At 73.8% G+C, this 57,671-nt stretch carries 35 protein-coding genes (1 of these 35 running past the window's edge); 22 read left to right on the top strand and 13 right to left on the bottom strand.

Going from position 1 to position 57,671, the window contains the following annotated elements; translation table 11 throughout:
* Positions 1-4,278, top strand: partial view of a S8 family serine peptidase gene (locus ABZ573_RS21005; protein WP_358120111.1) — the 3' portion only. The gene continues 105 nt to the left of window position 1, outside the view; the window shows 4,278 of its 4,383 coding nt (coding positions 106-4,383); the start codon falls outside the window, past its left edge; its stop codon occupies positions 4,276-4,278.
* 88 nt (positions 4,279-4,366) lie between these two features.
* Here ABZ573_RS21005 and ABZ573_RS21000 read toward each other — a convergent pair whose 3' ends face one another.
* The 3 genes from ABZ573_RS21000 to ABZ573_RS20990 all read right to left on the bottom strand — a co-directional run bounded on the left by ABZ573_RS21000 (position 4,367) and on the right by ABZ573_RS20990 (position 9,056).
* On the bottom strand, positions 4,367-5,017 hold the full coding sequence (locus ABZ573_RS21000; RefSeq protein WP_358120108.1) for a winged helix-turn-helix domain-containing protein: 651 nt from the start codon (positions 5,015-5,017) through the stop codon (positions 4,367-4,369).
* Between the two features lie 399 nt (positions 5,018-5,416).
* Positions 5,417-7,222, bottom strand: a complete 1,806-nt coding sequence (locus ABZ573_RS20995) for a serine hydrolase domain-containing protein (RefSeq protein WP_151457370.1) — start codon at positions 7,220-7,222, stop codon at positions 5,417-5,419.
* Positions 7,223-7,235: 13 nt separating this feature from the next.
* Positions 7,236-9,056 (bottom strand): glycoside hydrolase family 3 protein, encoded by a 1,821-nt coding sequence (locus ABZ573_RS20990; RefSeq protein WP_358120105.1) that lies wholly within the window; start codon positions 9,054-9,056, stop codon positions 7,236-7,238.
* Positions 9,057-9,232: 176 nt separating this feature from the next.
* Here ABZ573_RS20990 and ABZ573_RS20985 point away from each other — a divergent pair, with 176 nt between their 5' ends.
* The 3 genes from ABZ573_RS20985 to ABZ573_RS20975 all read left to right on the top strand — a co-directional run bounded on the left by ABZ573_RS20985 (position 9,233) and on the right by ABZ573_RS20975 (position 11,190).
* Complete coding sequence (locus ABZ573_RS20985; RefSeq protein WP_225852509.1) at positions 9,233-9,808, top strand: RNA polymerase sigma factor; 576 nt, start codon at positions 9,233-9,235, stop codon at positions 9,806-9,808.
* Complete coding sequence (locus ABZ573_RS20980; protein WP_151457373.1) at positions 9,801-10,520, top strand: hypothetical protein; 720 nt, start codon at positions 9,801-9,803, stop codon at positions 10,518-10,520. The genes ABZ573_RS20985 and ABZ573_RS20980 overlap by 8 nt, the downstream gene beginning before the upstream one ends.
* Before the next feature lie 241 nt (positions 10,521-10,761).
* Positions 10,762-11,190 carry a hypothetical protein gene (locus ABZ573_RS20975; protein ID WP_358120099.1) on the top strand — a complete coding sequence of 143 codons (429 nt, stop codon included), beginning with the start codon at positions 10,762-10,764 and terminating at the stop codon, positions 11,188-11,190.
* Between the two features lie 208 nt (positions 11,191-11,398).
* On the opposite strand, the gene ABZ573_RS20970 is transcribed toward ABZ573_RS20975, so the two are convergent.
* The gene (locus ABZ573_RS20970) at positions 11,399-12,424 is read right to left on the bottom strand and encodes an alpha/beta hydrolase (protein WP_327028492.1); all 1,026 of its coding nucleotides are present in this window, start codon (positions 12,422-12,424) and stop codon (positions 11,399-11,401) included.
* Positions 12,425-12,776: 352 nt separating this feature from the next.
* Here ABZ573_RS20970 and ABZ573_RS20965 point away from each other — a divergent pair, with 352 nt between their 5' ends.
* Positions 12,777-14,282: an aminopeptidase P family protein gene (locus tag ABZ573_RS20965; RefSeq protein WP_151457514.1), complete on the top strand. Its 1,506-nt coding sequence runs from the start codon at positions 12,777-12,779 to the stop codon at positions 14,280-14,282.
* Positions 14,283-14,442: 160 nt separating this feature from the next.
* Here ABZ573_RS20965 and ABZ573_RS20960 read toward each other — a convergent pair whose 3' ends face one another.
* Positions 14,443-15,825: a hypothetical protein gene (locus ABZ573_RS20960; protein ID WP_358120095.1), complete on the bottom strand. Its 1,383-nt coding sequence runs from the start codon at positions 15,823-15,825 to the stop codon at positions 14,443-14,445.
* A gap of 984 nt (positions 15,826-16,809) precedes the next feature.
* Between ABZ573_RS20960 and ABZ573_RS20955 the strand changes: the two genes are divergently transcribed.
* The 6 genes from ABZ573_RS20955 to ABZ573_RS20930 all read left to right on the top strand — a co-directional run bounded on the left by ABZ573_RS20955 (position 16,810) and on the right by ABZ573_RS20930 (position 22,750).
* Entirely contained in the window at positions 16,810-17,757 is a 948-nt protein-coding gene (locus ABZ573_RS20955) for an acetaldehyde dehydrogenase (acetylating) (protein WP_358120092.1), read from the top strand.
* Positions 17,754-18,764 carry a 4-hydroxy-2-oxovalerate aldolase gene (gene dmpG, locus ABZ573_RS20950; protein ID WP_132239853.1) on the top strand — a complete coding sequence of 337 codons (1,011 nt, stop codon included), beginning with the start codon at positions 17,754-17,756 and terminating at the stop codon, positions 18,762-18,764. Before ABZ573_RS20955 ends, dmpG begins: the two co-directional genes overlap by 4 nt.
* 101 nt (positions 18,765-18,865) lie before the next feature.
* A complete protein-coding gene (locus tag ABZ573_RS20945; RefSeq protein ID WP_151454074.1) occupies positions 18,866-19,672 on the top strand; it encodes a cupin-like domain-containing protein in 807 nt (268 codons plus the stop codon).
* Complete coding sequence (locus tag ABZ573_RS20940) at positions 19,672-20,925, top strand: aminotransferase class I/II-fold pyridoxal phosphate-dependent enzyme (protein ID WP_358120089.1); 1,254 nt, start codon at positions 19,672-19,674, stop codon at positions 20,923-20,925. Before ABZ573_RS20945 ends, ABZ573_RS20940 begins: the two co-directional genes overlap by 1 nt.
* Entirely contained in the window at positions 20,922-21,791 is an 870-nt protein-coding gene (locus ABZ573_RS20935; RefSeq protein ID WP_151454060.1) for an aldolase/citrate lyase family protein, read from the top strand. The genes ABZ573_RS20940 and ABZ573_RS20935 overlap by 4 nt, the downstream gene beginning before the upstream one ends.
* The gene (locus ABZ573_RS20930; RefSeq protein ID WP_358120085.1) at positions 21,788-22,750 is read left to right on the top strand and encodes an ornithine cyclodeaminase family protein; all 963 of its coding nucleotides are present in this window, start codon (positions 21,788-21,790) and stop codon (positions 22,748-22,750) included. The genes ABZ573_RS20935 and ABZ573_RS20930 overlap by 4 nt, the downstream gene beginning before the upstream one ends.
* 1 nt (position 22,751) lies before the next feature.
* Here ABZ573_RS20930 and ABZ573_RS20925 read toward each other — a convergent pair whose 3' ends face one another.
* On the bottom strand, positions 22,752-23,246 hold the full coding sequence (locus ABZ573_RS20925; RefSeq protein WP_151454062.1) for a MaoC family dehydratase: 495 nt from the start codon (positions 23,244-23,246) through the stop codon (positions 22,752-22,754).
* Between the two features lie 149 nt (positions 23,247-23,395).
* On the opposite strand from ABZ573_RS20925, the gene ABZ573_RS20920 reads away from it, so the two are divergent.
* Positions 23,396-24,760, top strand: coding sequence for a hypothetical protein (locus ABZ573_RS20920; protein WP_327028487.1), 1,365 nt, complete (start codon positions 23,396-23,398; stop codon positions 24,758-24,760).
* A 183-nt stretch (positions 24,761-24,943) separates the two neighbouring features.
* Positions 24,944-26,524, top strand: coding sequence for an amino acid adenylation domain-containing protein (locus ABZ573_RS20915; RefSeq protein ID WP_358120081.1), 1,581 nt, complete (start codon positions 24,944-24,946; stop codon positions 26,522-26,524).
* Positions 26,525-26,604: 80 nt separating this feature from the next.
* On the opposite strand, the gene ABZ573_RS20910 is transcribed toward ABZ573_RS20915, so the two are convergent.
* The 5 genes from ABZ573_RS20910 to ABZ573_RS20890 all read right to left on the bottom strand — a co-directional run bounded on the left by ABZ573_RS20910 (position 26,605) and on the right by ABZ573_RS20890 (position 32,750).
* Complete coding sequence (locus ABZ573_RS20910; RefSeq protein ID WP_358120078.1) at positions 26,605-27,849, bottom strand: acyl-CoA dehydrogenase family protein; 1,245 nt, start codon at positions 27,847-27,849, stop codon at positions 26,605-26,607.
* Complete coding sequence (locus ABZ573_RS20905) at positions 27,850-28,752, bottom strand: phytanoyl-CoA dioxygenase family protein (RefSeq protein WP_151454066.1); 903 nt, start codon at positions 28,750-28,752, stop codon at positions 27,850-27,852.
* Positions 28,753-28,766: 14 nt separating this feature from the next.
* Positions 28,767-30,278, bottom strand: coding sequence for an aldehyde dehydrogenase family protein (locus ABZ573_RS20900; protein WP_327028484.1), 1,512 nt, complete (start codon positions 30,276-30,278; stop codon positions 28,767-28,769).
* Positions 30,265-31,446 carry an aminotransferase class I/II-fold pyridoxal phosphate-dependent enzyme gene (locus ABZ573_RS20895; protein ID WP_192581361.1) on the bottom strand — a complete coding sequence of 394 codons (1,182 nt, stop codon included), beginning with the start codon at positions 31,444-31,446 and terminating at the stop codon, positions 30,265-30,267. Before ABZ573_RS20895 ends, ABZ573_RS20900 begins: the two co-directional genes overlap by 14 nt.
* A 71-nt stretch (positions 31,447-31,517) precedes the next feature.
* Complete coding sequence (locus tag ABZ573_RS20890; protein WP_327028483.1) at positions 31,518-32,750, bottom strand: MFS transporter; 1,233 nt, start codon at positions 32,748-32,750, stop codon at positions 31,518-31,520.
* Between the two features lie 284 nt (positions 32,751-33,034).
* Between ABZ573_RS20890 and ABZ573_RS20885 the strand changes: the two genes are divergently transcribed.
* The 9 genes from ABZ573_RS20885 to ABZ573_RS20845 all read left to right on the top strand — a co-directional run bounded on the left by ABZ573_RS20885 (position 33,035) and on the right by ABZ573_RS20845 (position 54,846).
* The gene (locus tag ABZ573_RS20885; RefSeq protein WP_358120072.1) at positions 33,035-36,322 is read left to right on the top strand and encodes an amino acid adenylation domain-containing protein; all 3,288 of its coding nucleotides are present in this window, start codon (positions 33,035-33,037) and stop codon (positions 36,320-36,322) included.
* A gap of 38 nt (positions 36,323-36,360) precedes the next feature.
* The gene (locus tag ABZ573_RS20880) at positions 36,361-42,909 is read left to right on the top strand and encodes an amino acid adenylation domain-containing protein (RefSeq protein WP_358120069.1); all 6,549 of its coding nucleotides are present in this window, start codon (positions 36,361-36,363) and stop codon (positions 42,907-42,909) included.
* A complete protein-coding gene (locus ABZ573_RS20875) occupies positions 42,906-45,371 on the top strand; it encodes a beta-ketoacyl synthase N-terminal-like domain-containing protein (protein ID WP_358120066.1) in 2,466 nt (821 codons plus the stop codon). The genes ABZ573_RS20880 and ABZ573_RS20875 overlap by 4 nt, the downstream gene beginning before the upstream one ends.
* Before the next feature lie 4 nt (positions 45,372-45,375).
* Positions 45,376-46,395, top strand: coding sequence for an LLM class flavin-dependent oxidoreductase (locus tag ABZ573_RS20870; protein WP_358120063.1), 1,020 nt, complete (start codon positions 45,376-45,378; stop codon positions 46,393-46,395).
* Positions 46,392-47,987, top strand: coding sequence for an MBL fold metallo-hydrolase (locus tag ABZ573_RS20865; protein ID WP_132239868.1), 1,596 nt, complete (start codon positions 46,392-46,394; stop codon positions 47,985-47,987). The genes ABZ573_RS20870 and ABZ573_RS20865 overlap by 4 nt, the downstream gene beginning before the upstream one ends.
* Positions 47,984-51,562, top strand: coding sequence for a CocE/NonD family hydrolase (locus ABZ573_RS20860; protein WP_358120059.1), 3,579 nt, complete (start codon positions 47,984-47,986; stop codon positions 51,560-51,562). Before ABZ573_RS20865 ends, ABZ573_RS20860 begins: the two co-directional genes overlap by 4 nt.
* Entirely contained in the window at positions 51,559-52,860 is a 1,302-nt protein-coding gene (locus ABZ573_RS20855) for an aspartate aminotransferase family protein (protein ID WP_151457308.1), read from the top strand. Before ABZ573_RS20860 ends, ABZ573_RS20855 begins: the two co-directional genes overlap by 4 nt.
* A 10-nt stretch (positions 52,861-52,870) precedes the next feature.
* Complete coding sequence (locus ABZ573_RS20850; RefSeq protein WP_151457307.1) at positions 52,871-53,089, top strand: MbtH family NRPS accessory protein; 219 nt, start codon at positions 52,871-52,873, stop codon at positions 53,087-53,089.
* A 446-nt stretch (positions 53,090-53,535) separates the two neighbouring features.
* Complete coding sequence (locus tag ABZ573_RS20845; RefSeq protein ID WP_358120055.1) at positions 53,536-54,846, top strand: condensation domain-containing protein; 1,311 nt, start codon at positions 53,536-53,538, stop codon at positions 54,844-54,846.
* Between the two features lie 57 nt (positions 54,847-54,903).
* Here ABZ573_RS20845 and ABZ573_RS20840 read toward each other — a convergent pair whose 3' ends face one another.
* Positions 54,904-57,186, bottom strand: a complete 2,283-nt coding sequence (locus ABZ573_RS20840) for a condensation domain-containing protein (protein ID WP_358120052.1) — start codon at positions 57,184-57,186, stop codon at positions 54,904-54,906.
* Positions 57,183-57,671 (bottom strand): phosphopantetheine-binding protein (locus ABZ573_RS20835; RefSeq protein WP_358120049.1); only part of this gene is annotated, 489 nt, incomplete at its 5' end. The genes ABZ573_RS20840 and ABZ573_RS20835, both read right to left, overlap by 4 nt.

The raw sequence follows: 57,671 nt of genomic DNA, 5'->3' as shown, positions 1-57,671 counted from the left end.
CAGGCCTCCCCGTCCGACAAGATCCGGCCAGAGCTCACGAAGGCACTCCAGGGCAAGACGGAGGGCGACTTCTGGATCCGCTTCAAGGACAAGGCGGACCTCAGCCAGGCCGCCGCCATCAAGGACTGGGCCAAGCGCGGTACCGCCGTCGCCGACGCCCTGAAGAAGACCGCCGCCGGCAGCCAGTCCAAGATCCGGGCCGAGCTCGACGGCACGGGCACGAAGTACGAGACCTTCTGGGCGACCAACGCGATCAAGGTCAGCGGCGGCTCCCTGACGATGGCGCAGAGCTTCGCCGCGCACGCCGAGGTCGAGGGCCTGTACGCCCCGGTCGCCTACAAGGTGCCGGAGGTCTCCGAGGGCACCGACGAGAAGACGGTGAACGCCCTCGAGTGGGGCATCGCGAACATCAACGCCGACGACGTCTGGTCCCAGTACGGTGCGAAGGGCGCCGGCATCACGGTGGCCAACATCGACACCGGGGTCCAGTTCGACCACCCCGCGCTGGTCAACTCCTACCGGGGCAACAACGGCGACGGCACGTTCGACCACAACTACAACTGGTACCGCGCCACCGGCTCCTGCGCCGCGCCCTGTGACACCAACGGCCACGGCACGCACACGATGGGCACGATGGCCGGCTCCGCCGGTGCGAACCAGATCGGCGTCGCACCCGACGTGAAGTGGATCGCGGCCAACGGCTGCTGCCCGAGCGACGCGGCGCTGGTCACCTCCGGCCAGTGGATGCTCGAGCCGACGGACCTCAACGGCCAGAACCCGGACGCGAGCAAGCGCCCGAACATCATCAACAACTCGTGGGGAACCACGCTGCCCTCCAACGACCCGTTCATGGAGGACGTGACGCTGGCCTGGACCGCGTCGGGCATCTTCGGCGTCTGGTCCAACGGCAACAGCGGATCGGCCTGCCAGACCAGCGGCTCACCGGGCAGCCTGGTCAGCAACTACTCCGCCGGCGCCTACGACGTCAACAACAACATCGCCAGCTTCTCCTCCCGCGGCGCCGGCCAGAACGGCGAGATCAAGCCCAACATCGCGGCGCCCGGCGTGAACGTCCGGTCGAGCATTCCGGGCGGCGGGTACGCCAGCTACAACGGCACCTCGATGGCCGCCCCGCACCTCGCGGGCGCGATCGCGCTGCTGTGGTCCGCCGCTCCGGCGCTCGTCGGCGACGTCAACGCCACCCGCGCGCTGCTGGACAACTCGGCGACCGACAAGGCCGACACCCAGTGCGGTGGCACCACCGACGACAACAACGTGTTCGGCGAGGGCCGCCTGGACGCGCTCGCGCTGCTCAGCGCCGCCCCGATCGGCGACACCGGCACCCTGGCCGGCAAGGTCACGGACGCGACCACCGGCGCCCCGATCGCCGGCGCCACGGTGACCCTGACCGGCGCGGCGGACCGCGAGCTGACCACCGGGGCCGACGGGACGTACTCGTCCCTGCTTCCGGCCGGCGACTACCAGGTCGCCGTGGCGGCGTTCGGCTACCAGGCGAAGACCACGCCGGCCACGGTCGCCCGCAACGCGACCACGACCGTCGACGTGGCGCTGACGGCGGTGCCGAGCGTCACCGTCAGCGGAACCGTCACCGACGGCTCCGGGCACGGCTGGCCGCTCTACGCGAAGGTGACCGTGCAGGGTCAGTCGGGCGTGTCCGACTACACCACCCCCGTCAACGGCCGCTACAGCCTCAAGCTGCCGGCCGGCGCCACCTACGACCTGAAGGTCGAGTCGCAGTACCCGGGCTACCAGACGGTGACCAAGCAGGTCGTGGTCGGCACGGGTAACGCCACGGCCAACGTGGCGGTGCCGGTGCAGACCAACGCCTGCACGACCGCGCCCGGCTACCGCTTCGGCTCCGACGGCAAGTACGAGACCTTCGACGGCAGCACCGTGCCGGCCGGCTGGTCCGTGGTGGACCACGCCGCCAGCGGCCAGGTCTGGAAGTTCACGGACGACGGTGCCCGGGGCAACCTGACCGGCGGCACCGGCAACTTCGCGATCGTCGACAGCGACGAGTACGGCTCCGGCGGCAAGCAGGACACCTCGCTCGTCAGCCCGGTCGTCGACCTGACCGGCGTCACCGCACCGGTCATCCGGTTCAACCAGGACTACAACTGGCTGGGCAGCGACCGCGCCGACGTCGACCTCAGCCTCGACGGCGGGACCACCTGGACCAACGTGCTCCGGCAGGCGGCCGACGTCCGTGGCCCGAAGGTGACCGAGGTCGCCATCCCGCAGGCCGCTGGCCAGGCTCAGGCGCGGGTCCGGTTCCGCTACTACGACGCCTCGTACGAGTGGTGGTGGTCGATCGACAACGTCCTGATCGGCAGCCAGCTCACCTGCACGCCGGTCGATGGCGGCCTGGTGCTCGGCCACGTCCGCGACAAGAACGACAACGGCTACGTCAACGGCGCCACCGTCACCAGCGACGACCGGCCGGCGGAGAAGGCCACCACCGTGGCGACCCCGGACGACACCGGGCTGGCGGACGGCTTCTACTGGCTGTTCTCGACGCTGACGGACACCCACAAGTTCACCGCCCGGGCCGGCAACTACGTCAGCCAGAGCAAGCAGGTCGACGTCCAGGCCGACTGGGCCACGGCGGCGAACTTCCAGCTCGCGGCCGGCCGCCTGTCGGTCAAGCCGGCCCAGGTCACCGGCACGGCCCGGATGCCCAGCGGCAAGGTCACCAAGGCGTTCACGGTGACGAACACCGGCGGGGCCCCGGTCTCCGTCGAGTTCAGTGAGCGCGCCGGCGGGTTCGAGCTGCTGCGGGCCGACGGTTCCCGGATGAGCAAGCAGGAGGTGCTCGGCTCCCAGGGCGCGCCGGTGCAGCGGCTCGAGGTCCCGACCTCGTTCGCGGCGAAGACGTCCGGCAAGTCGACGGCGGCGGCGTCGCCCGAGGCGGGCCCGCAGGCCGCGCCCTGGACCGACATCGCCAACTACCCGGCCGTGGTGATGGACAACCGGGTGGTCAACCTGGGCGGCAAGGTGTACTCCATCGCTGGCGGCACCGGCTCGGCGTCCTCGGCGAAGAACTACGCCTACGACCCGGTCGCGCAGACCTGGACCGCGATCGCCGATCTGCCCGGCGCGCGTACCGCCATGACGGTGGGCGTCCTGGACGGCAAGATCATCGCGACCGGCGGCTGGGCGGCGGCCGGCCCGGACGGCACCACCTGGTCGTACGACCCGGCGGCCAACACCTGGACGGAGAAGGCCGACAACCCGGCGCCGCGCTCCGCCGCGGGCCAGGCGGTCGCGGGCGGCAAGCTGTACGCCATCGGTGGCTGCACCACGGCGTCCTGCACGCCGATGTCGAACGACGTCGTGCGGTACGACGCGGCCAGCGACAGCTGGGAGACCCTGGCGGACTACCCGAAGTCGGTGGCCTTCCTCTCCTGCGGCGGGATCGACGGCATCGTCTACTGCACCGGAGGCAACGACGGCTCCGTGGCGCAGAAGGCGAGCTACGCCTACGACCCGGGCGCCAACACCTGGACGGCCATCGCCGACGCGCCGGCCGACAACTGGGCCAGCTCGTTCGCCGTGGCCAACGGGAAGTTCCTGGTCGTCGGCGGCTCGCAGGGTGGCGCCATCACCAACGTGGGCTTCGCGTACGACCCGGCCACCTCCTCGTGGTCGAGCCTGCCGAACGCCAACACGGCGCGCTACCGCGGCGGCGCGGCGTGCGGCTTCTACAAGGTCGGTGGCTCCTCCGGCGGCTTCACCGCGACGCGGGACAGCGAGGCGCTGCCCGGGTTCGAGGAGTGCGCCGTCAGCACCGCCGACGTCAGCTGGATGACGATCGACAAGACGGCGGCCACCCTGGCGCCGGGCGAGGCCGTCACGGTCAACGTCGGCATGACGGCGAACGTGGACCAGCCCGGCACCTACACCGCCTCGGTCGCCATCAAGGAGAACACCCCGTACACGGTGGAGCCGGTGGCGGTCACGATGAACGTGCTGCAGCCGACCACCTGGGGCAAGCTGACGGGCACGGTCACCGGGACGAGCTGCCAGGGTGCCAGCTCGCCGCTCCCCGGTGCCACCGTGCAGGTCGACTCGTGGGCGATGTCCTGGACGTTCGCCACGGACGCCGAGGGCAAGTACGCCTACTGGCTGGACCGTCGGAACAACCCGTTGACGATGATCGTCGCCAAGGACAACTGGAAGCCCCAGACCCGGCAGACGAGGATCAACACCACCACCCCCACGGTGGAGGACTTCGGGTTGTCACCCGTCCGCTGCTGACACCGACCGTCAGCTGACAGATCCGGCCCGCCTGGTTCCGACCAGGCGGGCCGGACCGCGTCGGAGGACCTCGAAGAGGCCGGACGGGTCAGAGCGACGCGAGACGGAAGCCGACCCCGCGGACCGCGTGGATCGACGCCGAGGCGCCCAGCCGGGCGAGCTTGTGTCGCACCCTGCGCACCACCGAGTGCATGTCGGAGCCACGCCCGAGGTGCACGTTGCCCCAGACCTCGAGGTGCAGCCGCTCGTAGGTCCAGACCTGCCCGGGCGCGCCGACCAGGCACCGCAGGAAGTCGTGCTCCAGGCGGGTCAACTCGACCTCGCGGTCCAGCCAGCGCAGCACCCGTCGGTCGGAGTCGACGCACAGGTCGGGCGGCGGCGGTGTCCCGACGCCCTGCCCGGGCTCGGCCGTCCCGACAGGTTCGGCTGCCACGACAGGTTCGGCTGCCACGACAGGTTCGGCTGCCACGACAGGTTCGGCTGCCACGACAGGTTCGGCTGCCACGACGGGTTCCGCTGTCACGACGGGTCCGGCTGTCACGACCGGTTCGGCCGTCACGACGCGTTGGGCCGTCACGACGGGCCCGGGCGGAAGCACCGGTGTGCCGGGCACGCCGAGGAACGTGCGCGCCTGGTCGACGCTCGAGACGATCAGAAGCGCCTCGGTCCCACCGAGCAGACGCGCGAGCTGCCTGCGTTCGGCCGGCGAGGAGGCAATGCCGATGACCAGCGGAGCCACCCCCCTCATTCCCACCCCTTCCGGTTCCCCACCCACCCCGGGGACAGATCCAGCCACGACGCCGATCAATCGGTTCACTGACCCTAGTGGTGGCTCGTCTCGCTTCGGTTAAAAACGGTGACGCGTAGGCGTCGATAAATTGACTGCATTCGGCGGGCCGAGTCGGGTCGTGGCCCTTCATGGCGGCTTGACCCTGTTCGACGCGATGTGTTCTCCGGACGCGCGGTTTCGGCGACCGACAATGGCTCGGCAGGTGCGACCGGAAACCCCGCGTCGGGTCCGGCGAATCGTCACACCTCGGCCGGCGCCGCCGGCGTTTTCGAAACTCCTGTCACGCTGCGGCGCCCGGCCGAGCGGTGGTGGCACGGGCGACGCGGGCCGGCGCGCGCCGTGGTCCGGTCAGGTGCGGGCAGGCGACCAGCCGACGGGAACGAGCCGGGCGGCGTCGGCGCCCTCGCCCTGGAAGAGCAACCCGTCCCGGTCCGCCGCCACGATCCGGTCGACGTAGACGCCCCGACCCTGGCTGGAGGCGTCGGTGGTGCTGCTGAAGCGCAGGTGGGTCGCCCGGTCGGGCAACTCGACCGAGACCTGCCACCAGACCCGGCCGCCGTGGCCGGTGACCGTGCCGTCACTGCTCCACCGCCGGTCGGCGTGGCGCAGCAGCAGTCGTCCCGGGGCCCACGTCGCTCCGCCGTCGGTGGAGACCTCGAAGCGGGCGCTGTCGAAGCGGGGCTCGGTGTCGTACCAGAGCAGGAAGCTCGCCGTGCCGCCCCGCGCCGGCCGGCGCAGCGGGGCCGTGAGGGTGACCGTCGCGAGGTCGCGCGGGTCGGCCCGCCACGCCTCGCGGGACCGGGGTCGCACCGGCATCGCCTCGGCGAGATCGCGCGCGACGGCGCGCCGGGCGACGTTGTTGCTGCCCCAGCCGCGGTCGGGGTGCACCCGGTTGCTGAGCAGGATGACGAACGAGTGGGAGAGTGGGTCGACGACGATCGACGTCCCGGTGAAGCCGGTGTGCCCGAACGCCACCGGGGAGGAGAGCCCCATCATGTACCAGTGCTTGTCGAGCTCGAAGCCCAGCCCGCGATCGCTCTCGGGGTAGGCCTGCTCCAGCGGGGCGTTGTAGTTGACCAGCATCGCGCGCACCGTGTCCGCGCGCAGGATGCGTCGCCCCCGGTACTCGCCGCCGTTGAGCAGGGACTGGCAGAGCACGGCCAGGTCCGCCGCGGTGGAGAACACCCCCGCGTGCCCGGCGACGCCGCCGAGCGACCACGCGTTCTCGTCGTGCACCTCACCCCAGACCATGCCCCGTCCGGCGTACGGCTGGTACTCGGTGGCGGCGATCCGCGACCGCCGCTGCGGCCCCGGGTTGTAGCCGGTGTCGGTCATGCCCAGCGGGGCGGTGACGCCGTCGGCGACGAGCGCGGCCAGCGGGCGGCCGGTCACCCGTTCCACCAGCACGCCCAGCGCGATCAGCCCGAGGTCGGAGTACACGTACCGGGTACCGGGCTCCGCACCGGGCGCGAGCGGCGTGGCGAGCGCGGCGGCGAACCGCTCCGCCGGCGTCGGGTACCTGCTCCACAGGGGGACGAAGGCGGGCAGCCCCGAGGTGTGGGTGAGCAGCATCCGTACGGTGACCGTCGCCTTGCCGCCGGCGGCGAACTCCGGGACGTAGCGGGCGACCGGCGCGTCGAGGTCCACCCGTCCCCGCTCGACCTGCTGCATGACCACGATGGTGGTGAACAACTTCGACACCGACGCCAGGTCGAAGATGGTGTCGGGCCGCATCGGGATCTGCTCGTCGGCGGGGAGTTCCACCCCTGCCAGCCCGGGCGGCGGACCGACGGCGGCGTACTTCACCGCGGCGCCCACCGCGGCGTGCTGCACGACCACGCCGTCCTTGGCCGCCAGGACCACGGCGCCCGCGTACGCGGGATGGCCGGGGTGGTCCGGCGTCGGCTCGAGGTACGCCGCCAGGTCGGCGGGCATGCGGTCCACGTGCTCGGGGAGCAGACCGACCTGGCGGGCGTGGCCGGGCCGCAGCGTGTCGTGCCGGAAGTGGATGTCGGCGGGCGTGACGACCGGCGGCGCCGAGCCGGCCGGCGGCGGCGTGGCCCCGGCCGCCGTGGCCGGCAGGGCCGCGCCCAGGACGGCCACGGTCAGGCCGATCGCGAGTGGTCGGAGCGCGGGTGGGCGGAGCGACGACATGGTGGGTTGCCTCCTACCAGCTCATGCCGTGGCCGTAGGGGTAGAGCACGGTGCCCGCGCCCTCGGCCGTGGGGATCGTGACGGGAAGCCGCCCACGGGGGGACAACTCGCCGTGCAGCGCGCGGACGAGGGCGTCCATCGCCGCCCGCGTGTACGAGTAGGTCGCCAGGTAGGTGGTCACGCCCGGCAGGTACGCGACGTCGTAGGGGTCCCGGACCGCCGCCACCACCACGGGCTTCCCCGTGCCGAGCAGCGCGGCGACGAGACGCCGCTGGGTGCCGCGCGGATCGGTGACGGTCGTGTCCCACGCCTTGTTGGTCAGCACGACGGTGAGGTCGTGCTCGGCCGCCAGCGCGGCCGTCGCGGTGATCGTCTGATCCGAGGGCAGGGTCGCGGGCCGGGCGGTGGCCCGGGCGCCGCGGGCGGTGAACCCGTCGGCGACGGTCTCGACCGGCGCGAAGGCGGCGCTGTTCCAGCCGGTGACCAGCACCGAGCGCTGCCCGGGGCCCAGCGGCAGCAGCCCCGCGTCGTTGCGGACGGCGGTGAGGGTGGGGTCGGTGACCCGCGCCACGGCGGCGAGGTGCTCGGGCGCCCCGACCGTGCGTACGGCCTGCTCGACGTCGACCAGCGGCGACCGGGCGAGGCCCTGCCGGTACTTCATGGCGAGGATGCGCCGGACCGACTCGTCGACGCGCCGCTCGGTCAGCTCGCCGCTGGCGACGGCCCGCAGCACCGCGTCCCGGGCCAGCCGCAGGTCCGGCGGCATCAGGAGCTGGTCGGCGCCGGCCTTGAGCGCCAGCACGGGCACCCGGTCGTCGCCGTACTTGCGCCGCACGCCGGCCATGTTCAGCGCGTCGGTGACGATGACGCCCCGGAAACCGAGCTCGCCGCGCAGCACGCCGGTGAGGATCGTCGGCGACAGCGTGGCCGGGTCGCCGGAGGGGTCGAGCGCGGGTACCACGATGTGCGCCGTCATGATCGATTCGACACCCGCGCTGATCGCCCGCCGGAACGGCGGCGCGTCGATCCGGTCCCACTCCTGTCGGGTGTGGTCGATGACGGGCAGGTCGGTGTGGCTGTCCGTGGCCGTGTCGCCGTGGCCGGGGAAGTGCTTCGCCACCGCGGTCACGCCGGCGCCGTCCTGGAACCCGGCGACCTGGGCGGCGGTCAGCTCGGACACCAGGTGGGGGTCGGCGCCGAAGGACCGTACGCCGATCACCGGGTTGCCGGGGTCGACGTTGACGTCGGCGATCGGCGCGTACGGCTGGTGGATGCCGACCGCGCGCAGCTCGCGTCCGGTGATCTTCGCGGCCTCGTGGGCGGCCCGGGGCGACCGCCCGGCGCCCAGGGCCATCGACCCGGGGAACTGCGCGGCGGGGGCGGGCATGCGCAGCACCACGCCCTGCTCCTGGTCGGTGGAGACGAGCAGGGGCACCCGCCCCTTCGTGCCGTCGCCGACGGCGGCCCGCTGCAACCCGTTGGAGAGGGTGGCGATCTGGCGCGGGCTGTCGAGGTTGTGAGACCACGAGAAGTAGCAGACGCCGCCGAGGTGGAACTCGTCGACGACCTCGGCGGGCGTCTCGACGCCGAACGCCGCGCGGTTGGCGGCGCGGTTGGCGGCCGAGGGTTCGGTGGCGTCGGCGCCGTAGACGTAGGTGGCGAAGAGTTGGCCGACCTTCTGCGCCAGGCTCATGTGCCGCAGTGTCGAGGTGACCCAGCCGTGCTCGCCGCCCGGTGGGCGCGCGGGCGCGGCGGAGGCCTGGACGGGCAGCGGTGCGAGGGTGGTCGACAGGGTGACCACCAGGACGGTCGCGGTAACGAGTCGGGCCTTCATCGACGACGACCTCTCAGTCCGGATGGCTGAAACTTAGCTACGCATCGATGAATCGTCAAGAAGGATTGCTACAGGCCGGGCCGAACCCCGGCGTGGCCGGCGGGACGGCGGAGGATGCGACCGGAGAGCTTTTCGCGCTGCGGCGGAACCCGCAGGGCGCCGGTGGTGTCATCAACGTGTCCCCATCGGAGGTACCCCTGAACGACGAAGACCTGGTCACCCGCGCCCGGGCGGGCGACCTGGAGGCGTACGAACTCCTGGTCGCCCGGCACACCGCGTCCGCGTACCGGACGGCGGTGCTGCTCGGCGCGGGTCCGGACGCGGAGGACGTCATCCAGGAGGCGTTCGTGAAGGGACATCGCAAGATCTCCCGCTACCGGGGAGAGTCGTCGTTCCGGTCGTGGCTGCTGGCGATCGTGGCCAACGAGACCCGCAACCTGCACCGGTCGCGCGGCCGGCGCGACGGGCTCGCCCTGCGCGCGGCCGTGGCGAACCCGCCCGCGGAGATCGGTGAGGACGCCGCCGTCGAGGCCGTCCTCGCCGGGGAACGCCGGGCCACCCTGGTGCGGGCCCTGCGCTCGCTGCCGGTGAAGGACCGTGAGGTGATCGTGTGCCGGTTCTTCCTCGACCTCAGCGAGGACGAGACCGTGACCATGCTGGGCTGGCCGCGCGGCACGGTGAAGTCGCGGACCTCCCGGGCACTGGCGAAGCTCCGCGGCCTGCTCGACGTCGCGGAGGTGCGCCGTGGATGACCTCGAACGCGAACTGCGCGACCTCGCCGCCTGGCTGGAGACGCCCGACCCGCCCGACGTGACCGCACGGGTACGCGCACGCCTCGCCGCGCCCCCGCCGAGGCGACGCCGGTGGCGCCACCTCGTGGCCGCGGCACTCGCCGCCCTGGTCGTGGCGGCGCTGCCGCCGGGTCGCGCGGCCCTCGCCGACGCCGCCGCCGGGCTGCTGCGCTTCGCCGGCATCACGGTCGCCACGACGCCCGACCCGGCGCGTCCCACCGGCGTCGCCTCGCCACTGCCGACGCAGCGGCCCGCCACCGTGGCCGAGGCGCAGCGGAAGGTGCGCTTCCCCGTCCGCACCCCGACGAAGCTGGGCCCGCCCGAGCAGGTGCTGGTCGCCGACCCCGACGGCGCGGGCTTCTGCCGGGTGGCGACGCTGCTCTACCGCGGGGGAGCGCTGCGCATCGACGCCTTCGACGGCCGTCTCGACCTGGCCTTCCACAAGCAGAGCAGCGCGGCGGGTGCCAGCTGGGTCCAGGTCGACGGCGACTTCGCCGTCTGGATCGGCGCCCCGCACCCGGTCTCCTACGTGGATCGCACCGGCGCCGTCCGGGTGGAGACCGCGCGGCTCGCCGCCGCCACCCTGATCTGGCAGGGGGCCGACGTCAGCTACCGCATCGAGGGCGACCTCACCAGGTACGAGGCGATCGAGATCGCCAGGTCGCTGGGTTAGGCGGTCGTGCCGACCCGGGGCCCGGGTCGGGAACCCGGGAGAGCCGGCCGGTGTCCCGACAGTGAGGAAGCACGAGCAGGTCGTCGGGAGGCGTGAGATGGGTTCAGCGCGCAGGGTGTTGCTGGGGGCAGTGGTCCTGTTGGCGGGGTGTACGACAGCGGGACGACCCGCCCCGCAGACCGCCTCTCCGCCCGCCCCGAAGACTGCCTCTTCGGCCGCCCAGCCGGCCGCCTCTCCGGCCGTGACGGCGTCGACGGGCGCGGCTTCGGGCGCCGCCACCGGCTGCGGTTCCCGGGTCGAGACGGGGCCGCTGCCCGACTGGGCGGACGCCGGGTTCAGCGGGAGCACCCGGATGCCGCACGTCCTCGGCGCGCGCGGCGAGATCGTCGCGGTGCTGTTCGGACATCCGCTGAGCCGGTCCAGGAAGCACGGGACGAACAACAAGATCCTCTGGGTCGCCCGTCCCGCCGCGACGCCCCCCGCCGCGACCACCCCGGACGCCCTGCGGATCACCGCGACCCTGGACGGCACCGGAACCCGGGTGACGCGGGAGGCCGCCGGCGGTCCGGGGCCGTCGATCGTCGACCTGCCGCAGGCCGGCTGCTGGCACCTCGAACTGCGCTGGTCCGGGCGCACCGACGTGCTGGACCTCGTCTACGCGGACAGCTAGGCCCGCGGGCCGCCGACCGTGCCGGGGGCGTCGGACCCCGCCGCTCCCACTCGTCCGCGACCAGTTCCAGGGTCAGGGCCGGTGAGATACGCCGACGCCACGGCGAGGGCAGCCGGGTCGACCGGAAGGGCGGTGGCGTCGCCACCGCCGGCCCGGGTCGACGCAGGTCGCCCTCGCCGTGGCGTGGTGCGTGCGGGAGGGGCTCCCGTCAGGGGGCGCAGCCGGTGAGTTCAGGGCTGGACGGGGTGCCGGTGGAGGGGCCGAAGAAGAGCAACGCGCAGGCGCTGAAGAAGGTCGGGTTCTCCTCGGCGATCCAGTGGCCGGTGTCGGGGGCCACGACGGTGCGGACGTCGTCGGCCACCTGCTGGTAGGAGGCGGCGACGGCGGGTCCGAACACGGACTGGGCGCCCATGGCCATCACGGGAATGGTCAGGCGCTTCGACTGCGCGTGGGCCTGGTTGTCGGCGGCGTCGGCCTTGAACGCCCGGTAGTACTCGTATCCCGCCGTCCGCTTCGCCGGGTCGGAATACGCGCGGTAGTAGACGTTGCGGTCGATCGCCGCCGGATGTTGCGCGCGGTCGAAGAGCATTCCCAGATAGGTGGGGACGTCCTCGTTGTCCATGATGCGTTCCGGGATGGGCGCGGGTGAGGCGTTGAAGAGGAAGTGCCAGCTGATCCCGTAGAAGTTCTCCAGTCCGAATCCCGACAGCGGGCTTTCGACGACGCCGATCCGGGTGACCTCGGTGGGGAAGTCGCGGGCGTAGTTGTAGGCGACCATGGCGCCGAGGTCGTGGCCGATCAGGGCCACCTGGGTGAAGCCGAGCTGGTTGACCGCCTGCCGGATCCGGCGTGCCGTGGTGGCCTTGTCGTAGCCGCCGGCCGGGGCCGTGGAGGCGCCCAGGCCGGGCAGGTCGAACGTGATCACGGTGTGCTGCTGGGCGAGGCTGGGCAGCACCTTGTGCCACACCCACGACGTCTGCGGCCAGCCGTGCAGCAGCACCAGCGGCGAGCCGCTCCCGCTGGTGGTGTAACGCAGGGTCGCGCCGTCGACCGTGACGTTGCCCTGGCGTACGGCGTGGCCGCCGACGGGCGCCGCGGCCGGCTCCGGAGGCGGCGCGGGGGCCACGGCCGCGGCACCCGCGCCCGCCCCGCCCACGAGCGCCACCCCGAGCGCGGCCGCGACGGCGATCCGCCTGCCCCGACGACGCGAATCACTGCCGAAAGCTGTCTTCACCGCAGAACTCAACGCAGACAATTGCATGGACACTTCGCTTTCCGTGAGTTGGCGACCGCATCGGACGGTCGGATCAAACAAAGCGGAAACGGCGGCGTTCACAAGCGCGCCACGGATGCCGATCGAGCGGCTTCGGAAATGTTACAACGGATGTCAAGACATCGATCGATTGTGGCGTTTCGGCAAAACTCTCCGGCCCGTGCCGTGGACACAAACGCCGATACCCGCTTACGCGCCGGACGCCCGGCGGTGACGACCGCGACCACGCCTGCCGCCGGGGCGCTCCAGGGGCCACAGTCGAGGGTCGCGGCAGCTTTGCCGTGGCTCCGCGGCGCGTGGCAGGATATCGGCCATGACAAGCGACGAGCAGGTGAAAGCCAGCCACCGTAACACCCCGACGAGCGACGCATTCCGCGCTTTCATCGCCTCCGGCTGGGCCAGTACGGATGCGGCACCTGTCCCGCGCGCGGAGGTCGCCGAGCACGCGGCCCGCCGCCGGGCGGCCTTGTCACGCCGGTTCCCGGGCGAGCGCCTCATCATCCCCGCCGGCGGCCTCAAGGTGCGCAGCAACGACACCGACTACACCTTCCGCCCGCACACGGCCTTCGCCTGGCTGACCGGTCTCGGGTTCGACACCGAGCCCGACAGCGTCCTGGTGCTGGACCCCAGGCCCGACGGCCACGAGGCGATCCTGTTCTTCCGGCCGCTCGCGCCGCGCGACAGCGAGGAGTTCTTCGCGGACTCCCGGTTCGGCGAGTTCTGGGTCGGACCCCGCCCGACGATGCGCGACATCGAGCAGCGGCTGGGCATCGGCACCCGGCACATCGACTCGCTCCCGGACGTCCTGGCCAAGGACGCCGGCGCGACCGTGGTGCGCGTGGTGCGGGGGGCCGACGGCGAGCTCGCCCGGCTCGTCGACGAGACCCGGGCCCAGGCGGAGACGCCCGCGTCGGTCACGCAGCAGCACGAGGCGGACGAGGAACTGGCCCGCCACCTGTCGGGCATGCGACTGTGCAAGGACGAGTGGGAGGTGGGCGAGATGCGCAAGGCGATCGCCGCGACCCACCGGGGCTTCGATGCCATCATCGCCGGGCTGCCCGAGGCCGTCGGCAAGGAGCGCGGCGAGCGGTGGGTCGAGGGTCTCTTCGGTCTGTACGCCCGCCACGACGGCAACGGCATCGGCTACGAGACCATCTGCGCGTCCGGCGACCACGCCAACACCATCCACTGGACGAAGAACACCGGTCCGGTCCGCGAGGGCGACCTCATCCTGGTGGACGCCGGTGTCGAGGTCGACTCCCTCTACACCGCCGACATCACGCGCACCCTCCCGGTGACCGGTCGCTTCACCGACGTGCAGCGCAAGATCTACGAGGCGGTCCTGGAGGCGCAGGAGGCCGGCCTGGCGGCGGTGAAGCCGGGCAACAAGTTCAGCGACATCCACGCCGCCGCGAACGTGGTCATCGCCCGCCGGCTGCACGAGTGGGGACTGCTGCCCGAGGGCGTGACCCTCGAGCAGACCCTGGACCGGGAGAGCGGCGGCTGGCACCGGCGGTGGATGGTCCACGGCACGTCCCACCACCTCGGCATGGACGTGCACGACTGCCAGATGCTGCTGCGCCAGGAGTACATGGACGGCGAGCTGAAGCCCGGGATGATCCTGACCGTCGAGCCCGGCCTGTACTTCAAGGCCGACGACCTGCTGGCGCCGGCGGAGTTCCGCGGCATCGGCGTCCGGATCGAGGACAACGTGCTGGTCACCGAGGACGGTCACGAGAACCTGTCGTCGGCCATGCCGCGTACCGCCGACGACGTCGAGGCCTGGATCGACCGGGTGCGCTCCGGCGCGGGTGCCTGAGCGCCCCGCGACCGACCGGCCGGCACGTGCGGGCGCGCAGCGCCCGGTCGTGCCGGCCCCACCGGCCGTCGCACACCGCTGAGCCCGCCGGGCACCGCGATCCGGTGCCCGGCGGCCGGCGGTACGGGCGCGACAACCTCACCCGGCCGGCGACGGGCGCTCAGCCGCCGTGGAACGTGCAGCCGATCTTCGCGCCGCCGGCCATGCTGACCACCCCGACCCCCGGGTCGGTGCTGCCACGGACGAGGCAGCCGGCGTAGCCGTCCTCGTCGACGACGTCGCGGTCGGCCAGGTAGACCCCCCAGTTGAGGTAGAGGTCCCGCACGCCGCCCGCGCCGTCGGCGAACGGCTCGGCGGCGGGCCGGACCCGGCGTTGCAGCACGTACGGGCCGTCCAGCGCGGCGTCGAGCCGGGCCTGCCACTCGTCGCCGCCCACCGTCCACCCGGCCAGTACGCCGTTGCCCCCGTGCAGCAGCGTCGGCTTCAGGATCAGCTCGTCCTGCCGGGCCCGGGCGTAGGCGAGCAGGTCGACCTCGGCCCCCTCGGGATCGGTGCCGCGCGGGCGTACGTGCCGGGTCCACGGCAGGAGCCGGTCGACGCAGGCCAGCTCGTCGGCGTCGAACAGGTGCCGGTGCCGGTCGTCGGAGAGCATGGCCAGGGTGCCCTTGTTGCCGTAGAGCTCGGCGTCCAGGCGGCTGAACAGGCCGACCTTCTCCTGCTCCGCGGCGACCAGCAGCGGCTCCACCTGGGCCGCCGCCACCGGGTCGGCCAGGTCCTCGGGCAGGAAGTAGCGCACGACGACGTCAACGGCCCGGCCCGCCACGGTCGGCCGGCCCTGCGGGTACGTGAACTGGCCGAGGTGGCAGCCGATCCCCTCGATCCCGTACCCGGCGAGCAGCTCGGCGAACACCTCGAGCCGGCCGCCCACGATGGGGTAGTTCTCCGTCGTGTCCACCACGGCGACGACGGGCGGCCGGTCCGTGGGGATCATCGGGGCGCACTCGGCGTACATCATCCGCACGATGCAGCCCAGCGTGTCCGGGTACCGGAGCCCGTGCCGGTCCACGAACTCCCGCAGCGGCGGGTACGCCAGCATCGCCCGGTTGATGTCGGCGGACTCGAAGCCGCCGAGGGCGCTGGTGAGGTTGAACTCGAGCAGCCGGAACCCCGCGCCGTCGTGGTAGAGGTCGGCGCGGCCCAGCGGGACGAGCGACCCGGCGCGGGCGCCGCGCGTGATCAGCGCCGTCTGCCGGGGATCCATGCCGACGGCCTCGGCCAGTGCGGTGAGGTCCCCGTCGAACACCCGCTCCGGCAGGGCGCGCAGCAGGTCGTAGACCGTGCGGAGGTCCCGGGCGACGGCCCGGCACTCGCTCTCCGCCAGGAAGGCGGGGGCGCTCATGAACCGCTCCCGGTACGGCTCGAGGATGACCGAGTCCAGGGCGGCGGCCGTCGGGTCGTCCGTCGACGCGCTCCGGGCGACGTGCTCGGCGTACGCGCGGCCCAGTGGCGACCTGCTCACTGCGGGCGGCCGGGTGGTCGTCATGGTGTGTCCTCTCGGGGCGGGTGGCGCGTCCGGTTCGGGGCGGGCGGGGCCGGCAGGGGGTGCGGCGGCGGTCGTCGTCCGGCGCCGGTCGGGCTTCGCGGGCGGGTGGGCGGACGTTCCATTCCCTCCCCCTTTCGATCCGCCGATACACCGCCTTCGACAATTCGGCCGGACCGTCCGAAAATGCCGGCACGGTGGAGCTGACGAGGATAGTCGCAAATGGTCGTGGCGGCGTCGAGGGTGAAGTGTCGTCGGCGCCGCGCGACGGATCGGTGACCCGCCGGAGGGCCGCGCGGGCAGCTCGGGCGTACGGCCTGCCCGGAGGCCCTCCGCAGCGCCGCGAGCGGGGCGGGTGGCTGCCACCGCACGTCGCCCGTTCGCGGGCTCTGTGACGGTTCACACTCCAGCCTGGACTGTCGCGAGAGTGACGTAACAGCCGGGTCCACTCGGCGTGGCCATCTGATAGCTTCGATGCCGACGGAACGCTGCGGCTGACGGAGCGCAACGGCCGCATTGGTTGTCGTGCAGGTAAACGGGGGCTTCTTCGGTTAATACGTCGAGACTTCTGAGATCAAGGTATATGTCCGATTGTTGTTCGACTCGGCAATTCCGGCCGAACGGATTCCGCCGAACGACTCCCGGTCACGACGTGTCCCGACATCCGCCCGGCGCACCCGTCTCCCGACTGTCCACCGACCGCGACGCCCGAGGGCGGCCGCGCCGCCGTGGGCGTCGCGCGGGCCGTCCGGGCACCCGCAGCCCGGAGCGGCACCGCGGGGCGGCGACGCCCGGCACGCCGACCCCGCGCGACCGACCCCTGTCGTGTCGCCCGAGGTTCCGCCCGGGACGCCGCGCACTTCGAATGGTGAGGACGACGTACTTGAGAACCTACGACCCGGAATCCGTGAGCCGCGCGACCCGTACCCGCCGATCCCTCGCCCGGCGGTCGTGGACCGGCCGGCTCCGGCGCCCTGGAGGCACGCCTTGAGTCTCACCGCGGACGTGACCGACGCCGAGGTCCGCGTCGTCGAACCCGCCACCGCCACCGCCACCGCCACCGTCGCCGTCATCGGCACCGGGGCGATCGGCCAGGACCTGATCAGCAAGATCCACCGATCCGCCCTGCTGGACTGCCGCCTGGTGGCCGGGCGCAATCCGGACTCGGCGGGCCTGCGGCACGCCGAGCGGTTCGGCTACCCCGTCAGCGCCGCAGGGATCGACGCCGTGCTGGCGGCGGGGGACGCGTTCGACGTCGTGTTCGACGCCACCAACGCGGCGTCGCACCTACGCCACTGGTCGCTGTTGGAGCCGCTCGGCCCGCTGGTGGTCGACATGACGCCCAGCAGGGTGGGCCGGATGGTGGTGCCGACCGTGACCGGGGTGGAGGCGACGACCGGGCGCAACCTCAACCTGATCAGCTGCGGCGGCCAGGCGTCCATCCCGGTCGCGCACGCGCTCGCCGCCCGCTTCCCGGTGAGCTACATCGAGGTCGTCTCGACGGTGGCCAGCGACGTCGCGGGCCGTGGCACCCGGCTGAACCTCGACGAGTACGTGGCGACGACCCGGCACGCCGTCACGACGTTCTCCGGCGTACGCGACGTCAAGGCCATCCTCAACATCAGCCCGGCGGTGCCGCCGGCGACGTTCCGGACGGCCGTGCACGCGCGGATCCCGGGCGCCGACGTCGCCGCGGTGCGCGCGGTAGTCGACCCGGTGGCCGAGCAGGTACGGTCGTTCGCCCCCGGCTACGCGGTGACCGCCTGCACCGTGGTCGACGACCGGGTGACGGTCACCCTCCAGGTCACCGCCCACAGCGACGTGCTGCCCCGGTACGCCGGCAACCTCGACATCATCAACTCGGCCGCCATCCTGGTCGCCGAGCAGCACGCGGCCCGGCTGGGCCGGAGCGCCCGGACGGAGGCGGCCCGGTGAGGAACGTCGTGATCCACGACCCGACGCTGCGCGACGGCCAGCACGCGGTCCGCCACCAGCTCGGGGCCGTCGCCCTGCGGCGGTACGCGGAGGCGGCGGACGCGGCGCGGATCCCGGTGGTCGAGGTCGGCCACGGCAACGGCCTCGGCGCGTCGTCCCTACAGGTCGGTCAGGCCGCGGTCAGCGACGACGAGATGCTGTCGACGGTCCGGGAGGCGCTGCGGCACAGCCGGATGGGCGTGTTCATGCTGCCGGGCTGGGGCACCTCCGACGACCTGCGGCGCGCGATCGGCCACGGCGCCGACGTCGTCCGCATCGGTGTGCACGCCACCGAGACGTCGTTGGCCGAGCGCCACCTCGACGTCCTGCGCGAGGCCGGCGCCGAGGCACACTGCGTGCTGATGATGAGCCACATGGCGTCCCCCGCCGAGCTGGCCGAGCACGCCGCGCAGGCCGTGGCGTACGGCGCGCAGGCGGTCGGGATCATGGACTCGGCGGGTCACTTCCTGCCCGACGACGTCACCGCGCGGATCGGTGCGATCGCCGCGGCGGTCGACACGCCGGTGATCTTCCACGGCCACGACAACCTCGGCATGGCCGTCGCCAACTCGGTGGCCGCGGCGCAGGCCGGCGCCCTGATCATCGACGGTTGCGCGCGGGGCTTCGGCGCCGGGGCGGGCAACACCCAGCTCGAGGTGCTCGTCCCCGTGCTGGAGCGCAGCGGCTTCGCGACCGGCATCGACCTGTACGCGCTCCTCGACGCCGCCGACCTCGCGGAACGCGAGCTCATGCCCGCCCCTCCCGTCACCGCCTCGATGTCCATCGTGAGCGGCCTGGCCGGGGTGTTCTCCGGGTTCAAGCACCGGGTGGTCGAGCTGTCCGGCCGCGCCGGCGTCGACGCGCGCGACGTGTTCTTCGAGCTCGGCAGGCGGCAGGCCATCGCCGGCCAGGAGGACCTGATCGTGGACGTGGTGGCGGAGTTGAGCGCCCGCAGGGCCAACGCGTGACCGGCCGCGCACCGCGGCCCTCAGCAGTGAGGAAAGGCGACATGGGAGTTTCGGACGCAGTGTCCAACGCGAACGGGTCGACGGGTGTCCCCGTGGCCCGCATGACCTTCGACGAGTTCATGGCCGTCGGCCCCGGCGGCCTGTTCAAGGCCGACGTGCCCGTGGTGATCGCGCTGCCGCCCGACGTGCAGGGGCTCGGCCGCGACGGCGTGGCGAGCCGGCTGGCCGACATGACCGTCACCCTGTTCACCGAGCCGGGCGACAAGAACCACCCGGGGCGCTGGGAGACCCGCGACATCAAGCTCCGCGACTTCTTCGCCGACGAGCGCCACCTGACGACCCCGGGCACGTGGCACCGGGTCGTGTCGAACATCCGCAACAGCCCGGCCGACGTGAACGCCGTCATCGGCTTCGACGCGGACAGGTTCTTCGGCTACGGCGACACGCTGTACGCGGCGAACCTGTGGATCAGCCACCGCGGCGTGTTCACCAAGAACCACTTCGACGAGTTCGAGAACTTCAACATCGCGCTGGAGGGCCGCAAGCGGTTCATCATCGCCCCGCCCGGTTCCCGCGAGTACTATCCGCGCTCGGTGCTGCGCGGGTTCGGGGACAAGTCCCAGGTCTTCGACCTGGACAACGTCGACCTGGCGCGCTTCCCGAGGGTGGCGCCCAAGCTGGCCCAGCGCCGTGACTTCGTCCTCGAACCGGGCCACATGCTCTACCTGCCGCTCGGCTGGTGGCACCAGGCCGAGTCGCTGGACGAGATGAACATCAACGTCAATTTCTGGCTGAAGTCGAAGAAGATCCTCCGCAGGCCGCACGCGCTCGGCGTCGCGCTATACACGTACGCCTACCGGAGGGTCAAGGGTGTCTACAGCTACAAGCCCACCGAGGTGAACTCCTGATGAGCGAGCGCAAGTCCATCACCCCCACCCACCGCTACCGCAACAACGACAAGCTCATCGGTGTGGGAAACACCTTCTGGAACATGTCCGAGGAACACGGGGTCGCCGGCATCGTCGGCGACCTCTCCGACGGCGTGTTCCGGATGGCCGACGGCCACGAGTTCGTCAACTTCACCGTCTGCTCCTACCTGGACCTCGACACCCACCCCAAGGTGATCGACGGGGCCGTCGCCGCGCTGCGCCGCTTCGGCGTGCTGGACCACTGCATCCCGCGCACCCGCGTCCAGACGTCGGTGCTGCTGGAGCTGGAGGAGTCGCTGGGCGAGCTGTTCGACGCGATGGTGATCAGCGCGATCTCCACGGCGGCGGCCAGCACCGGCCTGCTGCCGCTGATCGCGTCGGGGCACCTCGGCAACGGCACCCGGCCGCTGATGGTCTTCGACAAGAACGCCCACGTGTCGATGGCCAACGCCAAGCCGAACTGCGCCGACGAGACCGAGGTCGTCACCTGCCGCCACCACGACCTCGACTACCTCGAGGACATGTGCCGCACCTACGAACGCGTCTGCTACGTCGTGGACGGCTCGGACAGCCTCGGCGGCTACGCGCCCGTCGAGGAACTGGCCGTGCTGCAGGACAAGTACAACATGATGGTCTTCTACGACGACTCGCACTCGCTGTCGGCGTACGGCGAGCGCGGCATCGGCTACGTCCGCTCGCACTGCCCGGTGCGCGACGACCGCACCATCACCGTCGCGACCCTGAGCAAGGGCTTCGGGGCGGGCGGCACGGCGATCCTGCTCGACGGCTTCCCCAAGGAGACGCGGCGGATCGTCGAACGCTTCGCGGGGCCCCTGGGCTACTCGCAGAAGATGAACGCCGCCGCCGTGGGCGCCGCGCTCGCCTCGGCGGACATCCACCGCACCGAGGAGCTGACCCGGTTGCAGGGGCGGCTGCGGGCCAACATCGCGCTGTTCGACTCGCTGCTGGCCACCGAGCAGTCCGGCAGCACGTACCCGATCCGGGTGGTGCCGATGAGCGACGAGACCGTCGTCGAGGCGGCCCAGCGGGTCTTCGCGGCCGGGTTCTACACCTCGCCGGTGTTCTTCCCGATCGTCGCCCGCGGCACCGCCGGCCTGCGGGTCATGCTGCGCGCGGGCCAGACCGAGGAGCAGATCACCAAGCTGTGCTCCGTGCTCGTCGAGGCGGGCGCCCGCACGGCCGACGCGCGACCCGAGCCGGTGACCCGATGACCGGCGCCGCGCGGGCGATCCCGCGCAGCATCCTCTACACCCCGGCGCTGTCGCTGGACCGGGTCGTGAAGGCGTGGTCCTACGACGCGGACGTGCACCTGATCGACCTGGAGGACTCCGTACCGGCGGCCGAGAAGCCGGCCGCGCGCACCGTGTGCCGGGCCGCGCTGGAGAAGGCGCCCCGGCCGGAGAACGTCGCGGTGCGCATCAACCAGCTGGGCAGCGTCGCGGCGGTGCAGGACCTGGTGGCCCTCACGGAGTGTTCGGTGCGGCCCGGCATCGTCATGATGACGATGGTGACGTCGGCGGCCGAGGTGGCCCTGCTGCGGCAGATCCTGGCCAGCGCGGACGCGCACCCGGAGATCTACGTGACGGTGGAGACCGTGGAGGCGGTCACGGAGATCGACGCGATCGCCGGGGCGAGTGACGGGCTGGTCCTCGGCTCGGCCGATCTGGCCGCCACGCTCGGGGTCGAGATCACCTGGGAGGCCATGCTCGCCGCCCGGCAGGCGATGGCGCTGGCCTGCGCCCGGCACGGCACCGCCTGCATCGACACCGCCAACTTCCGGCTCGCCGAGCCGGCCGTCCTGGCGCAGGAGACCGCCCGGGTGCGGGCGCTCGGCTTCCACGGTAAGGCGACGGTGCACCCGGGCGAGCTCGACGAGATCAACCGGGTGCTGCGCCCCCAGGCCGACGACCTGCGCCTGGCCCGCAGGGTGGCCGACGCCGTACGGGCGGCCAACGGCGGGATCGCCGTGCTGGACGGCAACATGGTCGGCCCGCCGTTCGCCCGGATGGCCCGCGCCACCGTGTCGCGCGAGGACGCCTGGGCCGCCCGGTTCGGCACCGACGGAGCTGCCGGATGACCGGGCCGGTGACGGTCGACGCCGCCCAGATGGCGGGCACGCCCCAGCTGGTGCGGGTGATCGACGCGCTGGGCGAGATGTTCGCGGACCTGGTCGCCGGCCGGACCGACTCCCCGGCGCGCACCGTCATCGAGCACGGCCCCCAGCGGGTCCTGCTGGTCAGCCCCGCGGTCTGGGAGCGGCGCGGGGTGGGCAGCGTCAAGATCACCACGCTCACCCCCGACAACCCCGGGCGCGGCCTGCCGCTGATCCACGGGGTCGTCGCGCTGACGGACCTGACCACCGGGCAGATCACGGCCCTGCTCGACGGCGCGGAGCTGACCGCCGTGCGCACCGGTGCGGTCGCCGCCCTGGCGACCCGCTGGTGCGCCGCCGAGGACGCCGAGGACCTCGCGGTCATCGGGGCGGGGGTGCAGGCGCGGTCGCTGGTGCGGGCAGTCGCGGCGGTGCGCCGGATCCGCAGCGTACGGGTGTTCTCGCGGACCCGGGACCGGGCGGAGCAGTTCGCCGACTGGGTGCGCGACGCCGTGCCCCACCCCGTGCACGCGAGCGTCTGCGACAGCGCCAAGGCCGCCGTCGCCGACGCGGCGATCATCTGCACGGCGACCTCCACCAGCGACAACACGCCGCTGGTGGAGGCGGACTGGGTGGCGCCCGGGGCGCACGTCAACGTCATCGGCGGCACCCACCCGGACGCGATCGAACTCGACCCCGCACTGCTGGCCGACGCCGTGGCGGTCGTCGAGGACCGCACCGCCGCGCTGGACGGCGCCGGTGAGGTGCGCGCCGCCCTGGCCGCCGGCCTGGTCGGCGTGGACGACCTGCACGAGCTGGGCAGGCTGGTCACCGGCGAGGTGCGCGTCGGCGGGCGGACGTCCGTCCTGCGTACGGTCGGGATGGCCATCGAGGACACCGCCGCCGCCGTGGCGCTGCACGAGGGGGCGGCGTCCGTGGCGTAGGTCAGGCGGCGCTCTCCCGGCAGCGGACCATGAAGGAACGCTCGAAGACGATGACCGTCTCACCGGTGGACTTCGTGCCCGTCGTCTCCACCGTGACGATGCCCTGGCCGGGCCGGGACCGGCTCAGGCGCTTGTCGAGGATGCGGCTGGTGGCGTACAACGTGTCCCCGACGAACACCGGCTCCCGCAGGCGGACCTTGTCCCAGCCGAGGTTCGCCACCGCCCGCGCCGACAGGGCCTGCACGGTCATGCCGCCGATCAGGCACAGGGTGATCCCGCTGTTGACGAGCACCCGCCCGTACTCGCTGCCCGCGCCGTAGTGCTCGTCGAAGTGCAGCGGGTGCTGGTTCATGGTGAGCAGGGTCAGCCAGGTGTTGTCGGTCTCGGAGATGGTGCGGCCCGGCCAGTGCCGGATCACCATGCCGGGCTCGAAGTCCTCGTAGTCCCCGCCGTGCTCTTCGCGGTACTCGTTGCCCTGGACATGACGCAAGGTCATCGGCGGTTCTCCCGTGTCGGAGGTGGACGAACCGACGCGGTCCCCGTCGGACGTGAATGTTAGTCTATGTCGATCATCGTTTCGGAGACACCGGCCCCGCGCGAGCACGCACCGGCGCCGGCCCGACGTGCGATTCCGGGGAGCGTCAGATGACCGTGCGCGAGCATGTCGGCAGTGCGGGGCCGGCCGGGCATCCGTGGTTCGGCACCCACCGCGTGGCGCCGGCCGCGCCGGCGGAGACGATCCGCGCGATGCTCCGCCACGAGCTGCGGGACACGGGCTGGCCCTACCAGCGGCTGCTGCCCGCGGCACCGATCGCCATCCCGCGCGCGTCCTACGCCGAGATCTTCCGGGCGGCCGCTGCGCTGGTCGACCTGCTCCGCCGCACCGCCCTCGAGACGGCCCCCACCACGCAGGGCCGGCTGGCGGCCTACCGCATGCCGCAGAGCGAGGACCAGCTGTTCGTGCGGGACCCGTTCGTCGAGGAGCGCTATCCGGACTGCGTCGTGCGGCCGGACGTCGTCATCGGGCCGGACGGGCCCCAGTTCCTGGAGTTCAACGTCAGCGGCGCGCTCGGCGGCGTGGTGGAGACGCGCTGCCGCCTCGAGGTGTGGCGCAGGCTGCACGCCGACGCGACGGGCAGGACCCCGTTCAGCTCCCCGGACCCGTTCGCCGTGCGCGCCGAGATGTACCGCTCGCTCTGCGCCGAGTTGGGGCTGGCGCCCCGGGTGGCCATCGTCGGCAGCGCCCGGGTCTACGGCGTGCAGAGCCGCTACTTCCAGCTGGAGGCCGACTACCTCAACAACCACGGCCTCACCGCCCGCTTCTTCGAGCCCGAGGAGCTGCCGGAGGCGTGGGACTGCCCGCCCCACCTGCGTTACCCGATCGGGCTGCGCAACTTCACCATCCCGGACTGGCTCGACGCCGGTCTCGACACCAGCTACGTGCAGGACGCGCTCGACAACGGCTGCCTGCTCGTGGGCACCCAGACGTCGACCTTCATGCACAGCAAGCTGACCATGGGCCTGCTCTCGGAGGGCCGGCCGTGGATGAGCGCGGCCGACCGGAGCCTCGTCGACAGGTACGTGCCGTGGACGCGGATCCTCGCGGACCGCCGCACCAGCCGCGCGGGCCGCGAGGTCGAACTGCTCCCGTTCGTCCTGGCGAACCGGGACCTGCTGGTGCTCAAGGCGGGCCTGGGGGAGAGCGGCAAGCAGGTGGTCATCGGCGGCGAGGTCGACCAGGCGACGTGGGAGTCCGCCGTCGCCGAGGCCGCCGCCGACGGCACCAGCGTGGTGCAGGACTTCGTGGCGCCCCGCACGTGCCGGGTCTCGCTCGTCGCCGACGGCGCCGACGAACCACACGACGTCGAGGTCGCCCCGGTGATCGGGCCGCTGCTGTTCGGCGGCCGCGCGGCGGGCCTGTTCTGCCGCTACTACGGCGACGGCTCCGCCGGGATCGTCAGCGCCCGGGGGCGCGACAGCGGCTCCGACAACTGCATGGTGGCCGTCTGACCACACCGGACGCGTCGTCGTCCGCCGAGCGGCCCCGACGATAGGGGTTCCGCGGCACGAATGAGGTGTTGTCGCGGTGCGGCCCCCGTGTCACGATCGCTGCCACCGCAAGCCCGTGCCGCGCGACCCCACGGTCGACCGGCGACCTGCCGGCCCGCCGCCGTCGAACCGAAGGGACCTGCCATGCCTGCCGATCCCGAGGTGACCGGACCGCCGACCGGGTGGCACCCCGACCGGGCGGTGCCCGCGCTGATCTGGGCGGCCGCGCAACGGCACGGCCACCGTACGGCCGTCGTCGGCGCGGACGCGACACTGAGCTACGCCGAGCTGCGCCACGCCGTCGCGGGTCTCGCCGACGTGTTGCGGCGCCACGGTGCGACAGCCGCCCCGGTGGCCGTCCTGGCCCACCGCGGCGCCGCCCAGCTGGTGGCGTGCCTGGCCGCGCTGCACGCCGGGGCCGGCTACGCCTGTGTGGACGCCAACCAGCCCCGGGCCCGCGTCGAGAGCCAGCTGCGCGGCTGCGGGGCGGCCGTCGTGGTGACGGATCGCGACGACCCGCCGGTGTCCGGGCAGGTGGTGCTCGCCGTCGACCTGGCCGGCTGGATCGGCGCGGGGGCGGCGGCGGAGCGCGCCGGGGCGCTGGGCGGTCCGCCGCCGGTCGCGGGGGACCAGCTCGCCTACACCGTGTTCACGTCCGGCTCCACCGGCGTACCCAAGGTCGTCGAGATCCCCCACGCGGCCCTGGCCAACTACGCGGCCTTCGTCGCCCGGCTCGTCGACCCGGAACGGGTCGACGACGAACGGCTGCGCTTCGCGTCGGTGACCAGCCTCGCGACGGACCTCGGGCACACCGCGGTCTTCCCGGCGCTCACCGGGGGAGACACGGTCCACCTGGTGCCCACCGAGACCGCGACGGATCCCGACGACTTCGCCAACTACCAGGACGAGCACCGCGTCGACGTCCTGAAGATCACCCCGTCGCACCTGGCGGCGCTGCTCGACGAGGCGGCGGAGCGGGCCCTGCCCCGCCGCCTGCTCATCGTCGGTGGCGAGGTGTGCCGGTGGGAGCTGGTGGACCAGGTCCGCGAGCTGTCGGACGTGCGGATGGTCAACCACTACGGCCCGACCGAGACCACCGTCGGCGCGCTCACCTTCGAGGTGCCGACCGACCCGGCGGCGCGCCCGGGCACCGCCACCGTGCCGATCGGCCGCCCGATCGACAACGCGCGGGTCGCCGTCGTCGACGCCGACCGGCGCCCGGTCGCGGCGGGCGTCGAGGGGGAGCTGCTCATCTTCGGCGCGGGGCTCGCCCGCGGCTACCGCGACGACCCCGCAACGACCGGCGAGATGTTCCCGACCGACCATCCCGAAGGCCGGTGCTACCGCACGGGTGACCTGGTGACCCGCCACTCCGACGGACTGGTGGAGTTCCACGGCCGCCGCGACGGCCAGGTCAAGATCCGGGGCCACCGCGTCGAGCTGGGCGAGGTGGAGCAGGCGGTACGCCGGTGCGCCGGGGTGCGCCGGGCGGCGGTGGTGCCGGTCGCCGGGACCGGCTCCGTCCCGCGCCTCGTCGCGTACGTCGTGCCGAGCGAGCCGCCCGGACCGACCGCCCGCGAGCTGCGCGACCAGCTCCGCGAGACGCTGCCCGACTACCTGCTGCCCGGCGCCGTGGTATGCCTCGACGAGCTGCCCCGGACGCCGAGCGGCAAGCTGGACGTGCGCGCCTTGCCGGCACCCGGCAGGCCCGCCGCGCGACGGTAGCTCCCGACCCGGCAGCCCCGGGTCGGCAGGATGGTTCCGTGGCGCACGCCACCGCGCGTGGCGGCCGGCTGTCCGCTGCCTCAGTCGGCGTGCGGGTCGAGTCCGAGCGCGACCCGGCCGATGTACGGGTAGCCGTCGAGCGATCCGAACGGCTGCATGAAGCCGCCCGCGCGGGCGTCGCGGTACAGCCGGGACAGGGGGTGCCGGCTGCTGAAGGACGCCCCGCCGCAGATCGTCATGGCCCGGTCGACCGTGCTCACCGCCGTACGGTTCGCCAGCAGCTTCGCGGCCTGCCACCCCCGTACGACGTCGCGGACGGCGGCCTCGGACCGCTGCGCCGGGTCGTCGGCGGCGAACAGGGCGTCCACCAGGCGTCCGGAGCGCTCCAGCACCCCCCGGGTGGCCGCCAGGTCGAGCTCCATGGTGGCGACCTCCCGCTGCACGGACGGGTGGTGTGCCGGCGCCGCCCGCCCGGGCTGCCGGGGCACCCTGGTGGCGTGTTCCACGGCGATCTGGAAGGCCGCCTCGGCGATCCCCAGTGAGGCGCCCAGCAGGGGGAAGTTGATCGCGCAGGAACGTGCCAGGTCCTCCGGCGTCGGCGGGCCGAACGGCTCCCCGACCGTGACCCGGTCGGCGGGCACGACGCAGTCCTCCAGCAGGAGCCCGTGGCTGCCGGAGCCCCGCATGCCCAACGCGTCCCAGTCGCCGAGCACGGTCAGCCCGGGCGTGCCGGCCAGGACGACGGCCTCGGCGTGCCGCCACCCGCCGTCGGGATCGGCGACCCGGACCGCGACGTTGAACGAGTCCGCGACCGCCGAGTTGGTGACGAAGGTCTTGCGCCCGGTGATGACGTACTCGTCGTCCTTGCGGACGGCCTCGGTGAGCGCGCCGTTCCACGTCGCGCCCGGTTCGGTGGAGGCCCCGGCCATGATCAGGTCGGAGCCGCCCAACGCCTCCAGGATCGCGTCCAGCTGCGCCGCCCGGACCCGGTCGCCGTCCGCCTCGGCCCCCTCCCACCGGCGGACCTGCCCCCACACCGAGGCCATGTGCATGTTCGCGCAGATGGCCGTCGACCCGCAGCCCCGGGCCAGCCGGGAGACGGCCACCAGCATGTCGTGCAGGGAGCGGACCCCCAGGCCGCCGTGCCGGGTCGGGGCGCACGCGGCGAGCACCCCGCTGTCGCGCAGGTCGGCGAAGTTGTCGGCGACGAACGTGTTGTCCCGGTCGTGCCGGCCGGCCCGTTCGGCGAGGGTGTCGACGTGGCCCTCGGCGAGGGAGACCAGCTCCCGGCCGGCGGCGGTCGTGGCGGTGAGTTCTCCGAACACCTACAGCATCCTCAGGATGGTGAGGAACTCCTCCGCCCGCTCGGCGTGGGGTTGCTGCGGGCCGTCGAAGCGGGCGCCGGTCTCCGTCGGCACCGGCGTCGGCAGCACCCTCGGGAACAGCGGACCCCCGATGGGATCACCGGGCCGCAGGCCGTGTTCCCACAGCAGCGGCAGGACGGCGTGCTGCGGCTGGAAGGTGACGCCGTCGCCCACCCACCGGGAGACGAACGCCCGACGCTGCCGCTCGGGGCCGGTGCCGGTGGCGCCGTGCAACGCGGCCGGGTGGAACAGCACGATGTCGCCGGGCGTGAGGTCCCAACTCAGGATCTCGTGGTCGGACACGTCCGGCACCGCCTCGAGTTCCTCGCGCCGGCCGAGGTGGGTGGCCCCCGGGGTGATCGGCACGTAGCGCCGTCCCCAGCGGTGCGAACCGCGCACCACCTGGAGCGCGGCGGTGTCGGGGGTGCACGGGTCGAGGGGGATCCACATCGCGCACACCTGCTCGCCCGCGATCGGCCAGGAGCTGACGTCCTCGTGGAACGGCGTCGGGGCACCCGACCCGGCCGGCTTGGCGAAGATCTGGTCGTAGAAGGCGGTGATCGCGGTGGAACCGAACAGCTGCTGGGCGATGCGCGCCGCGGGGGAGAAGAACATGAAGTCGCGGAAGCCGTCGTGGGTCTTCCACATGAAGGCGTCCCCGGCGAACCCGCCGCCACCCAGCAACGCGGTCGCCTGCGCCAGCACGGTCGGGTTGGCGAGCAGATACTCGACGCCTTCGGCGATCCGGCCGAGCCACTTGTCGTCGATCATGCCGGAGAGCCGGACCACGCCGTCGGTGTGGAACGCGTCGATCTCGGCCTGGGTCAGGTCGCGCGGTGGCGCCTCGGGAGGGCTGATGTCCATGTGCGGGGTCTCCGTCAGGGAAGGCGTCGCCAGTGGGCGCCGAAGAGGGTCTCCTCGTCCGGCAGGCTGACCGGCAGGGGATGTGAGACGTAGGTGTAGTTGAGGAAGTCGCGCCAGGTCACGTTCTCCGACCGGGAGCAACCGCCCCAGCTGCCGCTGGCGATGACCTGGGTGAACGGCATCCCGTTGTCGAAGCTGCCGCTGTTGCCCACGGCGGTCGACTGGTTGACCATCACCCGTCCGGCGCGGGCCCGCTCGGCCAACCTGACCACCCGGTCGGGCCGGTCGGTGTGGATGCCGCAGCTGTGGCCCTGCCCGATCCGGCCCAGCAGCGTCTCCACCGCGGCCAGCGCGTCGTCGAAGGCGCTGAACGTCGACACGGTGAAGACCGGCGCCAGCTTCTCGCCGAGCATCGGGTCGTCGAGCGCCGGGACACCGCCGGGCGCCAGGGGAGGCAGCTGGGCCACCAGGGCGGTGGTCTTGGTCGGCTCGGCCAGGTCGATCCCGGCGGCGGCGGCGAGCGCCGCGGCGGGTCGACCGACCGCGTCGCGGTTGAGCACCCGCCCGTCCGGCCAGAGCAGCGTACGCAGCCGTGCCGTCTCGGCCGGGTCGCACAGGTGGGCGCCCTGCCGGGCCAGCTGGTCGAGGAAGGCGGCCGCGATCTCGGCGTCCACCAGCACGTTGCTCTCCGACGAGCAGGAGGTGCCGTTGTTGAAGCTGCCGCCCAGCACGATCAGCTCCGCCGCGGCGGCCACGTCGGCCGAGTCGTCCACGATCACCGCCGGGTTGCCGACGCCCGCGCTGATCGCCGGGGTGCCGCTGCGGTACGCCCGGCGTACCGTGCCGGGTCCGCCGGCGGCGATCACCAGGTCGGCGGCGGCCATCAGGGCCTCGGTGGTCTGCCGGTCGGTGACCGGCAGGCACTGGATGAGGTCCGGCGGGGCGCCGACCGTCTCCAGGGCCCGACGCAGCAGCTCGACGGTGCGGGCCGCGGAGTGCCGGGCCCGGGGGTTGGGGGTGATGACCACCGCGTTGCGGGTCTTCAGCATCGGCAGGGCGTTGCCGACCACCCCGGAGCAGGGCGCGGTGGCGGGGCTGGCCACCGCGATCACCCCGATGGGCTTGGCCAGCTTGCGCAGGCCACGCTCCGGCAGCTCCTCGATGATCCCGCTGGTGACGACGCCGTGCAGGTCACGCAGCGTGCCGAGGACCCGGCGCCGGTAGAGCGTGAACAGGTGCTCGGGGTCGCCGAGGCCGGTCTCCCGGTAGGCGAGGTCGGCCAGCGACCGGGCGGTGTCCTCCTGGTAGGCCGCCCAGCCGAGGGCCGCGACCAGGTCGTCGACGCGCTCCTGCGGCCAGAACTCGACCTCCGCCTGGGCCCGGCGGGCGCGGGCCATGGTGGCCTCGACGTCGGGCCGGGCCTCCTCGGTGGACACCGTCGCGTCCCGGCGTCCCGGGGCCGGCGCGTCCGGCGCCGCGGTGAGCGTCACGGCCGCGTCGGCCTCGCGGAGGTCACCGCTGGACACTGGCGTGCTCCCGGGTCGAGGGCCGCGCCGATCGCAGCCGGCCGATGGTCTCCTCCAGCATGTCGTCGGTGACGGTGAGGGAGAGCCGCAGGTAGCCCGGCGCGCCCATCACCGAGGCCGGCAGCACCAGGAGGCCGCGCTCCTCGAGCACGGCCGCGTGTGCCCAGTCGTCCGCGTCCGGCACCCGGGCCAGCAGGTAGAACGTTCCCTCGCTCGGCTGGACCTCGTACCCGGCCTCGCGCAGGGCGTCGACCAGCAGGTCGCGGCGCTGCTCGATCGGCTTGACCTGTAGCGCGTGCTGTTCCAGCTCGGGCAGGGCGAACAGCAGCGAGTTGTTGGGGAACGCCCAGCCGGTGGTGAGGCGGGCCACGGTCAGGGCCCGGCGGAGCACCGCCGGGTCGGGCATGGTCGGCGGGATCGCCACGTAGCCGACGCGCTCCCCGGGCAGCAGCAGCGTCTTGGTGTAGGTGTGCACCAGGAACGTGAACGGGTAGTGCGTCGCCGGGCTGGGACACGACCGGCCGTCGAACACGATGCGCCGGTACGCCTCGTCGGACAGCAGGTACACGGGCCGACCGTTGCGGGCGGAGGCTTCCCGCAGCACCTCGGCGAGGGCGGCGTACTCCTCGTCGGTGTAGACGGCGCCCGTCGGGTTGTTCGGGCTGTTGACGATGACGGCACTGGTCCGGGGCGTGATCGCCGCCGCGACGAGTTCCGCGTCGAGTCGCCAGGAACCGGGGGTCAACGCCACCGGCCGGGGGACCGCGCCGACCGAGGCGATGATCGGCTCGTAGTAGAACCAGGCGGGGTCGAGGTAGACCACCTCGTCGCCCGGGTCGCAGACGCTGCGCAGGCAGATGGTCAGGCCCGCGAACGCCCCGTTGGTCAGGGCGACGTCGTCGGCGGTGAACGGCAGGGCGAGTTCCCGGCTGAGGGTGGCCGCCACCGACTCCTGGGCCGGCGGGTGGTCCCGGGTGTAGGCGAACCAGTCGGTGTGCTGCGGGCTCAGGTGCCGCTGCAGGACCTCGACCAGGGCCGGCGCGGGAAACTCGTGCGGATCGCCGAAGGCGAGGTCGATCACGCCCGGGCCGCCGCGCAGCCGCGAGTAGGAGGACTGCTCGAGGTAGGCCCCCAAGCGCCGCCCGTACGCGTCGGTCGCGTCGGTCATCTGCCGACTTATCCGGTGCTCCATCCTGCTCCGATCTCCACCCTGATCCGTGGCCGGCGAGGTCGCCGGATTCACACCGTGGCGGGTTGTGCGGCGGGGACTTTTGCGGGCAGCTGACGCACCGACCGCGCGGAGAAGGTCGCGACGGTCACCAGACCGAGCACCCCGCCCGCGATGAGCAGCGTCTGGGCGACGCCGATCCGCTCGGCGACCGGGCCGACGACGGCCAGGCAGAGCGGGCCGAGCACGAACGAGCCCATGGCGTCGTACGAGCTGATCCGCGACAGCGCCTCGTTGGGCACGTGGTTCTGCAGGGCGGTGTCCCACAGGACCTCGAAGATGTCGACGCAGACGCCGTTGACGAGCATCGAGGCCGCGATCAGCCACACCGGCGCGCCGGCCGCGATCAGCGCGAACGGCGGGAGGAAGCCGAAGGTCGCCAGTACCGCCACCCGCATCGGCCGGCGGGGGCGGATCCGCATCGCCACGAGGCTGCCGCCGACCAGGCCCACGGCCTGCGCGGTGACGATCACCGACCAGGCGGTGACGCCGCCCAGCTGCTCCTTCGCGGTCAGCGGGCCGAGCACGTAGATCGCCGAGAAGCAGCCGTTGACGAACGCGAACTGCACGACCACCAGCCAGACCCAGGACCGGGAGCTGAACTCCCGCCAGCCCTCCCGCAGGTCGGCGAGGATGGTGCTGGCGGCGGCCCGGGCGGGGTGCGACACCCGGACACCGGCCAGCAGCAGTGCGGAGCCGAGGAAGGTGGCCGCAGGGACCGCCAGCGCCCAGCCGGCGCCGAGCGCGGCCACGAGCACTCCGGCCAGGGCCGCGCCGCCGATGGTGGTGCTGTTGCGCGACAGCCGCAGCAGCGCGTTGGCCGACTGGAGCTGCTCCTGGGCCACCACCTGCGGCACGACGCCGCGGGAGGCCGGCAGGAAGAGCGCGGCGGCGGCGCCGTTGACGGCGGACAGGGCGATCACGACCGGCAGCGAGGGCCGGCCGCTGACGAACACCACGGTCAGGACCGCCTGCGCGGCGAAGGCCAGCAGGTCGGAGCCCACCATCAGGCGGAAGCGGTTCATCCGGTCGGCGAGGACGCCGCCGAACAGCAGCAGCGCGACCTGCGCCAGCGACCGGGCGGCGAGCACGAGGCCGAGGTCGGTGGCGGAGCCGCCCGGCGCGTCGAGGACGGCGAAGGCGAGCGCCACCGGGATCACGGCGCTGCCCAGCAGCGACAGCGTGCGGGCCAGGAACAGCATCCGGTACGACCGGTCGGCCAGGATCCGGAGGTCGTCGCGCACCTGGCATCACCTCCGGTCGGGCTGTCGGACGGGCTGCGTGCTGGCGCGCCGGCGGCGTCACAAGCGTGCCCATCATGTGGCAGGGAAACGGGTTGCCCAACCCCTAGGACTCGGAACAGATGTCGTGAATTGTGAGGTCAAACCCCTATAACCGTTCCTCCTGCTGACTAAGCGCTCAGTGAGCCTGGTAGAGATCGAGGATCGGCACCCGCATCGGTGCGACGCTCGCATCCGGTGGAGGCCCCGGACCGCGGACCGGATCACCGACGGACAACGGAGGACCAGTGGGACGGCAGGAGCATCCGGTCGCGAGTGACGTCACGCAACGCGTGGCGCGGCTGTCCAGTTCGGCGCGGGCGCTGCTCGACGAGCGGCTGCGCGCCAGCCGCTCCGATCCGGCACCCGCCAGCGCCGCCATCCCCCGCCTGGACGCCGCCGAGGCACCCCTGTCCTTCGCGCAGGAGCGGCTCTGGTTCATCGAACGGCTGGAGGACGACGCCGTCCACCACAACGACGCCACGCTGCTGATCCTGACCGGCTCGCTCGACCAGGTCGCGCTGCGCCGGAGCATCGAGGAGGTCGTCCGCCGGCACGAGATCCTGCGTACCGCCTTCCGCCAGCTCGGCGAGCGGGTCGTACAGGCCGTCACGCCGCCCGCCCCGCTGAGCATCGACGTGGTCGACCTGCCCGGCGCCACCGCGCACCCCGACGACGCCGTGCTGCGGGCCGCCGTCGAGCGGGAGATGCGGGTCCCGCTCGACCTGGCCGCCGGCCAGAGCATGCGGACGGTGCTCTACCGGATCGCCCCCGACGTGCACGTGCTCGGGGTCACCGTGCACCACCTCGTCTGCGACCTGTGGTCGTTCACCATCTTCTGCCGCGAGCTGGCCGCCACGTACGCCGCGTTCGCCGCCGGCGCGACGCCGGACCTGCCCGAGCTGCCGATCCAGTACGCCGACTACGCCGCCTGGCAGCGCACCGCGGTCGGCGAGGAGCGGATGGCGGCCCACCTGCGCGAGCGCGTCGACGAGCTGGCCGGCGTGCCGCCCCTGCTCGCCCTGCCCACCAAGGGCCCGCGGCCGGCGGTCCAGCAGTTCGTCGGCGCGTCCGAGTGGTTCCGGCTCGGCGCCGCCGACGCGGACCGGATCCGCGCCCTCGGACAGCGTCAGGGGGCCACCACCTACATGACCCTGCTCGCCGCCTTCACCGTGCTGCTCGCCCGGCACAGCGGGCAGCGGGACATGGTCGTCGCCAGCCCCATCGCGACGCGGGAACAGCACGAGCTGGAGCACCTCATCGGCTGCTTCCTGAACATGATCGTGGTACGCGCCGACCTGTCCGGCGAACCGACCTTCGCCGAGCTGGTGGGCCGGGTCAAGGCAGCCTCGCTGAACGCGTTCCGGCACCGCGACGTGCCGTTCGAGCGGCTCGTCGCCGCGTTGCAGCCGGAGCGCAGCCGCAGCCACCAGCCGCTCGCGCAGGTCGCCTTCGTGCTCCAGAACGTGCCCACCAGCCGGCTGGACCTGCCCGAGCTGCGGGTCGACGTGCACCAGATGGAGACCGGCCGGTCCCGGATGGACCTGACGGTGAAGATCACCGAGACGGCCGACGGACTGGTGGGCGAGTTCGAGTACGACACCAGCCTCTTCACCGGCGAGTCCGTACGCGACATGGCCCGGCAGTTCGAGCTGCTGCTCGTCGAGGCGGCGCGGGAGCCCGACACGAGCGTGTGGCGGCTGCCGATGCTCGACGCCGGGCAGCGCCACCGGATCCTGCACGAGTGGAACGACACCGCCGTCGACCTCGGCCCCGAGGCGCTCGTCCACCGCCTTGTCGAGGCGCAGGCGCGGCGTACGCCGGACGCGGTGGCGGTCGTCGAGGGCAACGTCCGCACGACGTACCGCGAACTCGACGAACGGGCCAACCGCCTGGCGCACCACCTGCGCGACCTCGGCGTCGGCGTGGAGGACCCGGTGGCGGTGTGCCTGCCCCGCTGCGCCGCCGAGGTGGTGGCGATCCTGGCGGTGCTGAAGGCCGGCGGCTACCACCTGCCGGTCAACCCGCGCGACCCGCAGGCCCGCCGGGACGCGCTGCTCGGGCAGGTCCGCCCGGCGGTCGCGATCTCCGCCGGGGACCTGTGCGACGAGGTGTGGAGCCCCGGCCGGCGGATCATCGACCTGGACGGCGAGTCGTCGTTGACCGCCACGTGTCCCGCCACCGACCCCGCCGTGCCGCTGCACCCGGACAACCTGGCCTACACGCTGTTCACCTCCGGCTCCACCGGGCAGCCCAAGGGCGTGCAGGTCACCCACCGCGGGTTCACCAACCGGATGCTGTGGGCACAGCGCAACTTCCCGCTCGGCCCGCACGACCGGGTGCTGCGCAAGGCGGCCTGCACCTTCGACGTCTCCCTGGACGAGCTGTTCCGGGCCCTGTTCAACGGCGCGGCCAGCGTGCTGATGCCCGAGACGGCGACCTTCGACCCGCGCCGGCTGGCGGCGGTGATCGCCCAGCACGGGGTGACCGACGCCGACTTCGCGCCGACCGCCCTGCGCGAGGTGCTGCTCACCGCCGACGCCGCGGACCTGAAGTCGCTGCGGCGGATCGTGTCGGGCGTGGAGGAACTCACCCCCGAGACGCAACGGCTGGTCTTCGACCGGCTCGACGTCACCATGTTCAACCTGTACGGCCCGACCGAGGTGTCGGTCTCCTGCACCGCCTGGCCGTGCGACCCCGACGACGAGCGGCCCTTCGTCCCGATCGGCCGGCCGATGGCCAACGTCCGGGTGTACGTGCTGGACGAGGCGATGCAGCCCGTACCGCCGGGCGTGGCGGGGGAGGTGTACGTCGGCGGTGCCGGGCTGGCCCGGGGCTACCTCGACAACTCCGCCCTGACCGCGGAGCGGTTCCTGCCCGACCCGTTCGCCGACGCGCCCGGCGCCCGCGTCTACCGCACCGGCGACCTGGCCCGGTTCGGGCCGGACGGCGTCCTGGAGTTCCTCGGCCGGGGCGACGGGCAGCTGAACCTGCGCGGCTACCGCATCGAGCCGGGCGAGGTGGAGTCCGCGCTGCGCCGCCACCCGGCGGTGCGCGAGGCCGCCGTCGTCGTACGCCGGGACCCGCCCGGCAGGGACGCCCGGCTGGTCGGCTACGTCGTCGGCGACGACCTGCCGGGCAACGCGGACCTGCGCGCCCACCTGCGCCGGCGGCTGCCGGACTACCTGGTGCCGGCCGCCTTCGTCAGCCTGCCCCGGCTGCCGCTGACCAACCACGGGAAGCTCGACGTCGCGGCGCTGCCACCGCCGGGGCAGGACGAGCCCGGTGCCGCCGGGGCCGACGGGCCGCGTGACGAGCGCGAGCGGGTGCTCCTGGAGATCTGGTGCGACGTGCTCGGACGCGAGGGCATCGGCATCCACGACGACTTCTTCGACCTCGGCGGGGACTCCCTCACGGCCACCCGGATCGTGGCCCTGGCCAGCGCGAAGCTGGGGGCGGACGTCGAGGTGGCGGTCATCTTCGACGCGCCGACGGTCGCGGAGCTGGCCGCCCGGCTCGCCCCCGGGCAGCCGTGACCCCCGGTCCGACCCCTGTGCATCGAGTGGAGAGCCAGATGACCGAGCACACCGGCGCCCTGATCCACGAGGCGACCGACGTCGTCAACCTGGGCGCCGCCCTGTCGCACCAGGCGCGGGTCCAGCCCGACAGCCCCGCCCTGCACCTGGTGGCGGAGGACGGCTCCACCGAGACGGTGGACTACGCGACGCTCGACGCCCGGGCCCGCCGGGTCGGCGCGGCCCTGGCCGGGCACTGCCGTCCCGGTGACCGGGTGCTGATGCTCGTCGGGGCGGGTGTCGACTTCCTCGCCGGCTTCTTCGGCTGCCTCTACGCCGGCACCGTGCCGGTGCCGCTGGCCGCCCGGCTCAACCGGGCCAGCGCCCCGGTCGTCGGGCGGATCCTCGACGACGCGCAGGCCACCGCGGTGCTGGCGGCCCGCGCGGTCACGAGCGCCGTGGACCTGACCACGCTCATGCCCGGTCGCCGGCTGCCGGTGCTGGAGCTGGAGTCCCTCGACGCCGCGCCCGCCGGCTGGCAGCCGGCGGTGGCCGAGGGCGGGCTGGCGTTCCTCCAGTACACCTCGGGCACCACCAGCACCCCCAAGGGCGTGATGGTCAGCCACGCGAACCTGCTGGAGAACCTGCGGGCCATCCGCCGCTCCTTCGCCTTCGACGACGCGACGGTGATGGCCTCCTGGCTGCCGCCGCACCACGACATGGGGCTGATCGGCACCCTGCTCACCCCCGTCTACCTCGGGGTGCCGACGGTGCTGATGGACCCGGCGACGTTCATCCGCACCCCGGTGCGGTGGCTCCAGGCGATCAGCCGGTACCGGGCCACCATCAGCGGCGGGCCCAACTTCGCCTACGACCTGTGCGTGCGCAAGGTCGCCGAGGCCGACCGTGCCGCCCTGGACCTCAGCTCCTGGCGGGTGGCGTTCAACGGCGCCGAGCCCGTACGCGCGGCGACCCTGCGCGCCTTCGCCGCGGCGTTCGCCCCGCACGGTTTCGACGAGCGGGCCTTCCTGCCCTGCTACGGACTGGCCGAGGCGACGCTGCTGGTCGCCGGGCGGGCGCGGGCGCAGCGGCCCGTCGTGACCACGGTGGCCGACCCCGACCCCGCCGGACCCGCCGCCCACCGCCCCGGCACGGAGGTGGTCGGCTGCGAGATCCTGCCCGAGGCGGAGGTCCGGATCGTCGACCCGACCGGCCACCCCGTCCCCGACGGCACCGCCGGCGAGATCTGGGTCCGGGGCGGCAGCGTCGTCGACGGGTACTGGAACCGGCCGGAGGAGTCCGCGCGGACCCTGCACGCCACCCTCGGCGGCGACCCCGACGACGGCCCCTACCTGCGCACCGGCGACCTCGGCTTCCGCCAGGACGGCCACCTGTACGTCCGCGGCCGGATCAAGGAGACCGTGGTCATCCGCGGCCAGAACCACTATCCGGACGACATCGAGCAGACCGTCCGCGCCGCCTGCCCCCGCCTCGGCGGGCGGATCGCCGCGTTCGGTGTGGACGTCGCCGACGACGGCCACGGCGTCGGCGAGGCCGTGGTCCTGTGGTACGAGACCCGCTCCGACCGGGCGTCGGACGAGGCACCGGCCATCGCCGAGGCGGCCCGCCGGGCCGTGGTGACCGTCCACGGCCTGGACCTGCACCGGGTACTGGCCGTACCGCCCGGCACCATCCCCGTCACCACCAGCGGCAAGACCCGTCGCGGCGACTGCGCGCGGGCGTACGCGGCGGGCAGCGCCACGATCGTCGCGGACGACCCCCTGCGCCCGGCGGCGCGCCCCGCCCCGGCCGCCGCGCCGGCGCAGGCGCAGCGACTGCGCGCCCTGGCCGGCGGGCTGCTCGACGTCGACCCGGAGCGGATCGACCCGGACCGTTCCCTGCCGGAGCTCGGGTTCGACTCGCTGCGGGCCGTGGAGCTGCAACACCTGATCGAGGGGGAGTGGGGCGTCCGCCCGGCCCTGACCGACCTGCTGGGCGACAGCACGGTGGCCGAACTGGCCGCCGCGCTGCCGTCCGCGCCCGCGCCGGCCGACCCGCCGGCCACCCCGGCCGCCGCCGACGGGCCCTACCCGCTGTCGTACGGCCAGCGGGCGATCTGGTTCCAGGGCGCCCTCGCCGAGGACCCGGCCAACCTCAACCTGTGCCGCGCGGTGACCGTCGACGGCGAACTGGACGCCGCGGCGCTGGCCCGCGCCGTGCGCGACCTCGGCGTGCGGCACCCGGCCCTGCTCACCCGCTACGACGACGCCGGCGCCGAGGTGACCCAGCGGGTGGCCGACGACGCCGAGGTCACGCTGGAGGTGCGCGACGCGGCGGGCTGGCCGGCGGGCCGGCTCGACGAGGAGATCGAGGCGGAACTCGGGGTCGGCTTCGCCGGCCCGCCCCTGCTGCGCGCCGTGCTGTTCCGGCACGCGGCGGACCGCCACACGCTGCTGCTCTGCACCCACCACAGCGTCATGGACGTGTGGTCGTTGGCGGTGCTGGTCGAGGACCTGGCGACCGGCTACGGCCGGCGCGCCGCCGGGGACGACGCGGCGCCGCCCGCACCCGCCGCCCACCCGGCCGAGTTCGTGGCCTGGCAGCGGTCCTTCCTGGACGGCCCGGCCGGCCGGGAGCTGACCGCGACGTGCCAGGCCCAGGTCGCCGACCTCGTGCCGTTGGACCTGCCGACCGACCGGCCCCGCCCGTCGGTGCGCACCTTCCGGGGCGCCGCCCACGCGTTCCGGCTCGACGCCGACCTGTGCGCCGGGATCGACGCGCTCGCCGCCGCGCAAGGGATCAGCCGCACCGCCGTGCTGTTCGCCGGCTACGCGGCGGTGCTGTCGCGCTACGCCGGCCAGGCGACGTTCCCGCTCGGCTTCGTGCACGCCGGCCGGGTCCGCGGCCGCTTCGCCGACCTGGTCGCCTACCTGGTCAACCCGCTGCCGGTGTCGGTGGACCTGTCCGCCGACCCGGAGTTCGGCGCCCTGGCCCGGGCGGCCCACGACGCGGTGCTGGCCGCCTCCGATCGCGCCGAGGTGCCGTTCGGGCGGATCGTCGAGGGGCTCGGGCAGGCCGCCGACGCCAGCCGCGGCGCGCTGCTCAGCGCGGCCTTCGCCTACCAGCACGGGCGCGGCACCGACCGGCTCGGCCTCACGCCGATGGTGCTGAACCACGAGGGGGCACTGGGTGACTGGGCCGGGCTGCGGGTGCGCAGCCGGCCGGTACGGCAGCGGGCCACCTACTACGACCTCTCCCTCTACCTGGGCGAGCACGACGGCGAACTGCTGGGCACCTTCGACTACAGCACCGACCTGTTCGACGCCGACACCATGGGCGTGCTGGCCGAGGCGCTGACCGCGCTGCTGTCCGCGGCCGTCGCGGCGCCGGCGACCCCCGTCGGCGCCCTGCCGCTGCTCGGCGCCGAGCGGCACCGGCAGGTGCTGGTGGAGTGGAACGACACCACGGCCGACTACGACACCGACCGGTGCGCGCCGGAGATCGTGGCCGAGCAGGCCCGCCGGACCCCGGACGCGCCGGCCGCCATCGACGGCACCACCCGGCTCACCTACGCCGAGCTCAACGCGGCGGCGAACCGGCTGGCCCACCGGCTGATCGGGCTGGGCGCCGGCCGGGGCACCCGGGTCGGCCTGCTGGTGCCCCGCTCCACGGTCAGCCTCACCGCCGTGCTGGCGATCCTCAAGACCGGCGCCGCCTACGTGCCGCTCGACCCGTCGTACCCGGTGGAGCGGCTGCGGTTCATGCTCGCCGACTCCGGGGCCCGGCTGCTCGTCGCCGCCCCCGGCGCGGCCGTCGGACTCCCGGACGTCGAGGTGGTCGACCCGGCCGAGGAGTCCCTCGCGGCCGAGGACGACCGCGATCCGCTGCCGACGGCCCACCCCGACGACGTGGCCTACGTCGTCTACACCTCCGGCTCCACCGGCACCCCGCAGGGCGTACTCGGCCTGCACCGGGGCATCGTCAACCGGCAACGGTGGATCATGGACCGCTTCCCGGTGGGGCCGGACGAGGTGGGCAGCCACAAGACCTCGCTGAGCTTCTTCGACTCCGGCGGCGAGATGTTCCTGCCGCTCTTCGCCGGCGCCCCGGTCGTCGTGGTGCCCGAGGACGTCGGACGCGACCCGGTACGCCTGGTCGACCTGCTCGCCCGGCACCGGGTCACCCGCCTGGTGGCCGTACCGTCGTTGCTGCGGGCCATCCTCGACGGCGTCGCCGACGTCGGCGGACGCCTGTCGGCGCTGCGCTACTGCCACTCCAGCGGGGAGGCGCTCACCGCCGACCTGGCCGCGCGGTGGCTGGCGGCCCTGCCCGGCTGCGTCCTGGTCGACCTCTACGGCTCGTCGGAGATCTCCGCCGACGTGACCCTGGACGTGGTCACCGGACCGGAGCGGGTCGGCAGCGTCGGGCGGCCCGTCGGCAACACCCGGATCTACGTCCTGGACGAGGCCATGCGGCCGGTGCCGCCCCGCTTCGCCGGTGAGGTCTACGTCGGCGGGGCCGGCCTGGCCCGTGGCTACCTCGACCAACCGGCGTTGACCGCGACGCGGTTCGTTCCCGACCCGTACGGCGACGGCGGGCGGCTGTTCCGCACCGGTGACCGGGGCCGGTTCAGCCACGACGGGCGGCTGGAGTTCCTGGGCCGGGCCGACCACCAGGTGAAGGTCCGCGGCTTCCGGATCGAGCTGGGCGAGATCGAGGCGACGCTGCGGGCCCACCCCGGGGTCGCCGCCGCCGTGGCCGCGCTCGCCCAGGCGCCGGGCGGCGGCGAGCAGCGGATCGTCGCGGCGGTCGTGCCCCGGCAGCGCAGCGGGTCGTCCGCGCCGGCCGGAGCCGACCCGGGCGGGGCGCCGGCCACCACCCGGGTGTCGGACTGGCGGCTGCTCTACGACCGGATGTACACCGAGGCCGGTCCCGCCGAGGAGGCCCAGCAGGCGATCTGGACCAGCAGCTACACGGGCGCGCCGTTCACCGACGTCGAGATGGGCGAGTGGATCGACCAGGCGGTCCGGCGGATCCGGGAGCTGCGTCCCCGCCGGCTGCTGGAACTCGGCTGCGGCACGGGCAACCTGACCCTGGCGTTGGCGCCGGACTGCGAGGCGTACGTCGGCACCGACTTCTCCGCCGCCGGCCTGAAGGTGCTCGAACAGCGGCTCGACGCCGAGGGGGTGGACCGGGACACGGTCACGCTGCTGCTGCGGGAGGCCGACGACGTCACCGGCATCGAGGCCGGCAGCTTCGACACCGTGGTGCTGCACTCGGTGACCCAGTACTTCCCCCACCACGACTACCTGCGCGGGGTGCTGCGCGCGGCGGTCACCGCGGCCTCGCCCGGCGGGCGGATCTACCTCGGCGACGTACGCGACCTCGACCTGCTGGAGGTGTTCCACGCCTCGGTGGAGCTGGGCGCCGAGCCGGAAGCCGGCCTGACCGTCGCCGAGCTGCGCCGCCGCGTCGCCGCCCGGGTGCTCGCCGACGACGAGCTGGTGCTGGCCCCCGACCTGTTCCTCACCGCGCCGGACTGGCTGCCGGGGGTGACCGGGGTGGAGCTGCACCTCAAGCGCGGCCGGCAGGCCAACGAGCTGAGCGCGTTCCGCTACGACGTCGTCCTGCACGTGGGCGCCGCCCCCGACGGCGACGCCGCCGAGCCGGTCGAGCCGGTGCGGCTGGACTGGACGCGCGACGGGCTGGACGTCGCCCGGCTGCGGAGCCTGCTGCGCGGCAACCGCAACCGGCCGGTGGAGGTGCGCGACGTGCCGAACGCGCGGCTCGTCACGGTCGCCGGCCCCGTACGCCGGCTGGCCGGTCTCGCCGACGCCGACCCGGTGACCCGCCCGACCGGCGAGCTGCCGCCCGGGGTCGACCCGGAGGACTGCTGGAGCATCGGCGAGGCGCTGGGCCGACGGACCGCCGTGGTGCCGTCGACCGCGCGCGACCCGTACACGATGGACCTGCGGTTCTGGCCCGCCGCCCGACCGGACGACACGGTCGGCTGGACCCCGCCGCGGGCCCGGCGCGCCGACTGGCCGGAGCTGGCCAACGACCCGCTGGGCGCCACCGCGCGGCGGGACCTGCTGCACGACCTGCGCACCCACCTGCGGCAGCGGCTGCCGGAGTTCATGGTGCCGCTGCTGCACCTGGTCGACGAGCTGCCCACCACGGCGACCGGCAAGGTGAGCCGGCGCGCCGTCGCGGCCGAGGCCACCGAGGCGCTGGCCCGGCTGGGCGCGGGCGCCACGGCCCGGCCGCTCGCCCCGGCGGCCGGCGGGCTCCAGGCCCAGGTCGCCGAGATCTGGCTGGACGTCCTCGGCGTCGGCGCCGTCGGGCTCGACGACAACTTCTTCGACGTCGGCGGCAACTCGCTGAGCCTGGTCCAGGTGCACATCCGGATCCAGGAACTCCTCGGCCGGCAGTTCCCGCTTGTCGACCTGTACGAGCACACCACCGTGCGCAAGCTCGCCGAGCACCTCGGCGAGCCCGCGCGCCCGGCGACGGACCCGCCCGTCGACCCGGGGCCCGACCGCAACGAGCAGGTGGCGAACCGCCGCCGGTTGATGCGCCAGCGTATTCAGGAAGTGGGAAGTCGATGAGCAGCGAGATGGACATCGCCGTCGTGGGGATGAGCGGACGGTTTCCGGGCGCGACGAACGTCGCCGAGTTCTGGGAGCTGCTCCGCGACGGCGTCGACGCCGGCCGCGAGCTGACCGCCGCCGAGCTGGACGCCGTCCCGGCCGAGGAACGCGCCGACCCGGCGTACGTGCCGGTGTGGTCGGGCATCGAGGGCGCCGACCGGTTCGACGCCCAGTTCTTCGGCTACTCGCCGACGGACGCGACGCTGATCGACCCGCAGCACCGGATCCTGCTGGAGTGCGCCTGGGAGGCGCTGGAGGACGCCGGCTACGACAGCCGCCGCTTCCCCGGCGACATCGCCGTGTACGCCGGCTGCGGCCTGAACCAGTACCTGCTCTACCACCTGCTGCCCCAGCAGGAGCTGGTCGACTCCGCCGGCCGGCTGGGCATGGCCGTCGCCAGCGACAAGGACAACCTGGCCACCCGCATCTCGTACAAGCTCGACCTGACCGGGCCCAGCATGACGGTGCAGACCAACTGCTCCTCGGCCCTGGTCGGGCTGCACCATGCCATCAGCAGCCTGCTCGACTACCAGTGCGACATGGCCATCGTGGGCGCGGTCAGCGTCAAGAACCCGGTGCCCCGCGGCTACCGGCACGAGGCCGACGGCATCAACTCGCCCGACGGCCGCTGCCGGGCCTTCGACGCCGAGGCCGCCGGCTACCACCTGGGCGACGGCGCCGGCGTGGTGGTGCTGCGCCGCCGGGAGGACGCCGAGGACGCCGGCGACCGGATCTACGCCCTGGTCAAGGGCTCGGCGGTGAACAACGACGGCGCCGGCAAGGTCAGCTTCGTGGCGCCCGGCCGGTCGGGCCAGGTGCGGGTGATCCGCCGGGCGCTGCGGGTCGCCGACGTCGAGGCGGACTCCATCCAGTACGTCGAGGCCAACGGCAGCGGCACCCTGATGGGCGACTCGATCGAGGTGTCCGCCCTGGAGGAGGCGTACGGCGCCGCCGGCGCTTCGGGCGCCGGTTGGGCGATCGGCTCGGTCAAGCCGAACGTCGGCAACCTCGACACCGCCTCCGGCGTGACCTCGCTGATCAAGGCGGTCCTCGCCGTCCACCACGGTGAGCTGCCGCCGTCGATCCACTTCCGCAAGCCCAACCCGCAGACCTCGCTCGACCGGGGGCCGTTCCGCGTCAACGACATGCTGCGGGACTGGCCCGAGGTCACCGGGCCGCGCCGGGCGGCGGTCAGCTCGTTCGGCGTCGGCGGCACCAACGCGCACGTCATCCTCGAACAGGCGCCGCCGCCCGCGCCGCCGGGGCCGAACCCGCCGTCCGTGCTGCTCGCCGTCTCCGCGGCCGGCGGCGAGGCGCTGGCCGCCGCCGCCAACCGGCTCGCCGAGCACCTCGGGCGTCACCCGGAGCAGGCCCTCGCCGACGTCGCCTACACCAGCCAGGTCGGCCGTCGCGCGTTGCGCCACCGGGCCTTCGTGGTGGCGACCGACGCCGGGGAGGCGGCCCGCGCGCTGTCCGCCGTCGGCGCGGGCGAGGCGTCGCCGGAGACCGCCACGGTGGCGTACGCGTTCCCCGCCACCTGCCCCGACCTGGCCGCGCTGTGCGACGCCCTGCCCCGGCTGCGGGCGGAGGTCGACCGGGTGGCCGGTGAGCTGGGCGTCGACCCGGCTGCCGGCGGGCCGGGCTCCGACGCGGCCACCGTCACCGGGCAGCTCGCGCTCGCCCGGCTGCTGGGCGCCTGCGGCGTGTCCCCGGTCGCCGCCCACGGCGAGGGTCCGGGCGCCGTGACGGCCGCCGTCGTCGACGGCCGCTGGACGGTGGCGGAGGCCGGGCGCGCCCTGCGCGCCGGCAGCCACCCGCCGGTGCCGGCCGGGACGCCGGCCGAGGCCGACCTGACGCTGGCCGTCGGCCCGGCGGAGGCGTCGACGCTGGCCCTGGCCGACGACGCCGGGAGCCTCCGTGGGCTGCTGGGCGCGCTCGGCGAGCTGTGGCGCCGGGGCGTCGAGGTGGACTGGGCCGCCCTGCACGAGGGCGCGTCGCGGCGTCGCGTCGGCCTGCCGACGTACCCGTTCCAGCGGACGCGGCACTGGGTCGACCCGGTGGCCGTGGCGCCCGTGACCGGCCCGACGCCGACGGCCCCGGCCGCCGACGCCCAGCCCGCCGCCGACGCCCAGCCGGCCGCCGGCTCGGTCCTGGAGGAGGCGGTTGCCGCCGTGTGGCGCCGCCGGCTCGGGGTGGACCGGATCGGGTTGCACGACTCGCTGCTGATGCTCGGCGCGGACTCGCTCAGCGCCGCCCGGACGCTGCGGGACCTCGCCCAGGCCTTCCACGTCGACCTGCAACTCGGCGTGTTCCTGCAGACCCCCACCGTCGCCGCGCTCGCCGAGGTGATCGACGGCAAGCTGCGCGAGGCGCAGGAGATCCGGGCCGCGCTCGCCGCGGTCTCCGAAGAGGGAGCGTGAGGCCGTGCCCGACGTCAGCTTCATCACCGTGGTGCCCCGGGTCCGGGACCTGACCGCGTACGCGGACACGGCGATGTCCGTCATCCGCCGCACCGACGCGGCGGACCTCGACGGGGTGCTCATCTTCACCGGCAGCGGCGCGGTGCTCGACCCCTGGGTCCTGGCGACCGCCGCGGCGGCCGGCACCACCCGGCTCAGCCCGCTGGTCGCGGTGAACCCCGTCTACCAGCACCCGTTCACCGCGGCCCGGATGGTCGCCTCGCTCGGCCTGCTCTACCAGCGGCGGATCGACCTCAACCTGATCACCGGCACCGCCGTGAGCGACCTGGACGCGCTCGGCGACCGGCTGGACCACGACGACCGGTACGCGCGCCTCGCCGAGTACGTCGAGATCATGATGGGGGTGCTGAGCAGCCGCCGTCCGTTCAGCTTCGACGGGCGGTTCTACCAGGTGTCCCGGTTGCAGCTCACCCCCGGCCTTCCCGCGCACCTGCTGCCGCGGCTGTTCGTCGCGGGGCAGTCCCCGGCCGCCCGGCAGGTGGCCGAGCGGGTGGGCGCCACCAGCATCCAGATGCTCACGGCGGCCCGGCCCGACGCCGACGGGGCACCGGGCGCGCTGAACTTCGGGCTGCTGACCCGGGCGACGGCGGAGGAGACCGAGCGGGTCGCCGAGGCCCGTTTCCCGGAGGATCCGGACGGCGCGAAGATCACCGCGGTCACCATGGCCAACACCGACTCCGTCTGGAAGCAGCGGCTCTTCGCCGAGGCGGAGGCCGGCCACGGCGCCGTCACCGTCGACCCGGCGTACCGGCTCGCGCCGTTCCGCTCCGGCCAGGCGGACGGGCCGTACCTGGTGGCCGACCACGCCGGCGCCGTCGAGCGACTGCTGGCGATGATCCGGGCCGGCGTACGCACCTTCGTGCTGGACACCCCCACCGACGACGAAGACTTCCACCACCTCGCACAGGTCGTCCGGACCGTCCGGGACCGACTGCGTACGGACTCCACCGAGGGAGCGCGATGAACCAGCCCTTCGCCAGCCACGACCTGGTGCACGCCCGCCCCAACCTGGCGCTGGAACCGCTCATCCACCGGTACTACGCCTGGCTGAACCTGGTGTCGCCGGTGCCGGCGGCGATGAACTTCGCCAAGCTGCACGTGCCGCTGCTGCGCTCGTTCCTCGACGCGCCCGCGCTGCACCGCCGCTCCGCCCGGGACCCGAAGCTGCGCGGCGGCATGTTCGTCGACCTCGAGGACGACCAGCTCGACGGGGTGTCCGACCTGGCGGCCCGGCTCGCCGACGGACCCATGCCGGAGCTGTCGGCGGCGATGGACGAGCTGACGGTCAACCTGGAGAAGCTCGCCGACGGGTTCGACCTGACGCCCCGCTACGGCGAGATCCCGCCGGCCCTGCGCGGCTACGTCGAGCTGGTCTACGACCTCAACGACCACGCCCGGATCCGGCTCGCCGAGCGGATGCTCTACCGGTCGCGGCACTTCGACGAGACCGCCCACTCGGTGGACCTGTCGCTGGCCACCGGCGACGAGCGGCCCTTCGCGATGACCACCCCGCGGTTCCCCGGCAACGGGCACGTGCAGGCCACCATGCCGCTGCGGGACCCCCGCATCGACCTGCTCTTCTCCACCATGACCACGGCCCGGCCCTTCGGCGAGCTGCGGGAGGCGTTCGACGTCTCCGACGCCGACCTGGCGACCTTCAGCGGGTTGTTCTCCGCCGAGCCGGGCGGGAGCCCGGACCGCAACCTGGACGGCCCGGGGCTGCGGGTGCGCTACTTCGGGCACGCCTGCGTGGTGGTGCAGTCCGGCCCGGTCACCGTGATGACCGACCCGTTCCTGTCCGACGCCCTCGGCGACGGCGACCGGTACGCCTACGCCGACCTGCCCGACGTCATCGACTACGTGCTGATCACGCACGGGCACCAGGACCACCTCGAACTGGCCTCCCTGCTGAAGCTGCGGCACCGCATCGGCACGGTGGTGGTGCCGAAGACCGCCGCCGGGGCGTTGCAGGACCCGTCGCTGCGGCTGTGCCTGGAGGCGCTCGGCTTCCCCAACGTGGTCGACGTGGAGCCGGGCGAGACCATCGAGCTGCCCGACGGGCAGATCGTGGTGTGCCCGTTCGTCGGCGAGCACTGCGACCTCGACATCGCCGCGAAGGTCACCTACTCGGTGCGTACCGGCGGGAAGAACCTCTACTTCGGCGCGGACAACCGCTGCGTCGACCCGGCCCTGTTCGGCCACATCCACGACATGATCGGCGACGTCGACATGGCGTTCCTCGGCATGGAGTGCGACGGCGCCCCGCTGTCCTGGATGTACGGTCCGCTCTTCTCCCGCCGCATCGACCAGAAGATGAGCCGCAGCCGCAAGCTCAACGGCTCCGACGCCGTCGAGGCGATGGGCATCGTCCGGCGGCTGCGGGCCCGGCAGGCGTACGTGTACGCGATGGGCCGCGAGCCGTGGCTGGTGTTCGTCATGGCGACGAACTACACCGACGAGTCGTACCAGCTCAAGCAGATGGCGGAGTTCTTCCAGCGCTGCGCCGACGTCGGGGTGCCGGCGCGGGAACTCTACGGACGGGCCGACCTGGCATGAGCCCCACCTGGACCTGCCGTTCGCAGTACGTGGCCACCCGCGACGGGACCCGGCTGGCGGCGTACGTCTTCCGGCCGGTTGGCCAGCGCGACCCCGCGCCCGCCGTCTGGGCCCACGACCGCTACCACCAGGTGTCGCCGCGCCCCGGGCGCGACGACTTCCTGGCGGTGGTACGCGCCGAACTGGCGGACGTCGACCTCACCGACATCGACGACCTCGGCGTGGCCGAGGTGGCCCCCGGGGAGGTGACGCTGCGGGCCTTCCCGGTCGCGCAGCGCCTGCTGGCCCGCGGCTACGTCGTCGTGGTGGTGGACAGCCGGGGCAGCGGCGCGTCGTTCGGCACCAGCGACGGCCCGTTCTCCACGGCCGAGGCGACCGACACGTACGACGTCACCGAGTGGATCGCCGCCCAGCCCTGGTGCGACGGCCGGGTGGGCATGTTCGGCCGCTCCTACCTCGGGGTCTCGCAGTACCTCGCGGCGAGCACCGCCCCGCCGCACCTGGCGGCGATCTTCCCGCAGATGGCGCTGTTCGACCTGCACCGCTTCGCCTGGGACGGCGGGGTGTTCCGGGACGACTTCGCCCGCGCCTGGGGCGAGGACGTGCGCGAACTCGACCTGCGTGGCCCCGTCGCGCCCCTCGACGACGACCCCGACGGCCTCCTGCTGACCGCCGCCCGCGAGCAGCACGTGGCGAACCGGGACGTCCGGACGATGTTCGCCGGCCTGCCCGGGCGCGAGTCACGGCTGGCCGACACCGGCGAGGCGGCGTACCTGACCCGCAGCCCGTCGGCGCTGCTGGAGGCGATCAACGCCTCCGGGGTCGCCGTCTACCACCTGGGCGGCTGGCACGACGTCTGGGCGCGCGACGCGACCGAGTGGGCCCGCCGGCTGACCGTGCCGCACCGGGTCGTCATCGGCCCCTGGCCGCACACCGGCGGTGTGCTGGGCGGCGCCGGCTACAACCTGGCCGACGAGCACGTGCGCTGGTTCGACCACTGGCTGCGGGGCCGGGACACCGGGATCATGGACGGCCCGGCCGTCCGGTACCACGTGCTGGGCGCCGACGCGTGGCGTGCCGCCCGGTCCTGGCCGCCGGAGCCGGCGACGACCGGCACCTGGCACCTTGGCCCGGCCGGCGAGCTGGGACCGGAACCCCGGGCCGGCGAGGCCCGGCGGTACGAGGTCGACTACGCCACCACGTCCGGCAAGACCAGCCGGTGGGCCAGCGGCTACGGCTCGCCCTTCCAGCGGCCGGACCTGACCGACAACGACACCCGGGCGCTGTGCTGGACCTCCGACCCGCTGACCGAGGCGGTCGAGCTGGTCGGCGCCCCGGTGCTGCGCCTGGCGGCCCGGGTCACCGACGGCCCGGCGGACGTCTTCGCCTACCTGGAGTCGGTCGCCCCCGACGGCACCTCGCTGTACGTGACCGAGGGCTGCGGCCAGGTCGACGGCGCTCCCGGCGACTCCCGCCTGGAGATCGAGCTGCACCCGATCGCGTACCGGTTCGCGGCGGGCGACCGGATCCGGCTGGCGGTCACCGGGGCGGACGCGGACAACGCGCTGACCGTGCCCCGGGACGTCGCGCCGGTGCTGACGGTGCGCCAGGACGCCGACGCCGCCCCGACGCTGGAGCTGCCCCGCGCGGCAACCCTCGAACGGCCCGACGCCGACGACGTCACGGCCCCGCTCTCCGTGGCGCAGCGGGCGATCTGGCTGGCCGAGCAGGCCGGCACGAGCGGAGCGGCGTACCACCTCGACGCGGCGGTCGAGCTGACCGGACCGGTGGACGCCGCCGCGCTGCACGCGGCGGTCGACGAGATCGTCCGCCGGCACGAGGCGCTGCGGACCACCATCGTCGAGGTCGACGAGGAACCGGTCCAGCGCATCCACCCGGCGGCGCCGCTCACGATCGCCCGCCTCGACCTCAGCGACGCGCCGGCCGACGGCTGGGCGGGCGACGAGCGGGTGACCGGGTTCCGCGACCGCCGGTGGGACCTCGCCCGGGAGTGGCCGATCCGGGTCGCGACCGTGCAGCTGCCCGCCGGCCGGACGGCGTTGCTGCTGGTGGTGCACCACGTCGCCGCCGACCCGACGGCGGCGGAGATCTTCTTCGCGGAGCTGGCCCGGCTCTACCCCTCGTACGCGCGGGGGGAGCCGCTCCGGCTGCCGGACGTGCCGTGCCGGTACGCGGACGTGGCCCGCCGCCAGCAGGCCGAACTCGCCGGGCCGGGCGCGGCCGACCAGCTCGCCCGGTGGCGGCGCTACCTGGACGGCGCTCCGCAGGTGATCACCCTGCCGACGGACCGGCCCCGACCGCCGGTCCTGGACCACCGGGGCGGGTCGGTGCGCTTCACGATCGACGACGACCTCGCCGCCCGGCTGGTGGCGGCGGCCGCCGCCGCGCGGACCAGCCCGTTCACCCTGCTCACCGCCGCGTTCGCCCGCACCCTGAACGCGTACGGCGCGGGCGACGACCTGCTCATCGGCACGCCGAGCCTGCAACGCGACGACGAGTCGACCCGCGACCTGATCGGCTGCCTGGTCAACCTGCTGCCGCTGCGGATCCGGGTCGACCGGGACGCCACCGTGGCCCAGTTCCTGCACGACGTACGCGGCAGCGTGCTGACCGCGCTGGAGCTGCGCCGGGTGCCCTTCGACACGCTGGTCGGCGAGCTGCGCCCGCGCCGGGACCCGGCGGTCTCCGCGCTGGTGCAGGTCTGCGTCCGGTACGGCCGGGCGGTGCCGGACCGGTTCCGGCTCGGCGCGGTCGAGGCGCTGCGGTTGGAACCGCCGGAGTGGACCTCGGCGAAGTACGACCTGGCGCTGGCCGTGAACCAGGTCGGCGAGGACCGGATGGTGGGCAGCCTCGACTTCCGGCTCGCCCTGTTCGACCGGGCCACCGTCCAGCGGATCTTCGACTCGATGCTGACCGTGCTCGACCAGCTCGTCGCCGACCAGGAGCGGCCGGTGGGGGAGCTCTCCGCCATGCCCCGCCGGGAGCTGCGGGCCGTGCTCGACGGCTGGAACCCGGCGCGGCTGCCGGACGCGCTGGTCGGCCAGGACGACCTGCCGGCCGTGGCCCGCTGCTACGTCCTCGACGACCGCGCGCGGCCCGTGCCGGTGAACACCCCGGGGCGGCTGTGGGTCAGCGGCGCCGGCGAGGTCGACGACCCGTACGCCGGCACGCCGGGCGCGCGGATGCGGGACACCGGGGCCACCGTGCGGTGGACCACGGCGGGACGGCTGGAACTGGTGCCCGCCGCCCCCGGGCGGCCGACCGCCCCGCCGGAGGCTGCCCCGGACACGGCGCAGCCGACCGCCGCGCCGTCCGACGACGGCCGCTCCGAGGTGCTGGACCAGCTCGGGCAGATCTGGGCCGCCCTGCTCAAGGTCGACGGCGTCGAGCCCGGGGACGACTTCTTCGACCTGGGCGGCGACTCGCTCTTCGCGATCCGCCTGATCAGCCGGATCCGCAAGGCGTACCAGGTCCGGCTCTCCCTGCAGGACGTGTTCGCGGCGCCGACGCTGGCCGAGCAGGTCGACCTGGTCCGCGAACGGCAGGCGTCGTGACCGGGCCGGTCTTCTACCCCTGGTCCGCGCAGGAGGAGATCGATCCGGTCCGCGTGGCCGGCGGCGCGGGCAGCTGGTTCTGGGACGAGCAGGGCAACCGGTGGCTCGACCTGCACGCCCAGATGGGCAACCTGCACCTGGGCCACCAGCACCCGGCCCTGGTGGCGGCGCTGCGCGAGCAGGCCGGACGGATGTGCACGATCGCGCCGTCGTTCGCCGTCGACGTCCGCGACGAGGCGGCCCGGGCGATCGTCGAGGTGGCACCGGGGGACCTGGAGACGGTCCTGTTCACCACCGGCGGCGCGGAGGCCGTGGAGCACGCGGTGCGGATGGCGCGGGTGGTGACGGGGCGGCCGAAGGTGCTCGCCGCCTACCGGTCCTACCACGGGGCGACGGCGGGGGCGCTGGCGTTGACCGGTGACCCCCGGCGCTGGCCGGTGGACACGGCCAGCGGCGGCGCCGTGCACTTCACGGGCCCGTACCCGTACCGCAGCGAGTTCCACGCCGAGAACGCCGCGCAGGAGGGCGAACGGGCGCTGGAGCACCTGCGCCGGCTCGTCGGGTACGAGGGCCCGGACACGATCGCCGCGATCCTCGTCGAGCCGGTGGTCGGCAGCAACGGCGTGCTGGTGCCGCCGGACGGCTACCTGGCCGGCGTCCGCCGGCTCTGCGACGAGCACGGCATCCTGCTGATCGCCGACGAGGTGATGACCGGCTTCGGCCGGTGCGGCAGGTGGTTCGCCGGCGACCTCTGGGACGTGGTGCCCGACCTGATGACCTTCGCCAAGGGGGTCAACTCCGGCTACGTGCCGGTGGGCGGGGTGCTGCTGTCCCGCGCGGTGGCGGCCCACTTCGCGCACCGCCGCTACCCCGGCGGGCTCACCTACTCCGGGCACCCGCTGGCCTGCGCCTCCATCGTGGCGGCGCTGCGGGTGCTGCGGGAGGAGAACCTGGTCGACCGGGCGGCCGCACTCGGCCGCGACGTGGTGGGCCCGGCGCTGGCCGAGCTGGCCGAGCGCCACCCGATCGTCGGCGACGTCCGCGGCGTCGGCCTGGCCTGGGCCGTCGAGCTGGTCCGGGACCGCGCGACCCGCGAGCCGCTGGCGCCGTACGCGGCCCCGGGGACGCTGGCGCCCGAGATGGCCGCCGTCCTGGCGGCGTGCAAGCGCCACGGCGTCTGGCCGCTGGCGGCGGGCAACCGGCTGCACCTGTTCCCTCCGTTGACCATCACGGCGGAGGAGTTGACCGCCGGGATCGCCGGGATCGACCGGGCCCTGACCGAGGTGTCCGAGCTGTGAGGAGAAGAAGATGACGGTGGAGCAGACGGAGACGGCCGACATCTGCCGGGTCGTGGTCAACGACGAGGAGCAGTACTCGATCTGGCCGGACGGGCGGGAAATCCCGGCGGGCTGGCGGGAGGAGGGCTTCGTCGGGCCGCGCGCCCGGTGCCTGGAGCACATCGACTCGGTGTGGACGGACATGCGCCCGCTGAGCCTGCGCCGGGCGATGGCGGGCGAGGCAGGGTAGGAGACGTCAGGGTCCCGGCCGCGCGGCGCGCGTCGTCCGGTCGGGCCCGCCTCCCGTCCGTACCACGATTACTTCCCGCGAGCGGAAAGCGGCGGGCGGTAATTGTGTGCGTGGGTCCTGCTTATCGCAGGAAAAACTTCGGGTTGCGGAGCCGGGACAGAGATATTAACGTCTATCCACAGTGGACCCCGGCGGTTCCGGATGGGAGTCAAGATGCGTGCTCACTGCTACACGGCAACGACTCTGGTGGACATCGACCTCGTGGTTCGGCCCCGCAAGAGCCGGCTCGCCTGACAGCTGGAAAACAGGAGACCGCGGTCTCCGAGGCAATTCTGGTACGACCCTCTGAAATGCGTCTTCCGGAACGTCGGTAGGCGATCTCGTCAGTTCGCAGATCAGTTGATATTTGGTCCGCCGGGGCCATCTATTATTTCGGGGGATTCAGGGTGCGGGACCATTTCGAGACGAGCGAACACCAGGAATACCTGTGCCGTCTCGACGGCCGGGTCGGTCCCGCGACCCTGATGACCCAGGTGTGCCACCGCCTGGACGGCGACGTCGACGTCGAGGCGTTGCGTCGCGCCGTCGGGCGGCTGGCCGAGGCGCATCCGTTGCTGCGCCGGGCGTTCGCCGAGCACGACGGCTACGTGGTCCTGCGCGACGGCCGCGATCGGGCCGACCTGGAGGTCGTCGAGGTGCCCGACGACCGGGCCGCCCTCGACTGGTGCCAGGCCGCCCTGCGGCGGCCGGTGGACCTGTGGGCCGGACCGTGCTGGACGGTGTCGCTGGCCCGGACCGGCACGGGGAGTTCCTACCTGCTGCTGCGCGCGCACATGGCGCTTCTCGACCACCACTCCCTCGACCTGCTGGTCGACGACCTGGCCGTCCTCTACGGGGCCGAGCTGGGCGCCGGCACGGGCCAGCCACCCGCCGCCGAGCCGATCGACGACGTCCTCGACCGGCTCTTCGAGCTGGGCGAGGAACAGGCGGAGGAGGACCTCGACTGGTGGCTCGACACGTTCGGCCGGCTCGGCCCGGTGGAGACCGGGGCCGACCTGACCGACCCGTTCGACGCGGCACCGGACGGGCCACCCCCGGCTCCCGGTGGCCACCTCGCGCAGGCGCACGTCCCCTCCGGCGGGATCGTGCCGGCCGTGCGCCGCCTGCGGGTCTCCCCGTTCGCCGCGTACACCGCGGCCCTGCTGGGCGCGCTGGGCGGGCCCGCCGCCACCCGGTCGTTCCGGGTGGCCTTCGTCGTGGACATGCGGTCGTTCCTCGACTGCGAACGCGTCGTCGGCCAGCTGAGCCAGGCCGCGGTCCTGCGGGTCGACGTACCGCCGGGGATCGGCTTCGCCGACCTCAGCCGCCGGGTCGCCCACCAGGCCGCCGAGTCGCTCGGGCACCAGGCCGCCCCCTTCGAGCGGGTCGTCGTGGAGCTGAAGCGGCGTGGGGTGCCGGTGCACCTGCTGGCCCCGGTCTCGGTCAACTATTCCCTGCTGCGGGCGATCGACTGGCCCGGCGCCACCGCCGAGGCGATCGAGCTGGACAGCACCTCGGCGCTGGACGACACCGCCGGTCTGGGCGGCTACTTCGACCAGCTCGACGGCCAGGAGCAGCTACGCATCAAGCTGTACGCCGCTGCCTCCTCCTACAGTGCCGGACGCACCGACGAACTGCTCGCGGAGACCCGCCGGTGCCTGGAGATCGGGCTGGCGTCGCCGGACCAGCCCCTCGCGGCCGGCACCCCCACCGCCTGACGGCGCCCACCCTCCGCAGGGCCGCCCGGAATTCCCCCGAGGGCCGGGCGCCGTCGCTCACCGGTCGTCCAGCGCCCGGGCCAGCCAACCGGCGATCCGTTGCACCGTGGGCCGGCGCAGCAGCGAGTAGTGGTCGCCCTCGTACTCGTGGACGGTGGTCCGGGCGCCGACGTAGCGCTCCCAGCGCGGCTGCCAGCGCGGCGACGCGGCGGCCTGCACGACGGTCAGCGGCAGCTCCGCGCCCTCCGGCCGGTACCCGGCCACGGCGGTGACGTGCCGGGCGAAGGTCTCCACCCGGCGGCGCACCTCGCGCACCGGCAGCGCCACCGGGGTCACCCCGGCGTCCACCAGCCAGCGGCGCAGCAGCATCGTCTGTTCCTCGACCGGCAGCGCGGCGAGCGTCGCCGCCGTCGGCGCCGGGTGGTCCCGGCCGAGGGACGCGGCGAGGTCCGCGGCGAACCGGGCCGCCGTCGCGGCGTCGTCGGTCCCCTCGCCGGCCGGGCGCGCCTGCCCGGGCGCGGTGTCCAGCACCACCAGCAGGTCGACGGCGCGTCCGGCCCGCACCAGCCGGCGGGACATCTCGTACGCGAGCAGGCCGCCCATCGACCAGCCGCACAACCGGTACGGGCCGGCCGGCCAGCGGGCGACGACGTCGTCCAGGTACGCCTCGGCGAGCGCGTCGATGGAGTCGCCGGTGGCGTCGGCGGCCGACTCGATGCCGACCAGGTGGTACGCGGGCAGCAGCCGGGCGAGTTCGGCGTACGCGCCGACCGTGCCGCTGACGGGGTGCGGCAGGATCAGTGGCGGTCGGTCGGTCGGCCCGCCGAGGTGCACCAGCGTGCCGGACCCCGTCCCGCCCGGCCGGGTACGCGCCGCGGGTGGCGGGGTCGCCGCCCGGACGCCCGGCACGGGCCGGCGCACCGGCAGCGCGCCGACGGTGGCGTGCGGGTCGGCGACGACCGTGTCCAGCAGCGCCACGAAGTCGTCGGCGACGGCGGCCATGTCCGCCGGGTCGAACAGCCCGTCGCGCCAGGTCCAGGCCGCCACGAGCCCGCCCGAGGCGTCGGTCAGGACGTCCAACTGCACGTCGAACTTCGCCGTGCCGGTGTCGACGTCGACCCAGGCGGTGCTCAGGCCGGCGAGCCGGGGCGGGGGCGCGGGCCGGCCCTCCACGCTGAACGCGAACTGTGAGAACGGCATCCGGCCCGGCACCCGCGCCGGGCGCACCTCGTCCACGATCCGTTCGAACGGCACCGCCATGTGGGCGTACGCCCCGAGGGTCAGCTCCCGGACCCGGTCGACCACCTCGGCGAAGGTCGGGTTCCCCGCCAGGTCCCCGCGCAGCACCACGGTGTTGACGAAGTACCCGATCCGGCTCTCGTCCGCCTCGCTCGTCCTGCCCGTCGTCGGCGACAGCACGGCGACGTCGCTGCTGCCGGTGCGTACGGACAGCAGCACCAGGTACGCGGCCAGCAGCGTCATGAACGAGGTGGCCCGCCGGGACCGACCCAGCCGGGTGAGGGCGGTCGTCACGCCGCGGTCCAGCGGGACGTCCAGCCGCCGGCCGGAGGCCAACGCCCCGGGCACCCGGTCGCGTACGCCGGGCAGGTCCAGGTCGGGCAGGCCGGCCAGCCGCTCGCGCCAGTAGGCCAGTGCCGCGTCCGGGTCCTCCGGGTCGTCGGCGAAGCCGTCCTCGTCGTCCTCGTCGTCGGGCACCGGCGGATCGAGGTCCGGCGTCTTTCCCGCCCGCAGCGCGTCGTACGCAGTGGCGAGGTGGCCCCAGAAGACCGGGCGGGACCCGCCGTCGAAGACGATGTGGTGCACGGTGACCGCGAGCAGGTGCTCGTCGGCCCCGCAACGAATCAGCACCGCCCGCAGCAGCGGGCCGTCGGCCAGGTCGAACAGCTCGTCGTGGGCCCTCTCCAGTTCCTGCCGGACCCGCTGCTCGCGGGTCGCGGCGTCCGTCGCGCCGAGGTCGACGACCGGCACCGGCACCGGCGCGCAGGGACCGATCCGCACGAGCACCTCGTCGTCGACCATCGCGAAGGTGGCCCGGAGCAGGTCGTGCCGGTCCGTGACGGCGGCGAGTGCGCCCCGCAGGGCCGGCAGGTCCAGCTCGCCGGTCATCCGCACCACGGTCAGGATGTGGTACGCCGTGCTCGTCGGCTCCAGCTGTTGCAGGAACCAGAGCTGCCGCTGGGCCACGGTGGCGGGACCGGTCGGCGCGGCGGGCAGCCGCTCGCGCAGCAGCCGTACCAACAGCCGCCGGTGCTCCTCCGCCGGCCAGCCGGGCGGCGGTCGCAGCAGCGCGGTGACCGGGTCGGGCGACGGGCCGCTCATCGGGGCGCTCCTGTCTCGTCGTACGGCGGGCCGGGCCGGGTGGCGGCGGCCAGCGCTCGTCGGGCCTGGTCCTCGGTGAGCGCGGCGACGGCCTCGCGCAGGCCGGCCACGGTGTCCACCCAGCCGGGCCGGCGCTCGACGCGGCGCAGCTCGTCGGCCAGCCCCGCGATCGTCGGGTCCCGGAACAGCGCCGCGACCGGCAGGTCGACCTCGAACGCGGCGCCGGCCTGCGCGGTGACCTGGGTGGCCAGCAGGGAGTGCCCGCCGACGGCGAAGAAGTCGTCGCGGACTCCGATGCCCGCGACGGGGGTGCCCAGCACCGTCGCCCAGATCCCGGCGAGCTGTCGCTGCAGGGCGTCGCCGGGCGGCGCGGAGCGGATGGTCGTGGGATCCGGTGCGGGGAGTGCGTTGCGGTCGATCTTGCCGTTGCGGGTGAGGGGGAAGTGGGGCAGGGCGATGATGGCGTGGGGTACGAGGTGGCGGGG

The organism is Micromonospora sp. NPDC007220 (assembly GCF_040634035.1).
GTDB lineage: Bacteria > Actinomycetota > Actinomycetes > Mycobacteriales > Micromonosporaceae > Micromonospora > Micromonospora reichwaldensis.
The sequence above is the reverse complement of the archived record's forward strand: the minus strand, read 5'-3'. Positions and strand labels throughout refer to the sequence as shown.

Excerpts from the sequence above, each read along its gene's own strand:
- ABZ573_RS20995 (WP_151457370.1), bottom strand. The coding sequence starts at position 7,222 with ATGTCGTCGCTCCGCCCACCCGCGCTCCGACCACTCGCGATCGGCCTG.
- ABZ573_RS20990 (WP_358120105.1), bottom strand. The coding sequence starts at position 9,056 with ATGAAGGCCCGACTCGTTACCGCGACCGTCCTGGTGGTCACCCTGTCG.
- ABZ573_RS20965 (WP_151457514.1), top strand. The coding sequence starts at position 12,777 with ATGACAAGCGACGAGCAGGTGAAAGCCAGCCACCGTAACACCCCGACG.
- ABZ573_RS20960 (WP_358120095.1), bottom strand. The coding sequence starts at position 15,825 with ATGACGACCACCCGGCCGCCCGCAGTGAGCAGGTCGCCACTGGGCCGC.
- ABZ573_RS20945 (WP_151454074.1), top strand. The coding sequence starts at position 18,866 with ATGACCTTCGACGAGTTCATGGCCGTCGGCCCCGGCGGCCTGTTCAAG.
- ABZ573_RS20940 (WP_358120089.1), top strand. The coding sequence starts at position 19,672 with ATGAGCGAGCGCAAGTCCATCACCCCCACCCACCGCTACCGCAACAAC.
- ABZ573_RS20935 (WP_151454060.1), top strand. The coding sequence starts at position 20,922 with ATGACCGGCGCCGCGCGGGCGATCCCGCGCAGCATCCTCTACACCCCG.
- ABZ573_RS20930 (WP_358120085.1), top strand. The coding sequence starts at position 21,788 with ATGACCGGGCCGGTGACGGTCGACGCCGCCCAGATGGCGGGCACGCCC.
- ABZ573_RS20925 (WP_151454062.1), bottom strand. The coding sequence starts at position 23,246 with ATGACCTTGCGTCATGTCCAGGGCAACGAGTACCGCGAAGAGCACGGC.
- ABZ573_RS20920 (WP_327028487.1), top strand. The coding sequence starts at position 23,396 with ATGACCGTGCGCGAGCATGTCGGCAGTGCGGGGCCGGCCGGGCATCCG.
- ABZ573_RS20915 (WP_358120081.1), top strand. The coding sequence starts at position 24,944 with ATGCCTGCCGATCCCGAGGTGACCGGACCGCCGACCGGGTGGCACCCC.
- ABZ573_RS20905 (WP_151454066.1), bottom strand. The coding sequence starts at position 28,752 with ATGGACATCAGCCCTCCCGAGGCGCCACCGCGCGACCTGACCCAGGCC.
- ABZ573_RS20895 (WP_192581361.1), bottom strand. The coding sequence starts at position 31,446 with ATGACCGACGCGACCGACGCGTACGGGCGGCGCTTGGGGGCCTACCTC.
- ABZ573_RS20880 (WP_358120069.1), top strand. The coding sequence starts at position 36,361 with ATGACCGAGCACACCGGCGCCCTGATCCACGAGGCGACCGACGTCGTC.
- ABZ573_RS20875 (WP_358120066.1), top strand. The coding sequence starts at position 42,906 with ATGAGCAGCGAGATGGACATCGCCGTCGTGGGGATGAGCGGACGGTTT.
- ABZ573_RS20865 (WP_132239868.1), top strand. The coding sequence starts at position 46,392 with ATGAACCAGCCCTTCGCCAGCCACGACCTGGTGCACGCCCGCCCCAAC.
- ABZ573_RS20860 (WP_358120059.1), top strand. The coding sequence starts at position 47,984 with ATGAGCCCCACCTGGACCTGCCGTTCGCAGTACGTGGCCACCCGCGAC.
- ABZ573_RS20850 (WP_151457307.1), top strand. The coding sequence starts at position 52,871 with ATGACGGTGGAGCAGACGGAGACGGCCGACATCTGCCGGGTCGTGGTC.
- ABZ573_RS20840 (WP_358120052.1), bottom strand. The coding sequence starts at position 57,186 with ATGAGCGGCCCGTCGCCCGACCCGGTCACCGCGCTGCTGCGACCGCCG.